The 42885-nt window shown below is 60.5% G+C and carries 35 protein-coding genes and 4 pseudogenes; 26 read left to right on the forward strand and 13 right to left on the reverse strand.

Going from position 1 to position 42885, the window contains the following annotated elements; all coding sequences use genetic code 11:
• Window positions 1-248 precede the first annotated feature (248 nt).
• On the reverse strand, window positions 249-1142 hold the full coding sequence (locus tag BX591_RS33925) for a LysR substrate-binding domain-containing protein (protein WP_111935679.1): 894 nt from the start codon (window positions 1140-1142) through the stop codon (window positions 249-251).
• A gap of 166 nt (window positions 1143-1308) precedes the next feature.
• Between BX591_RS33925 and BX591_RS33930 the strand changes: the two genes are divergently transcribed.
• The 3 genes from BX591_RS33930 to BX591_RS33940 are packed head-to-tail and all read left to right on the forward strand — an operon-like array spanning window position 1309 to window position 3055.
• On the forward strand, window positions 1309-1854 hold the full coding sequence (locus BX591_RS33930) for a sugar ABC transporter (RefSeq protein ID WP_111935680.1): 546 nt from the start codon (window positions 1309-1311) through the stop codon (window positions 1852-1854).
• Window positions 1855-1861: 7 nt separating this feature from the next.
• On the forward strand, window positions 1862-2188 hold the full coding sequence (locus BX591_RS33935) for a hypothetical protein (protein ID WP_111935681.1): 327 nt from the start codon (window positions 1862-1864) through the stop codon (window positions 2186-2188).
• Between the two features lie 21 nt (window positions 2189-2209).
• The gene (locus tag BX591_RS33940; RefSeq protein ID WP_111935682.1) at window positions 2210-3055 is read left to right on the forward strand and encodes an MBL fold metallo-hydrolase; all 846 of its coding nucleotides are present in this window, start codon (window positions 2210-2212) and stop codon (window positions 3053-3055) included.
• 447 nt (window positions 3056-3502) lie between these two features.
• Here BX591_RS33940 and BX591_RS33945 read toward each other — a convergent pair whose 3' ends face one another.
• A complete protein-coding gene (locus BX591_RS33945; RefSeq protein ID WP_111935683.1) occupies window positions 3503-4462 on the reverse strand; it encodes a GlxA family transcriptional regulator in 960 nt (319 codons plus the stop codon).
• 125 nt (window positions 4463-4587) lie between these two features.
• Here BX591_RS33945 and BX591_RS33950 point away from each other — a divergent pair, with 125 nt between their 5' ends.
• The 3 genes and pseudogenes from BX591_RS33950 to BX591_RS33960 all read left to right on the forward strand — a co-directional run.
• The gene (locus BX591_RS33950) at window positions 4588-4995 is read left to right on the forward strand and encodes an MAPEG family protein (protein ID WP_111935684.1); all 408 of its coding nucleotides are present in this window, start codon (window positions 4588-4590) and stop codon (window positions 4993-4995) included.
• Window positions 4996-5164: 169 nt separating this feature from the next.
• Window positions 5165-5734, forward strand: coding sequence for a GNAT family N-acetyltransferase (locus tag BX591_RS33955; protein WP_338068914.1), 570 nt, complete (start codon window positions 5165-5167; stop codon window positions 5732-5734).
• Window positions 5735-6040: 306 nt separating this feature from the next.
• Window positions 6041-6376: pseudogene (locus BX591_RS33960) on the forward strand (IS110 family transposase); the annotation flags it as partial.
• A 53-nt stretch (window positions 6377-6429) separates the two neighbouring features.
• Here the strand turns inward: BX591_RS33960 and BX591_RS33965 are convergent.
• Window positions 6430-7161 carry an IS6 family transposase gene (locus BX591_RS33965; RefSeq protein ID WP_111935686.1) on the reverse strand — a complete coding sequence of 244 codons (732 nt, stop codon included), beginning with the start codon at window positions 7159-7161 and terminating at the stop codon, window positions 6430-6432.
• A 279-nt stretch (window positions 7162-7440) separates the two neighbouring features.
• Between BX591_RS33965 and BX591_RS33970 the strand changes: the two genes are divergently transcribed.
• A complete protein-coding gene (locus BX591_RS33970; protein WP_111935687.1) occupies window positions 7441-8139 on the forward strand; it encodes an IS6 family transposase in 699 nt (232 codons plus the stop codon).
• 573 nt (window positions 8140-8712) lie between these two features.
• On the opposite strand, the gene BX591_RS33975 is transcribed toward BX591_RS33970, so the two are convergent.
• Together BX591_RS33975 and BX591_RS33980 are read right to left on the reverse strand one after the other, a co-directional pair.
• Window positions 8713-9204, reverse strand: a complete 492-nt coding sequence (locus tag BX591_RS33975; RefSeq protein ID WP_208459628.1) for a DoxX family protein — start codon at window positions 9202-9204, stop codon at window positions 8713-8715.
• 22 nt (window positions 9205-9226) lie between these two features.
• Complete coding sequence (locus BX591_RS33980; RefSeq protein ID WP_111935688.1) at window positions 9227-10804, reverse strand: GMC oxidoreductase; 1578 nt, start codon at window positions 10802-10804, stop codon at window positions 9227-9229.
• Window positions 10805-11040: 236 nt separating this feature from the next.
• On the opposite strand from BX591_RS33980, the gene BX591_RS33985 reads away from it, so the two are divergent.
• From BX591_RS33985 to cyoD, 6 genes are all read left to right on the forward strand, one after another.
• Complete coding sequence (locus tag BX591_RS33985; protein ID WP_111935689.1) at window positions 11041-12036, forward strand: SDR family oxidoreductase; 996 nt, start codon at window positions 11041-11043, stop codon at window positions 12034-12036.
• 52 nt (window positions 12037-12088) lie between these two features.
• Complete coding sequence (locus tag BX591_RS33990; protein WP_111935690.1) at window positions 12089-13876, forward strand: glycoside hydrolase family 15 protein; 1788 nt, start codon at window positions 12089-12091, stop codon at window positions 13874-13876.
• 279 nt (window positions 13877-14155) lie between these two features.
• Window positions 14156-15097: a cytochrome ubiquinol oxidase subunit II family protein gene (locus tag BX591_RS33995; RefSeq protein ID WP_176343090.1), complete on the forward strand. Its 942-nt coding sequence runs from the start codon at window positions 14156-14158 to the stop codon at window positions 15095-15097.
• Window positions 15094-17205 carry a cbb3-type cytochrome c oxidase subunit I gene (locus BX591_RS34000; protein WP_111935691.1) on the forward strand — a complete coding sequence of 704 codons (2112 nt, stop codon included), beginning with the start codon at window positions 15094-15096 and terminating at the stop codon, window positions 17203-17205. Before BX591_RS33995 ends, BX591_RS34000 begins: the two co-directional genes overlap by 4 nt.
• Window positions 17202-17825 (forward strand): cytochrome c oxidase subunit 3, encoded by a 624-nt coding sequence (locus BX591_RS34005; RefSeq protein ID WP_111935692.1) that lies wholly within the window; start codon window positions 17202-17204, stop codon window positions 17823-17825. Before BX591_RS34000 ends, BX591_RS34005 begins: the two co-directional genes overlap by 4 nt.
• Window positions 17822-18178 (forward strand): cytochrome o ubiquinol oxidase subunit IV, encoded by a 357-nt coding sequence (gene cyoD, locus BX591_RS34010; RefSeq protein WP_111935693.1) that lies wholly within the window; start codon window positions 17822-17824, stop codon window positions 18176-18178. Before BX591_RS34005 ends, cyoD begins: the two co-directional genes overlap by 4 nt.
• Window positions 18179-18215: 37 nt before the next feature.
• On the opposite strand, the pseudogene BX591_RS34015 reads toward cyoD, so the two are convergent.
• The 3 genes and pseudogenes from BX591_RS34015 to BX591_RS34025 all read right to left on the reverse strand — a co-directional run.
• Window positions 18216-18420: pseudogene (locus BX591_RS34015) on the reverse strand (LysR family transcriptional regulator); the annotation flags it as partial.
• A 237-nt stretch (window positions 18421-18657) separates the two neighbouring features.
• A pseudogene (locus BX591_RS34020) lies at window positions 18658-19288 on the reverse strand (IS6 family transposase).
• A gap of 386 nt (window positions 19289-19674) precedes the next feature.
• Window positions 19675-20691: a LacI family DNA-binding transcriptional regulator gene (locus tag BX591_RS34025; RefSeq protein ID WP_111935694.1), complete on the reverse strand. Its 1017-nt coding sequence runs from the start codon at window positions 20689-20691 to the stop codon at window positions 19675-19677.
• Between the two features lie 226 nt (window positions 20692-20917).
• On the opposite strand from BX591_RS34025, the gene ptsP reads away from it, so the two are divergent.
• Genes ptsP through BX591_RS34045 form a run of 4 tightly spaced genes read left to right on the forward strand, consistent with a single transcriptional unit; the run spans window position 20918 to window position 26604 of the window.
• The gene (gene ptsP / locus BX591_RS34030; RefSeq protein WP_111935695.1) at window positions 20918-23422 is read left to right on the forward strand and encodes a phosphoenolpyruvate--protein phosphotransferase; all 2505 of its coding nucleotides are present in this window, start codon (window positions 20918-20920) and stop codon (window positions 23420-23422) included.
• A complete protein-coding gene (locus tag BX591_RS34035) occupies window positions 23419-24459 on the forward strand; it encodes a 1-phosphofructokinase family hexose kinase (protein WP_111935696.1) in 1041 nt (346 codons plus the stop codon). Before ptsP ends, BX591_RS34035 begins: the two co-directional genes overlap by 4 nt.
• A 13-nt stretch (window positions 24460-24472) precedes the next feature.
• Window positions 24473-26257 (forward strand): PTS fructose-like transporter subunit IIB, encoded by a 1785-nt coding sequence (locus BX591_RS34040; RefSeq protein ID WP_111935697.1) that lies wholly within the window; start codon window positions 24473-24475, stop codon window positions 26255-26257.
• Window positions 26258-26298: 41 nt separating this feature from the next.
• Entirely contained in the window at window positions 26299-26604 is a 306-nt protein-coding gene (locus BX591_RS34045; protein WP_111935698.1) for a DNA-binding protein, read from the forward strand.
• Window positions 26605-26744: 140 nt separating this feature from the next.
• Here BX591_RS34045 and BX591_RS34050 read toward each other — a convergent pair whose 3' ends face one another.
• Both BX591_RS34050 and BX591_RS34055 read right to left on the reverse strand, forming a co-directional pair.
• Complete coding sequence (locus tag BX591_RS34050) at window positions 26745-27869, reverse strand: porin (protein ID WP_111935699.1); 1125 nt, start codon at window positions 27867-27869, stop codon at window positions 26745-26747.
• A 278-nt stretch (window positions 27870-28147) separates the two neighbouring features.
• Window positions 28148-29455, reverse strand: a complete 1308-nt coding sequence (locus tag BX591_RS34055) for an MFS transporter (protein WP_111935700.1) — start codon at window positions 29453-29455, stop codon at window positions 28148-28150.
• 281 nt (window positions 29456-29736) lie between these two features.
• Between BX591_RS34055 and BX591_RS34060 the strand changes: the two genes are divergently transcribed.
• Entirely contained in the window at window positions 29737-30132 is a 396-nt protein-coding gene (locus BX591_RS34060) for a cupin domain-containing protein (protein ID WP_111935701.1), read from the forward strand.
• A 71-nt stretch (window positions 30133-30203) separates the two neighbouring features.
• Here BX591_RS34060 and BX591_RS34065 read toward each other — a convergent pair whose 3' ends face one another.
• Entirely contained in the window at window positions 30204-30941 is a 738-nt protein-coding gene (locus BX591_RS34065; protein WP_111935702.1) for an IclR family transcriptional regulator, read from the reverse strand.
• 342 nt (window positions 30942-31283) lie between these two features.
• Here BX591_RS34065 and BX591_RS34070 point away from each other — a divergent pair, with 342 nt between their 5' ends.
• The 8 genes and pseudogenes from BX591_RS34070 (at window position 31284) to BX591_RS34100 (ending at window position 40483) form a co-directional block, all read left to right on the forward strand.
• Entirely contained in the window at window positions 31284-32453 is a 1170-nt protein-coding gene (locus BX591_RS34070; protein ID WP_111935703.1) for a CaiB/BaiF CoA transferase family protein, read from the forward strand.
• Window positions 32454-32478: 25 nt separating this feature from the next.
• Window positions 32479-33291 carry an enoyl-CoA hydratase-related protein gene (locus BX591_RS34075; RefSeq protein ID WP_111935704.1) on the forward strand — a complete coding sequence of 271 codons (813 nt, stop codon included), beginning with the start codon at window positions 32479-32481 and terminating at the stop codon, window positions 33289-33291.
• Window positions 33284-34597 (forward strand): annotated as a pseudogene (locus tag BX591_RS34080) (acyclic terpene utilization AtuA family protein); the annotation flags it as partial. The gene BX591_RS34075 and the pseudogene BX591_RS34080, both read left to right, overlap by 8 nt.
• An 81-nt stretch (window positions 34598-34678) precedes the next feature.
• Window positions 34679-35167 carry an AtuA-related protein gene (locus BX591_RS37405; protein ID WP_420849459.1) on the forward strand — a complete coding sequence of 163 codons (489 nt, stop codon included), beginning with the start codon at window positions 34679-34681 and terminating at the stop codon, window positions 35165-35167.
• A 15-nt stretch (window positions 35168-35182) separates the two neighbouring features.
• Window positions 35183-36058, forward strand: a complete 876-nt coding sequence (locus BX591_RS34085; protein ID WP_111935706.1) for an amidohydrolase family protein — start codon at window positions 35183-35185, stop codon at window positions 36056-36058.
• 81 nt (window positions 36059-36139) lie between these two features.
• Window positions 36140-37435 (forward strand): MFS transporter, encoded by a 1296-nt coding sequence (locus BX591_RS34090; RefSeq protein WP_111935707.1) that lies wholly within the window; start codon window positions 36140-36142, stop codon window positions 37433-37435.
• Between the two features lie 65 nt (window positions 37436-37500).
• The gene (locus BX591_RS34095) at window positions 37501-38670 is read left to right on the forward strand and encodes an acyl-CoA dehydrogenase family protein (protein WP_111935708.1); all 1170 of its coding nucleotides are present in this window, start codon (window positions 37501-37503) and stop codon (window positions 38668-38670) included.
• A gap of 238 nt (window positions 38671-38908) precedes the next feature.
• A complete protein-coding gene (locus BX591_RS34100; RefSeq protein ID WP_111935709.1) occupies window positions 38909-40483 on the forward strand; it encodes a methyl-accepting chemotaxis protein in 1575 nt (524 codons plus the stop codon).
• A 1280-nt stretch (window positions 40484-41763) separates the two neighbouring features.
• On the opposite strand, the gene BX591_RS34105 is transcribed toward BX591_RS34100, so the two are convergent.
• Together BX591_RS34105 and BX591_RS34110 are read right to left on the reverse strand one after the other, a co-directional pair.
• Window positions 41764-42201, reverse strand: a complete 438-nt coding sequence (locus BX591_RS34105) for a response regulator (protein WP_111935710.1) — start codon at window positions 42199-42201, stop codon at window positions 41764-41766.
• A gap of 495 nt (window positions 42202-42696) precedes the next feature.
• Window positions 42697-42885 (reverse strand): lipocalin family protein (locus tag BX591_RS34110; protein ID WP_208644755.1); only part of this gene is annotated, 189 nt, incomplete at its 5' end.

Below are 42885 nucleotides of genomic sequence, written 5' to 3' on the forward strand. Positions count from 1 at the left end.
GCCTCCATAGCTGCTCCGGTTGCTTCCGGCTGGAGCATTTGCCGGGCGGGGCTTGCACCCGCTGGAAAGCGCCACCTTTTCACGGCGCACACCCGTTGCGGTCTGTCGACCCAATGCGACATTTAGGGCGGCTTTCAAGGTACAACGGCCGTTCGTCGATTCGCGACGGCCAATTCGAAGCGAGGCGGCCGCCTGGCGAGGGAAACTGCGGAGGTATGGCTGTTTTGTGATGAGCGTCAGGCGCCGCTTTAAGCCGCTAAGCCCCGGGCTTCGTGAAGAATCCATTTCGCAAATGCCTGTAGTGGCTCTTCACTCAGCTCGATCGACTCAGCAAGAACGAGGCAGAAGTTTTTGGTAATCGCTTTGCCGTCCGGCCAAGGTGCGACCAGACGGCCTTGTTCAAGCTCTGCCCCGATGTAAAGACGCGGCACCAATGCAACACCCAGGCCGACCAGCGCCGCCTCTATCAGCATGGAATGGAGGTCGTAACGTGCGCCAACCGCCGAATTGGTCAGCACGATGCCAGCCTCTTGTGCATAAAGCTGCCACGCGTCCGGGTTTTGTCGCCTGTGAAGGCGTGGCAGCTCATCTAGCGATATGTTCGCACCGGCGTCGGCGAGGAGCGCCGGACTACAGACGGGCACAAGCACCTCCTCCAGCAGGTGATGTAGATGCATACCCGCCCATGCTGGATGCTCAAAATGGATTGCTGCATCGAAACCGCTACCGGCAAGAATGAAGGGCTCCATACGCTCGGCGATATGCACGGTAATGTTCGGATGCATATTTCGAAAGCGTTTCAGTCGAGGGATTAGCCAACGGGTGGCGAAGGTCGGAATGGCGGCGATATCAATGCTCACGCCCTCTTTGGGCTGCCCCATCAGATATAGGCTGTCCCGTTCCAGCCGATCCAGAATCTCGCGAACCTGCACCGCGTATCGCGTGCCGTTGGGCGCAAGCCTCACCCGATTTCCAACGCGCTCGAACAGCGCGACACCCAAAAACGCCTCCAGGCGACCGATCTGACGACTGATGGCACCCTCGGTCAGCGCTAATTCCTCGGCCGCGCGGGCGAAGCTGCCGTGTCGAGCCGCAGCCTCAAAGGCCAGGAGCGCGGAATTGCTTGGAATCTTACGTCGCATTGAAGTCTCGCCGGATGGAATGCGTTCGACGCCAGCTTGAGAAAACATCACTGAAGGCTGACTTTATATCGCTATATACGCAGGAAACATCAGATTAGCATTACGTTACTGCAATGAACACGGATCGTTTGCAGCAATATGCCTAGCCGTCACGAAGGACAATCTGATGATCTACACCGTGGAATGCAGCTTCGCCGATCCCAACAGCGAAGCCGAATGGAACGACTTCTACAGCCTTGAAAAGCTGCCCGCCCTCATCTCGGTGACTGGCTTTCACACGTCGCAGCGCTTCAAGTCGCTAAGCGAGGGTTGCCCGGTCTACCTGGCCGTCCACACGATTGACGGTCTCGATGTATTAAAGGGAGAGGAATATCGCCAGAAAGGCGGCGGCAATTTCGCAAGGTGGCAGCAACACATCACCGACTGGCACCGAAATCTCTACAGCGATATCGGCCTTGCGCCGGCGGTAAATGCTGACGAACTCCTCGTGCTTTGTGCAAACGGCCCTGAACCTTTGATCCAGATGGGCCTCACACCGTTGGCCATGCAAGCAGTTGCGCTGGAGAAGTTTCCGGAACGCCGTTGGCTCGCAAGAATGCCTCGGCGAAACGCTCAGCGTGTCGAGAGCATGTCTGAAGGCGTCCACCTCTACTCGCCGATGACGGAACAGCTGATAAGCTCCCGCACCGTTTCGACCGGACAGGAAAAATAGGTCCGCGATGCCCAATGTCACTTTCTATATTTCTACGGGGCAAATGCCATCTGATGAGAGGCTTGCCGAGCTGTCCCGCGACTGCGTCGAACTCTGTACGAGTGTCCTTGAAGCGGCGCTCGAAAACGTTCATGTCATCTATGTCGACGTTCGCCGTGGGCACGGACATCCCGTCTTCGCGGAAGTCAAATATCGCCTTGAGACGTTTCGCACGCCTTCGGTAATGAACCAGTTCATGGAAGCCTTGGACGACGCCATTGCGCGCTGCACTGGTCTCACGGCGCGCATCCGTTGTTTTGGTTATGCCGCGTCGAACATTCACGCCCGCAATTAGGAAGTCTTCTGGAGAAGAGTTGTGTCCACCATCACGTTTCCAAGTCAGCGAGCCGGGGATTTCACGATCACCGCAATCAGCGACGGCTACCTCACCGCTAGCCTGGACTTCCTCTCGAATATCGACTCGTCCGAGGCCTCCAGAATGCAAAGTGATGCAGGGCAGAAGGAGCCGTCCGCCGTACATATCAACTGCTATGTGGTACGCGGAGCGGGCCGCACAATTCTCATCGACGGTGGGGCGGGAGGCATCAAGCAATGGGGCGGCCGCCTGAGAACCAATTTATCGCTTGCTGGCATCGATCCAGCCGGGATCGACACAATCTTGCTCACACACGCCCATCCCGACCACGTCGGAGGACTGGTGGACACAGCCGGACAAATTACCTTTCCGAATGCGGAGCTTGTTGCTCATCAGCGAGAGGTCGCATTCTGGCAGGACGACGGAAATCTAAGTCATGCCAGCGAGCGTGCCCGCGGTAACTTCCTGATCGCGCGTCAAGTGTTCGACGGCTACCGCGACAGGCTGCGCACTTTCGATGAGGGGGAAGTGCTTCCCGGTATCAGAGCGATGCCGCTACCGGGACACACAGATGGACACTCCGGATATCTTTTCGAATCCCCTGATCAGGGCCTGCTTGTTTGGGGAGATATTGTTCATTTTCCTCACATCCAGATTAAACGGCCAGACGTATCGATTGCATTCGATCAAGACCCCTCGCTGGCAGCCACCACACGATCACGGCTTCTGGACCTGGTCAGTTCGGAGGGACTTTTGATCGCAGGTATGCATTTGGGGGAACTCGGCTTCGCGCGAATCAAGCGAACGAGCGGGAGCTACGGTCTGCTTTACGAGACCGAAGCATGAGGCCGCGCACAGAAGTAACTATGTCTGATACCACTCCGGCACTTGCACTGGAGCAACTACGAACACTGCGATGCAGTGACAACAGCCGTGGCCGCTTCGCGCTTATTAAGGGACATTCTCACTGCACTAACGGAGCGGCCGCTTCGGCCGATGAAGGAGTGTTTGTCTTTGTCAATCGGATGGCCGGTTACGGGGTGAAGCCGACGCTTGAACGTCCGAGGGACGACGCATGCGAACGGCGGCTCTTGGCCGACTGCAGAAGTTCGTCGCCGGTCGACGATCAACCTCCCCAGCCCAGCTCCGAATTTCCGCGTTCGACTCTTCTCTGACACTCGGTACTCGGCCGTCTCAACGTCTCCAGTCAGAGTTCAACAGTCGCGCAAATGGTGGTGCGTCGACGAAGGCAAACGGCTGGAGCTGGTCCGCGCCCGCCCACGCCCCGAGCTATCAACCGTCCATTCTCAAGTCGCGCATACCGCGACCGAGTTTCCGGCGAAGAAGATTCCTCAACGTCGAAGCGTCAGCGTATCCAACGCGCTCGGCCACGATGTCGAGGCCGCAACCGTCCAGGACGAGTTGACGCGCTCGCTGGACGCGCAGGTCTTGAAAGAACGCCAGCGGCGATTTGCCGAGCACGAGTTCCGTCCTGCGCTGCAAGGTGCGCGTATGGACGTGGAGCGCACTCGCCGCATCCTGCAGTGAGAAACCGTTCGACAGATTGTCACGTGCCCATCGCTCAAAACGCTCGACCAGCGGATCGGCGTGCGCCAAATAGTCCGGGATGATGTATTGTGCCTGCGACGTACGGTTGTCAATCAGCAAAAAACGGGCGACCAGCGTTGCAAGTTCGGGGCTCACCTGCCGCACGAACCAAAGCGCGAGATCAAGATGACCCATAGCCGCGCCCGCCGTGACGATGCCGTTCGAACTTACGACCATGCGTGAATCGTCCAGCCGGACCGCCGCATAACGCTCGCGGAACAAGGGTGCGAGCGACCAGGTGGTGGTCGCGTCTTCGCCGTCCAGCAGTCCGCTGTCGGCGAGCACGAACGTGCCGATGCACGCCGCCGCGATACCGATTCGCTTTTCCCGCCACGCTCTCAGACGCTTCTTTGCCTCGACGACATCGCGCCGCTCGAGTGCGGCGAGCACCGCGTCGCGAGTCTTCGCGTTAAGCGCCGGCATCACAATCCAGTCCGGCCTGCCGATAGCGCCCACGGGCGCAACAGCGATCCGCAAACCCATGGCCGTGCGGATCTGCCGCGTGAAACCCACGACTTCGATCTCAAGCGGCCCGCGGGCGGCGCCGCCGGCCAGCGCGAGTTCGTTGGCGGTCGAGAACGTGTCGAGCAGGGTCGCGAGTCCGGTGTCGAATACGCCATCCAGCGCAAGTATGCCGATCTTCATGTCGTAAATGAACCTGATATTGTCATTTGCGACTATAGCTCCGACGCGGCGCGATGCCTAGAATCAAGTTCATCGAATCGGGCTCATCGTGAGTCCGGACATTGCGAAACAACGCCCAACAACACATGCAATCGACTCCTGAACTGGCTTGCCTCGCCATCGCCGCTGCGGCGAAGGCGCTCATGTGGGTGCCTTATATCCTCGCGCGGATCGCTACCAACGGGCCACTGCGCGCGCTGGGTAATCCCGCATCGTTCCTGCCAGGCGATCCGGCCTGGGCACAACGGGCGAAGCGCGCTCACGCCAATGCCGTCGAGAACCTCGTGGTGTTCGCCCCGCTCGTGCTCATCGCAGCGGCGCTCGGCGTCTCAACGGGGGCGACTGTCGTTGCGGGCAAGGTCTATTTGCTGGCGCGACTGGTTCACTATGTCGTCTACGTGGCGGGCGTGCCGGGCGTTCGCACGCTCGCTTTCCTGACCGGCTTCGGTGCCACCGTCGTGTTCGCACTGACGATCTTCGAACACGCGGTCTGATCACAAGCGTCCGGCGGGCGTCCTCCACAAGAGAAGAACCATGAACAGAATCGATGCAGACAGACTCGACAATCCCGCGTGGGAAGCACTCACCTCGAAGCAAGCCCGACTCGCCGCGGGCGACGGCCTTGCGCGCCGCTTTTTTCCGTCGATCGCCCCGTTCGCCGCCGTGGAGCGCTTGACTGGAGACGCGCTGGAACAGCTTGCCGACTTGCTCGCTCCGGGAGAGTCGGTTCTGCTTCAGGCGCTGACCGATGTATCGTCCATTGCGATTGCGGCGGGTCTGCGCGCAGAGAAACTCTTCGATATCTTGCAAATGACCGACGCGCACACGATGGAATCAGGCGACATGGACGATGTGGAACGTCTGAGCGCAGCCGACGCCGAAGATATGATTGCACTGGCGGTTAAGACCAACCCCGGGCCATTCGCGCAACGCACCGTCGAGACAGGTCAGTACATCGGTTTGCGCGATAAAGAACGCCTTATCGCGATGGCTGGTGAACGCATGCGGCTCGACGGCTTCGTCGAGATCAGCGCGGTATGCGTGGACAATAACTATCGCGGTCAAGGCATCGCTGCCCGTCTGATGAATATCCTTCGCGCCGAGATACGCAAGCGCGGAGACGTGCCGTTTCTACACGTACGCGCCGACAACGCGACGGCAATCGGGCTTTATCGCCGCATGGGCTTCGAAGACCGGCGTGCCTTCGCGCTATATCGGTTGACACGAGGCTGAAAGCGCCGGCGCCAATGCATTGATGGCGGCGCACTAATCGAGGTCGTCGCTTGTGAGCAACACGTCGGTCGCCACGACTTTGGCTTCTAGTCCGTCGTTGCGGTTCGCCTGCAACACGAGCCAGCCCTGGATTGGTGCCGGACATTTGGCAACCACGAGTATTGTGCGAATTCATTGGACGTGTCGCGGCACCAACGAATGAAAGGGACTTCCCCGTCCCGTGGCGGCGGTGGAAGCCGCAAATCTGCATCAACGTACCATGATGAAGTTTGAACGCCCAACGAACGCAAACATAAGGGGAAGTCCGTGCCTGTTGTCACCGCCGGAATCGATCTTGCCAAGAGCGTCTTTGCGGTTCACGGATTGGATGAAGCCGGCAAGGCCGTATTGATCAAACCGCGCGTCTCACGCGATCAACTGCTCGCACTGATCGCCCAGTTGCCGCCCTGTCTCATCGGCATGGACGCATGCTCAGGTGCACACCACTGGGCACGGATGTTCCAGCAGTATGGTCACGCGGCGAAGCTGATGGCGCCGAAACTCGTTGCGCCATACCGGATGTCGGGCAAGCGTGGCAAGAACGACGCAGCAGATGCCGCGGCAATCTGTGAGGCAGTGACGCGCCCCAGCATGCGTTGGCTCTGTCAAGTTGGCGGGCGTAGGCTACCTGTTTACCCAAAACGTAGTTATCCTTATCAGACAACTTTCTCGAATGCGCCAGTAACGGTCCAACTATGCCATGTGGTGAAGCGTTCCTTTAGTGTGGCGCGATGGCATGCCGCGTTCATCTGATGTCTGGGCAACGCGAAGTGCTGCCGGATCGGGCCGAAGCATGAGAGAAACGCCTGCGTGCGACGCGCATCGCGAAAGCCGCACATCTGGCGTTCGCGCCTGCGAGTCGGCTGATGGCTGTTCTCGGCACGGTTGTTCACGCGTGCAGCTGCCTTGACGAAAACGTGCTTCACATGAGCGAGCTCGGGAATATCAGCCATCGCCGCCGGATAGCTGCGCAGCTGGTCGGTAACGATCTTGCGCGGCACCGGGTTTGAACGCAGCACCCTCCTGAAGAAGCGCTTTGCCGCAGCTTTGTCGCGCCGCTTTTGCACCAGCACGTCGAGTTCGGCACCGTGCTCATCGACCGCTCGCCATAACACATACGGCTCACCGCGCAGCGTCACGAACATTTCGTCCAAATGCCATGTGCTGCCCGGCTTGCGCCGCGCCGCTTTCGCGCACTGAGCGAATCTGGTGCCGAACTTGTCGCACCAGCAACGGATCGTTTCGTACGTGACCACGACACCACGCTCAAGCAACAGCTCCTCAATGTCGCGCAGGCTCAGGCTAAACCGGAAATACCAGCGAACCGCACAGCTGATAACGACGGCGGGGAAGCGGTGGCCGTGATAAAGGGATTTTCTCTTCTTCATCACTTCATTCTACCGCTGCCTCCCCATCAACCTAACAGCGCCGGCCAGAGCCCAGCCGGTTCCGCCGCAATAAGAATTGCAGGACACGCAAATGTAATATGATAAGGAATGCATATTCTGTAACGAGTAAAACTGGTCGACTGCAGTTTGGCCAGTGCACATGTCATCTGGCGCCTCTCAAGGCGTCGTCAACTTGCAGAAAGTGGAATCAAAGGTTGTGTCGCAGTAAGAGATGGACTGTAGAATTCCGGCGATACAAAGTTGCCGATGAGAGAATCGATGAAGATGCTGAACCCGGCTGCCAAGGTACTGAAACGCCTGCACTATCCGCTGGAGGTGATTCTGAGGTGCGTGCGCTGGTACGTCGCTTATCCGCTAAGTCTGCGTCATCTTGAAGAAATGATGGCCGAACGTGGAATTGCGGTCGATCATTCGACCGTCCATCGCTGGGCGCTCAAGCTGTTGCCGGTACTGGAGAAAGCGTTTCGCCGTCGCAAGCGGCCAGTTGGAAAGAGCTGGCGCATGGATGAGACGTACATCCGCGTCAAGGGCGACTGGAAATACCTCTACCGCGCCGTTGACAAGGACGGCAACACCATCGACTTCCTGCTGCGCGCCCATCGTGACAAGACTGCAGCCCGGCGTTACTTTGAAAAATCGATCGCCCGGAATGGGGTGCCCGAGACGGTGACCATCGACAAAAGCGGTGCCAATCTGGCCGCGCTTGAAGCGATCAATGCTGATCGTGAAACGCATATCAAGATCCGCCAGTCCAAATATCTCAACAACCTCGTCGAACAGGACCATCGGGCGATCAAGCGGCGCACCCGGCCGATGCTGGGCTTCAAGAATTTTCGCTGTGCCCGGATCCTTCTGGCCGGCATTGAGCTTATGCACATGATCGCGAAAGGACAGATGGAGTGCGCTCGCGGAACCCATCCGTCCGCCGCTGATCAATTCTACGATCTCGCAAGTTGAGCAGTACTTTACATATCGATCTGGTTCGTCCCTTGATCCTTACCGCGACAAAGCCCGGTACTCTACTGGGACGGGGGGCGGCTGCAGGGAGCCAGCTTATTGGTCGACAAGCCTGGCGTTGTCATCTTCCTGTTGAGCTCGAGGACTTCCTGCCGGAGATACGGGGCGAGGTCGCAGCGTGGTTGAACCGGCCCACTTTCTCGATGCGCCCTTCTCTTCTGGAGTGGCTGGATAATTCGTCTCCGGGCTAGACCTGGCGCACAGGGAGCCCCGCATGATGATTCACGCTTTCACTTACGTCGCCTGTGCCTGCGGTCACAGGGGGTCGATCGTACAAACTTACGATCCAACGTCGCCGGACGGCTGGTGTACCACGCCTGGCTGCGGGATCCGTCGGGCAACGGCAGTATTTCCGATTCTGGCAATACGTGTTGCAACCGCAGGGGCGTTCGCCGTCGGGCGCCGATGTGCGCTTACTGCACGGCGGCCGCTCCATTCGTTTTAGTCGATTCCCGATGGGCTGTTTGTATCGGAAGTAGAGGTGAAGATCCTCGCAAAGTGAGCTCGGCGCTGTTACGGGTTAGCGATGGAATGTGATGACGCCGGTATCGATGTTTCAGCCGAATAAGACGCAGAGGAAAGCGGGTGTTCCAGCACGGAAGTGACGTGCGCCGGTATTCCACCAATCACGATCAACAGCAGCCCGCCCACCAGGCCAAAGTTCTTCAGGAAGTCCCAGAAGTGGCTGCGTCCTTCGCCAGCTTTGGACCAAAAGTGCGGAAATTTCCAGAACGGGTGGTACAGGAGCGCCGTCACGGCGCAAAAGCCCGCGAGCACGAACGCCGCGAGCCGGTCATGCCAGCCGGTCACAATGCACAGGGGCGTCGCGAACTCCACGACAATGGCGGTCACGAGCAATATTGCGCCTCCCGGCAAGAAGGACGACGTCGCTTGCTGCATCGCCGCCTTCCAATGGACGATCTTGTCGAATGCGCTAAAAGGAAACATGATCACGAGACTCGCCCGTACGATCAGCGGAACGGCGATCAGATCGAAAAAATCCACGATTCGGCCTCTCTGCCGGTGATCAGGCAGTCGCCGGCTTTACGCCCAGACGCTTGCTGATCCGATCGGCGACACGCAGCGCATTGGCGATGATCGTCAAGGTCGGATTGACCGCGCCGATCGACGGAAAGAAGCTGGCGTCGGTGACGTAAAGGTTGTCGAGTTCGTGCGCCTTGCAATTCACGTCGAGTACCGATGTCGCCGGGTTCGTACCGAAGCGCAGCGTACCCGCTTGATGAGCGGTGCCCCCAATGGGGATGTTCTTGCCCAGGTAAAGATTGCGCTCCATCATCCTTGCATGGCCCCCCGCGTCAGCGAGCAGCCCTTCGAGTTTTTTCTTCAACCTGTGATGGGCTTCCATGTTGCCTTCCTTGATGTCGAGGACCACCCGGTCCCCGTCGTACCGAATCCGGTTGTCGGGGCGTGGCAGGTCCTCGGTTGACAGCCAGAAGTCCATGGAATGGCGTGCCATCGTCTCGAACGGCATTTCCGGTAGCCATTCGAGCCAACTCGGCAGCGCCTCGCCCCGGATCTGGTCGGCGTGGGAGGTTGCACACATCTGGATCAGGCCGAGCGGGTATTCCCAATCGTCCGCCCCGAAATAGAAGTCACTGATGGCCAGCGTCTTTTGAAAGACCGTGTCGTTTGGCTCGCGCATGAGCGCCATCAATATCGACTGGTTGTGACGCATGTAATTGCGGCCGACCTGATCGGAACCGTTAGCCAGGCCGCCCGGATGTTTGTCACAGCCGGAGCGCAATAGCAACAGCGCCGATGACAGCGCCCCGCACGCGACCACAACGATATCGCCCGTGTAGTGTTCCTCCGTGTCCGCGTGGTGAACGCGTACGCCCGTTACGGTTCGACCGGACGGATCGGTTTCGAGCCGGCTCACGTAAGCCCTTGTCATTAGCGTGAGGTTTGGATAAGCCGCCAACGCCGGATCGACGCACATCACCTGCGCGTCCGCCTTGCCGTTGAGCAGACATGGGAAGCCGTCAAACGCATCGCAACGAATGCACGTGCTCGTCGGCGTAACGTTACCGTCTTTTTCATCGAGGAGTATGCCTAGCGGCAAGTGAAACGGATGAAGACCCGCCTTAAGCAGCGCGTCGTTGAGCGCCTGGATACGCGGCTCATGGGATACCGCCGGATAGGGAAACGGTGTGCTGGCAGCTGGTTCGCAAGGGTCTTCGCCGCGTTGCCCGTGGACGTGGAACAGGCGTTCCGCTTCAGCATAGTACGGTTCGAAATCGGCGTATTTGAGCGGCCACGCGGGGGACATCCCGTCCTTATGCTGGAGTTCTTCGAAATCGCGTTCGCGAAGCCTGAACAGCGCCGCCCCATAAACCTTCGAATTCCCGCCTACGTAGTAGTGCAATCCAGGCTGAAACTTGCTGCCATCGGCGCCATACCAGATTTCACGAGTTTGGTACCTGGCGTCGACGAACACCGTTTTCGAATCCCAGTTCGCGGGCTCGCGCTTGAGGTAGTCGCCGCGTTCGAGCAACAAGATTCGCTTGCCCGTGGAGGCCAGCTTCTGGGCGAGCGACGCACCACCCGGTCCGCTCCCGATCACAATGACATCGTAGTGGCTCATCAATTTCCTCGACGATATGCCTAGGACTGCGGTGAATGGGCATGAGGACGACGCTATCTGGAGTCCATCGCGTCGCACGAATTGATCCTGTAAGTATCACGTAATAAACAAAGGTGGGGCAGCGGCCCGTTCCTTGCTGGGGTCGTTTGGCCTGCTTCAACTTCTCGCTTGCGGGACGTGACGGCGATCCGCCTTCGGGCATCCTCACCATAAATGTATGCATTGGATGACAGATCATGGCAAAAGTCGTGGTTGTGACAGGGGCCAGCGCGGGAGTGGGGCGGGCGACTGTCGAAGAGTTCGCGCGTCACGGCTATGACATCGCGTTGCTGGCGCGCGATCCGGATCGACTGGCACGGGTAGGTGCCGAGTTGCAGAGTCGCTACGGTATTCGCGCCCTTTCTATACCCACTGACGTTGCCGATGCCGAAGCCGTCGAAGCAGCCGCCACGTCTGCGGAGGCGGAGCTTGGGCCGATCGATGTATGGGTGAACGTCGCGATGGCCACGGTGTTTGCTCCGGTCTCGCAGCTGAGCGCACAGGAATTCGAGCGTGGGACGCGGGTTACGTACCTTGGGCAGGTACACGGCACGATGGCGGCGTTGTCGCGAATGCGAGTACGCAATCGAGGCACGATCGTCAATGTTGGATCGGCGCTCGCCTATCGATCGGTGCCGCTGCAATCGATCTACTGTGGCGCCAAATCCGCCATTCGCGGCTTTACCGATGCGCTTCGTTCGGAAATCATCCACGACAAGCTGAAGATTCAATTGACGACGGTCGATCTGCCGGCAGTGAACACGCCGCAATTCGATTGGGCGATGAACAAGATGGGTGTGAAGGCAAAGCCCGTTGCGCCGATCTTCGAGCCCGAGGTGCCGGCCCGAGCTATCTTCTTTGCAGCGACCCACAAACGACGTGAGGTGTGGGTCGGCTTTCCGACCGTCAAAGCGATTCTCGCGAATCGCTTCGCTCCGGGCTTGATCGACAGGTATCTGGCCTCGGCAGGCTATAAAGGCCAGCTAACGGATATACCGCTCGCGGCGGACCCGCCGGCCAACCTGTACGAACCGGTGCCGGGTAACTACGGCGCGCATGGCCGCTTTGACGACGAGTCGAAGGTTGGTAGCTGGGAAATGTTCACCGACCGCCACCGTTCTGCCTTTTGGGCACTGGCGGCGCTAGGTGTGATCGGCGGGATCCATTGGCTCGCCAAAAAACATAACGTGTGACCGGCTCAATCCACTCTTTCGTTCACACCTTATCGCATCGGATAGACCTGCAATGAGTACCTCGATCGAGGGTTACGCCCTGTTGGGCGATGGCGAAACCGCCGCGTTGGTGAGCCGCGATGGCTCGATCGACTGGTTGTGCTGGCCACGCTTCGATGACGACGCATGCTTCGCCGCTCTGCTCGGCACGCCGGAAAACGGTCACTGGTCGATGGCGCCGATCTGCCCGGCAGTGAATCAAGGCCGCCGCTACCAGCAAGACACGTTAGTCGTCGAAACTGACTTCGAGACAGCGGACGGTGCCGTGCGAATCATCGATTTCATGCCGATGCGTACGACGTTTTCATCCGTCGTGCGCATCGTCGTCGGCTTGCGCGGGAGCGTCAGGATGAAATCGACCTTGCGTCTCCGATTCAACTATGGCGCGTTGCCGCCCTGGTCGACTGTTGAAGGCGAGAGCATGATCGCGAAAGTCGGCCCCGATCTCGTGATTTTGCGCGCGCCGATGCGACTCGAAGTGAAGGCGCATGTTACCGAAACCGAATTCGATATCCGCGAAGGAAGCCAGTTCGCGTTCGTGCTCAGTTATGGACCCTCTCATCAGCCTCCGCCCGCTGCCATCGACGCGGATGCCGCGTTGTTCGCGACGCAGCAATTCTGGCGCAACTGGATAGGCCGTTTCGACGATTCTAAGACTGACTGGCCTCACGAAGTGCGTCGCTCCCTGCTCACCCTCAAGGCATTGATCCATCAATCGAGCGGCGGATTGATCGCGGCGCCGACGACCTCCTTGCCTGAGACGCCGGGTGGCAAGATGAACTGGGACTACCGCTATTGCTGGCTTCGGGATGCGAGTTTCACTTTAGGCGCGCTTCTCAATGCCGGCTTTGATGGCGAAGCGCAGGCCTGGCGAGACTGGCTGCTGCGCGCCATTGCCGGCTCGCCGGAGCACATGCGGATCATGTATCGCGTCGATGGCTCGAGGCATCTGGCCGAGTGGACGGTGGATGCGCTACCGGGATACAAGCATTCGAAGCCGGTGCGTGTGGGCAATGCCGCCTCGACGCAGCATCAGATCGATGTCTTCGGAGAAGTGCTCGATTGCCTCGACCTCGCGCGCCGCGGCGGCGTGCCCACATCGCAACAGGAAGCCGCAGTCGCGCTGAAAATCGTCGAGCACCTTGCGACGATGTGGGACAGCGAGGGCTCGGGTGTCTGGGAGTCCCGTGCCGAGGCCCGGCAATACACTTACTCGAAGGTTATGGCCTGGGTCGCATTCGATCGTTTCATTCGACACCATGAAGCGGCAGGAACCGTCAATGCCGTCGAGCCGGAACTATTTGAGCGGATCGTGGCAATACGTTCGCTGGTGCACGCACAAGTCTGCCGCGAAGGCTGGAATGAAGGCCTGGGCAGCTTTACTCAGCATTATGGCGGCCAGGAGATCGATGCAAGCCTGCTTCTGCTTCCGCTGGTCGGCTTTCTGCCGGCCGACGAGCCTCGCATGGCTGCAACGATTTCAAGGATCCAGCGTGATCTCACCGAGGGCGGTTTGATTCGCCGCACGAAGGCGCGGCTGGACGGTCCGAACGAGGGTGCGTTTCTCGCGTGCTCATGCTGGATGGCGGACTGCCTGATTTTGCAGGGTCGTACCGCTGAAGCACGGGCGCAATTCGAGCGCGTACTTGCGGTAAGCAATGAACTCGGATTGTTATCGGAAGAATACAACGTGCCGGGTAAGCATCTCGCGGGCAACTTTCCGCAGGCGTTGACCCATCTAGCTATTGTCAATACCGCGCTCAATCTCTGCGGGCCGACGATCAATCGCGGCGGCAGTTGAAGAGGCGCGCTCTGCAGGAGTTTTCATGACCGGCCAAGCCTCGAAAGATTCGTCCGCGCCTGCCAATTCAGACGCCCACCGTTTGCCACACCTGGCGTCTGGCAGCGCGACCGGCCCCTGTGGCGATCTTGCAAAGGCTGCCGCGCGGCTCGCGTCGAATGCGGGCGGCTATGTAACCGGCGTCGACAAATGAGGCCGCCAAGTCTGGACGCGCGGCCGAAATCCCTGCCGTCGCTCGGCCTTTCTGCCGCCGCCCGCGGAGGGCTCATAGGCGCGGCGATGCTCGCGCTGAGTGCGTGCGCGGGCAATAGTCATCTTAGTTTCCTGAGTCCTCAGGGCCCCGTGGCGGCGACACAGCGCGCCCATTTTGTCGAGATGGTGTCGCTGCTGGCGATCTTCGTTGCGTTGCCGATCTTTCTACTTGTCCCGTGGATAGCCTGGCGTTATCGCTACGGCGCGAAGTCGTCCCGCTATGCGCCCAGATGGGGGTATTCCAACGTGCTGGAGATTGCCGCGTGGAGCGGACCGGTAGTGATCGTGGTGCTGCTGGCGGTGCTGGTGTGGCGAAGCACGCATGCGCTCGATCCGTACCGGCCCATTGTCTCCAATGCGCCGCCACTGCGTGTTCTCGTGATCGGTTACGACTGGAAATGGCTCTTCATCTATCCCGACCAGGGCGTCGCTAGCATTGGCTTACTGCCATTGCCCGTCGGGCGGCCCGTGGCAATGCAGTTGACATCCGCCACGGTGATGCAGTCGCTGCAGATACCCGCACTAGGCGGTCAGATCTACGCGATGGGCGGCATGGTCACCCAACTGCACTTGCAGGCGGATGCGCCCGGACGCTTCATGGGTGAAAACACCATGTACAACGGCGACGGCTTCCATCAGCAACGTTTCACAGCCGTGGCAATGACCCCAGAAGCATTCGACGATTGGGTCAAACACAGTCGGTCCGACGGTTTGACACTCGATGCAAGGACACTAAAGCTGATAGCACAGCGCACAACGCCTGCACAACTCATGAAAGCTCTGGGACAGAACGCCGGGGTGGGCAATATCTCATTCAGTCGGGCGACATACGACATATTCTCCCGCATCGTCATGGCAACGATGGCGGGCACCACGCCCAGTTTCAAGTCAGACAGCGGTCTACCTGAATCGCCGACGAAGCCGGTCGTCGATCACGCGAGTTTGTCCCCTGCGGAGCAAAAGCCATGAGCCTCCCCGATCTTCTTGTCCATCCGCTTGGACGGCTGAGCCTGGACGCGTTGCCATTCTGGCAAATGGTGCAACACCCCAGCAAAAGAAACCTGATCAACGGCATCATTGCGACCGGAGCGGCCTCGATGGTCGGCATCGGCGCAATCGTCACCATTATGTTGATTACCCGCTACCGCAAGTGGGCAGTTCTGTGGAACGAATGGCTGACCAGCCCCGATCACAAGAAGATTGGCATTATGTATGTGGTACTGGCTTTCGTGATGCTCGCGCGTGCGCTGATCGAAGCCCTTTTGATCCGTACGCAACAGGCCTTCGGCCTGAATGGCGGGTTCTTGTCAGCCGATCACTTTGCGCAGCTTTTCAGTACCCACGGCACCATCATGATCTTCTTCATGGCAATGCCGTTCCTGACCGGCATCATTAACTATGTCATCCCTTTGCAGATCGGCGCGCGCGACGTCGCGTTTCCCGTACTCAACTCGATTAGTCTAGGGCTGACCGCGGCCGGCGCGGCATTGGTGATGATCTCGCTGTGCATCGGCACATTCTCAACCGGCGGCTGGTTCGGCTATCCACCCTACACCGAGGCAACCTTCAGCCCCGGCGTGGGACCGGATTACTGGATATGGGCATTGTCGCTGGCTTCCTTGAGTTCAACCTTCACTGGAATCAATTTTGCCGTCACCATCTACAAGGGGCGTGCACCCGGAATGAAATACATGCACATGCCACTGTTCACGTGGACCGCCCTGTGCACCAGCATTCTAATGATTTTTGCGATGCCGCCGCTGACGGTGGCAACAGCCCAGCTGGCACTCGACCGATATCTCGGGTTTCACTTTTTTACCAACGAGCTTGGCGGCAACATGATGCATTTCGCCAACCTGTTCTGGTTATTTGGACATCCGGAAGTCTACATTCTGATTCTGCCTGCATTTGGCGTCTACTCGGAAGTCATCTCCACCTTCTCCAGCAAAATGCTGTTCGGGTACCGGACGCTCGTGACGGCGACCATGGCTATTGCAATCCTGTCTTTCACTGTCTGGTTGCACCATTTCTTCACCATGGGTCAGAGCGCGAATATCAATGCAGTGTTTGGGATTGCCTCGATGTTGATTGGCATTCCGACTGGCGTAAAGATCTACGACTGGATGGCGACGATGTTTCGCGGCCGGATACGCTTCACGGTGCCGATGCTCTATTCGATCGGCTTCATGCTGCTCTTCGTGCTGGGCGGCATCAGCGGCATCCTGCTTGCGGACCCCGGCATCGACTACCAGGTGCATAACAGTGTTTTCCTGGTCGCGCACTTCCACAACGTCGCAGTACCGGGACTGTTGTTCGGCATGATTGCCGCCTACCATTACTGGTTTCCAAAGGCCTTCGGCTTTCGTCTTCACGAAGGCCTCGGAAAAGGCTCCGCGCTGTGCTGGATAGCCGGTTTCATGCTTGCCTTCTTTCCGCTCTACGCCTTGGGGCTGATGGGGATGCCTCGCCGCACGGTCGCTTACTCGGAGCCACGGTACGTACCACTCGAGACCACGGCGTTGTTCGGCGCGGCGCTGATCGTCATCGCGCTTGGCCTGCTGGTCCTGCAACTCTGGGTTTCCATCAAACAGCGTGAGGCGCACCGTGTGTTTGCGGGCGACCCCTGGGATGGTCGAAGTCTTGAATGGTCGGTATCCGCGCCACCGCCGGAGTACAACTTCGCGATTATTCCGCACGTCGTCGGTCGCGACGCATTCACTGTTGCGAAGGAAACCGGGACAGCCTTCCAACGTTTGGACGCATACGCCGATATTACGGTGCCGAGGAACAGTGCAATGGGGCCAGTCGTCGCAATCGTCGGCTTCTTACTTGCCTTCGGCCTAGTGTGGCAGATCTGGTGGATGACGATGCTCTCTGCAGTGGCCGCGGCCGCCACCATGATCGTGCGAGGCTTCGCCCGGAACACCACACGCATCGTCACCGCGGAGGAAGTGCGCAAGGATCACTATCGATGGCTCGATGTCGTGGAGTCGGCCACGGCTATTTCCCGTGCCGATGAACGTACACCTGCCAACGAAGGGCTTGCGCAGCAAGTGTCCGAGGGGATGGTGCCATGAGCCGCGATGCCGCGAAGTATCCAGGCGTGAACCTGACGTCGGCACACGGCCCCGATCACGAAGCCGCCGAGAACCTGATCTTCGGTTTCTGGGTGTTTTTGATGAGCGATGCCCTTCTGTTCGGGCTGGCATTCGCATCCTATGTAACGTCTCTGAATGCGACGGCGGGCGGCCCGGGCCCTCACCAACTCTTTGACATCAAGAGCACTTTAATTGAGACACTGTTACTCCTGACGAGCAGCGTGACATTCGGATTTGCCTCAATCACACTCAAGTACAAACACGGCACCCCGAGGCTTATCGCGTGGCTCGCGGCAACGCTCATGTTCGGAGTCGCGTTCCTGGCTTTTGAACTCCATGATTTCAGCGCCATGTTTGCCAAGGGCGGCGTTCCCGGCCGCAGCGGCTACCTGTCCGCCTTCTTTGGCCTCGTGCCCCTGCACGGATTGCACGTCATTGGCGGGTGCGTCTGGTTGCTCTGCCTGATGGGTCAGATCGCGCGCTATGGCGTGGATACCGCGACGAAAGTGGGCATCATGCGGCTCGCGCTATTCTGGCACTTCCTCGACATCGTCTGGGTCGCCATTTTTTCGGTGGTTTATTTGGCAGGGCTGACATGAGCGAACCAACACACACTGCCGCGGACGACGTCGACGCGGCGAAGAACGAACGCCGGGAGTTTCGATCGTACCTGCAGGGCGGCGCTACCGCGCTGCTGCTGACTCTGGTGCCCTTTGCACTGATTCACTGGGCCGATGTGTCGCGGTTGACATTGCTGATCGTGATTGGGGCCTGTGCGCTGGTACAGATCGTCGTGCACTTTCGATTCTTTCTGCACATCAGCTTTTCTCATCAGCGCGAGGACCTCCAGTTGATTCTGTTTTCGGCGCTGTTAATTACCATCATGGTTGGTGGGACGGTCTGGATCATGACCAGTCTGGCATTTCGCATGGAGATGTCTTCGATCCCCTGACGCAGGAATGCTTTTTGGAAAATTCGCACGTCGACGCATCAACGACGGCGCGGCCTGCTTGCGTCAGCGTCGCGCGTCTGCCGCTACGGTCGAATAGTGCAAACATCCATGTCGCTTTCAACTTTTTGGACAAGGTAGCTGATCGACGACGGAACCCTATGCAACTGTTCGGCCGCCTCGCCGAATGTGCCTGTCCGCTCGATGGTGTCCAATACTTGCAGGGCTTCAAAGGACAACTTGATAGCCTTAGGATGATTTCATGACTTTTACAATGTTTAGATCGACTTCGCCGCGAAGGACGAGCGGCTCAGTAGAAGCCTAGCGATCATTTCGCCTCGATTTTTCGAGGTGCGCTCGGTGCCATCGAGATGGACAGTGACAATGTTGTCGTTTGCGAGGGCAGTGGGCTTTTGAAGGCCTCGTCAAGGCGTTGTAAACTTGCCATGCGTGAGACAAAACGCTGGAGGTGTGACGATGATTTAGAAACCGGTCGACGGATCGCGGGCGAGGTCGGTGAATTCGCGCCAGGCAATGAACCTTGCTGCAAGCTGTTTGCGATAAAGTGAAGCGCGCAGCAGATGCCGCTTGATCGCGAAGTGTAGCCGGATCAGTCCGAAGCTCGACAGGAAGGCCTGCGTGCTTTTCGGATTGCGAAAACCGCGCATGCGACGCTCGCGTTCACGTGTCGACTGGTGGCTGTTTTCAGCCCTGTTGTTCAGTCGGGCTGCCGCTTTGACAAACACGTGCTTTACGCTCGCCGGCTCTGGAATCTCAGCTTTGGCGGCCGGATAGCTACGCAGTTCATCGGTAAAGATCTTGCGCGGCACCGGGTTCGAGCGCAGCACACGCTTGAAGAAGCGCTTGGCCGCGGGCTTATCGCGCCGCTTTTGCAGCAGGATGTCGAGTTCGGCGCCGTGCTAGTCCACTGCGCGCCATAGTAGGTAAGGCTCGCCGCGCAACGTCACGAACATCTCGTCAAGGTGCCATGTGCCGCCTTAGCTCTTCGATGTCACGCAAGCTCAATTGATATCGGTAGTACCAGCGCACGGCGCAACTGATGACGCCAGCTGGAAAACGGTACCCGCGATACAGCGATTTCGGTTTCTTCATCGCCTCATCTTACGCGAGACGGCCAGCAACCTGACAACGCCCCCAATTCGCATCTCCCACAATGCTTCTGAATTTAGCTCTGGCGTTTTCAGTCTGGCTGAAAGGCCATCAATTTTGGGTAAAAAGATGGGGATAGCTTATAAAGAACGCGATGAGTCTGAGCAGGTTGTGTCGTACCATTAATGCGACTGCGCTGTTTCGGCGACACCCCGGCTACCATGCGCGTGTCCCCGTCGGGCACCACCGGTGCACCGCTTGCGGGACCTCGTTTTCAAGGGTTCTGCTGGACGAATCCTGCTATCGGCTCGGGCGCTCACTCGGGCGGCCGGATTTCCAGCATGCATAGCGCAAACCGCTCAACGGAGTTCGAACTGCCCGCCTAAAAGTTATCGCCGCGCTGCGGCAACCGCTTCCAGCCGTGCCGTCGACCCGCGTATGACGATCGCCCCGGGCAAGACCAGCGAGCGCGTGGACATGGACGGATCGGCGAGCCGTTGGGTAAGCAACTGCATTGCCATTTTGCCGATCTCATAGACCGGCTGAGCGATCACCGTGATGCCCGGCGATACCAGTTCGGTCCACGGCTCGTTGTCGAAGCCCGCTAGTGCGATCGCTTCACCCGGAATGGCGCCCTGCGCCCGCATGGCCCGGTAGGCGCCGAGCAGCAGGAGGCCGTTGCTCGCCACGATCGCATCGGGCCGGCTGGCGGCGTTCCCCTCGAGCCAGCCGCCGACGGGCCGCACCGCGCCCTCGGGGTTGGGCTCGACGAATTCCGCCTGTACCGGCAGATCATGCCGCCCCAGCGCCTGCACGAAGCCCTCGTGGCGATCGCGCCCGGTCGTACTGGCATTGCCAAACAGGCCAGCGATCCGCCGGTATCCGCGCTCGACCAGATGCTCGACGAGCCGCGCCGACGCGTCACGGTTATCGAGCACCACCGCATCCGCGCTGCCCGCGGGGCCGGCGCGGTCGATCATCACCACGGGGAAATCGTAAGCGTCGGCCTTGAAGCTTTGCGCGGCGTCGTGAGTAGGCGAGTAAATGCAGCCAGTGACCCGCTCTTCTTCCATCAGCCCGAGATACATCGCCTCCTTCTCGGGGTTCTCGTCTGTATTGCACAGAATCACGCGCAGACCTTGCTGATAGGCGGCGTCTTCCACCGCGCGACTGACTTCGGTAAAGAAGGGATTGCGCACGTCCGACACAATCAGGCCGATCGTGGCCGTATCCCCGGAGCGCAGACGGCGTGCCGCCGCATTCGGACGGTAGCCGAGTTGCTCGATCGCACGGAGCACTCGCTGGCGGACTGTGTCGCGAACCGGACCGTTATTCGACAGCACGCGTGACACCGTCGTGACCGACACCCCTGCCGCTTCGGCAACATCCTTGATTCGTAAGTTCATGAAAAGTGGTATCGATTCCGTAACCGGCTCGGTATTTTCCCTGGATTGCCTATCAGGCAGCTGAAACGCCTCACTATGGCGACTCCCGGCTGCACAGCCTTTGCGGACCATTCTACCTGGCTTTCAAGAAAAATCATTGAAATCTGCGAAGACGGCGAAGACTTGACGGCCAAAGTGGTATCGATTCCAATACGACCACTTTAACGATTCGATTTGAGGAGACGCGATGCCGTCGCTGCTTACCGCAGAGTTGGTTCGACTGAACGCACGTGCCAGCTCGAAACTCGACGCGATCGTCCAGGCCGGCGAGTTGCTGGCCGCCGCCGGCTATATCGAGCCCGCCTATATCGAGAGCCTGCAAGGTCGCGAACAAGTCTCGAATACCTATCTGGGTAGCGGCGTCGCGATTCCGCACGGCATGCAGGAAGATCGTCATCTGATCCGGCGCACCGGCGTGGCCGTGCTGCAACTTCCGGAAGGCGTCGAGTGGCATGACGGCGAACGCGCGAATCTGGTCGTGGCGATTGCCGCACAGTCCGACGAACACATTGCGTTGCTGCAACGGCTCACCCGTCTGATCGGCGACCCCGCGCAACTGCTCGCGCTCGTCGAGGCGCGCGATCCGCACGTGCTCGTCGAAGCGTTGAACGGCGCGACGCGTGGCACCTCTACTGTGATCGATACCACCCCGGCCGACTTCGAGCAGTGCATCGAACTGGTTCTCGACTATCCGCACGGCTTGCACGCGCGTCCGGCAAGCGCATGGGTCGCGACGTCGAAGCGCTATCAGGCGGCCATGCGGGTGCGCCACGGCAAGCTTGCTGCCGACCCGAAAAATCTGGTCAGCCTGCTGCAACTGGGCGCCACGGCCAACGCGCAACTGGTGCTCTCGGCGCAAGGCGTCGACGCGGCCGAGGCCCTCGCGGCGTTGAAGCGCACCATTGAAAACTTGTCGGCCGAAGAACACGAGCGCGCGGCTGCCGCCCGGGCGCGCCGGCAAAAAGCCCAGCCGGTGGCATGGGCGCCGCTCGACCCCGCCACGCTATTCGACGGCGTCAGCGCGGGTCCCGGCTTTGCAATCGGTCCGGTACGTGTGCTGCGCACCACACAACCAGACATTCAGGACCGTCCCGCCGACACCCTCGAAGCAACTCATCAGCTAGACCGGGCCCTGCGCGAAACCGCGAGCGAACTCGATGCGCTCACGCGCGACACCACCGCGCGCCTCGGGGCAGCCGAGGGCGAAATCTTCGCCGCTCACCGCGAACTGCTCAACGACACCGAACTGCTGAACGCGGCTGCGCGCATGCTGCTGGACGGCCACGGCGTCGCCTGGTCGTGGCATCAGGCGGCCGAGCAACAGGCCGCGCGCCTCGCTGCCCTGCCCGATCCGCTGCTGGCAGCGCGCGCCACCGATCTGCGGGACGTCGCCCGCCGTGTGCTGAAACACCTGGGCGAAGACGTCGCCACCGACACGCGTCTCGACACGCCCGCGATCCTGATCGCCGAAGACCTCGCGCCGTCCGACACGGCCATGCTCGATCCGGCGGTCACGCTCGGCTTCTGCACGGTGTCGGGCGGCCCGACCTCGCATACGGCCATCCTTGCCCGCACGCTCGGCGTGCCGGCCGCCGTCGCCTGCGGCGCCGCACTGATGGATATCGCAGACGGCAGTGAAGCCGTGCTCGACGGCAGCAGCGGCCGCCTGTACATCGGCGTATCGGCGACGGACCGCGATCGCGCCCGCCACACACAGCGCCAACTGGCGGACGAGGCGCAGCGCGCCGCCGCCAATCGCGCCCTGCCCGCCGCCACCCTCGACGGTCACGTGCTCGAGATCGGCGCGAACATCACGCGTCCCGAACAGGTACGCGACGCGATCGCCAGCGGCGCGGACGGCGTCGGCCTGATGCGCACCGAGTTCCTGTTCCTCGAACGTCACGACGCGCCCAGCGAGGACGAGCAATACGACTGCTATCGCCGCATGGTCGAAGCCAGCGGCGGCCGCCAACTGATTATTCGCACGCTCGACATCGGCGGCGACAAGCAGGTGCCGTATCTGAACCTGCCTCACGAGTCGAATCCGTTTCTCGGCGTGCGCGGCCTGCGTTTGTGCCTGCGCCGTCCCGACCTGTTCCTGCCGCAATTGCGCGCGCTGTATCGCGCCGCCAAGGACGGTCCGCTGTGGATCATGTTCCCGATGGTCTCGACGCTCGACGAAGCGCGTCAGGCGCTCGCCCTGGCCGAAACGGTCCGCGTCGAACTCGGCGCGCCGAAGGTGCCGCTCGGCATCATGGTCGAAACGCCATCGGCGGCGGCCTTCGCCGATCACTTCGCCGCGCTGGTCGACTTCTTCTCGATCGGCACCAACGATCTGACCCAATACGTGCTCGCGGTGGATCGCGAGCATCCAGAACTGGCACGCATGGCCGAGAGCCTGCATCCCGCCGTGCTGCGCATGATCAAACAGACCGTGGAGGGTGCGCGCCGCCATCGCAAATGGGTCGGCGTGTGTGGCGGCCTTGCCGGCGATCCGCTCGGTGCCTCGATCCTCGCGGGCCTCGGCGTGGATGAACTGTCGATGAGCGCGCGCGACATTCCGGCCGTCAAATCGCGGCTGCGCGCGTCGCGCCTCGACGCTTTGCAGGCGCTCGCGCGCCGCGCACTCGATTGCGAAGATGTCGACGCCGTGCGTGCGCTCGACAGCGACGATATCAAGGCCGCCGCATGAAAACCGTCGTTACCGTGACCCCCAATCCTGCGCTCGATCAGACCGTGCGCGTGGCCAACCTCAAGCTCGGCGAGGTCAATCTGGCGGCGTCGCTCGAATTCAATGCCGGCGGCAAAGGTGTGAATGTGGCCGGATGTCTGGCCGACTACGGCATCACGACGATCGCCACCGGCCTGCTAGGTTCAGAGGATGCCGAAGCATTCGCTGCGATGTTCACGGAGAAGCGGATCGCCGACCGCTTCGTGCGGATTGACGGACGCCCGCGCATCAACGTGAAACTCGTCGACACGGCGCGCAACGAAACCACCGACATCAACCTCGCGACCTCGCAGCCCACCGTGGCCGATGTCGCGGCGCTGGAGCAACGCATTGCCGAACTGGCCGTGCCGGGCCGCTGGTTCGTCATGGCGGGCAGCTTGCCGCCGGGCGTCGACGTGTCGTTCTATCGCCGCGTCACGCGCAGCTTGCATGCGGCAGGTGCACGGGTTGCGCTGGATACGAGCGGCACGCCGCTGGCCGACATGCTGGGCACCGCCGAAGCTGGCGATCTGCCGGATCTGGTGAAGCCGAACCGCGCGGAACTGGAGGCGGCGCTGGGCCGCACGCTTCTTGACGACGATGCGCTGATCCGCGCCGCCTGCGAGCTGCTCGAGCGCGGGATTGCCTACGTCGTGGTGTCGCTGGGCGAGCGCGGCGCGTTGGGGGTGACCCGCGCAGATGTGGAGTCTTCCACGAACGCAACCGCCAGTGCGACCGCCTACGAAGGTTGGCGCGCGGCGCCGTTGCGGGTGCCGGTTGCGAGCACCGTCGGCGCGGGCGACGCGCTCGTCGCCGGTTTGATCGCCAGCCTCGTCGAGGCGCGGCCGTGGCCGGAACTCGGCCGGCGCGCGACGGCGTTCGCGGCGGGCAAGCTCGCACGCGTCGGCCCTCATCTGCCCGATCATGCGCGCCTCGACGCGCTCGCCGCGCAAGTCGACATCGTCAGCTTCAGCGTCGCTGCGGATTCGCTGTGCGTCACCCATCATCAAGCCGTGTAAGCCAGAGAGAGCAATGGACAAGCTGATTGGACTGGTATCGTCCCCGCAACAAAGCGCAGCGCCGATGGTCGCGGCGCAAGCCCTCAATCGCGCCGCACAGAAGCGCGGCGCCCGGCTCACGATCGAGACGCGCAGTGCGCTCGGCGTGGAGCATCCGCTGAGCCCCGCCGAGATCGCCGGCGCGCGAACCGTGCTGATCGCAGCCGACGCGACGGATCACGTCGACGAGACGCCGTTCGCTGGCAAGACCATTCATCGTGTTTCGCTCGACGATGCCATTCGCGAGGCCGATGCGGTGCTGGCGCGTGCCGCAGCCGGCAGCGTGGCGGCAGGTGTGCCCACGTCGGCGGCGCCGGGCAAGCTCAGGATCGTCGCGATTACCTCGTGTCCGACCGGCATCGCTCACACCTTCATGGCGGCCGAAGGTCTCGCGCAAGGCGCGAAGTCGCTGGGTCACGAGATTCACGTCGAGACCCAAGGCTCGGTTGGCGCGCAGAACACGCTGAGCGACGAGCAGATCGCGGCGGCAGATCTGGTGGTGATCGCCGCCGATACCCAGGTCGACAAAAGCCGCTTCCGAGGCAAACGGCTTTATGAAACCGGCACCAAAGGCGCCATCGGCAAGGGAGCGGCACTGATTGCCAAGGCGATCGAGCAAGCCGGTATCGAAGGGGGCACGCAAGGCGCTGCTTCGGCCGGCGCAGCGGGTGCATCGAGTCCGACAGGCGCCGCACTCGCCGATCAGGTCGCGGCCGCCAAGAAACAGCGCTCGGCGAAATCGTCCGGCCCGTACCGCCACCTCATGACCGGCGTGTCGTTCATGCTGCCGTTCGTCGTTGCAGGGGGCCTGCTGATCGCGATTTCCTTCGCGCTGGGCGGCATCTACGCGTTCGACGACGCACACAAAGGCACCCTCGCGTGGGCGCTGTTCCAGATCGGAGCGAAATCGGCCTTTGCGCTGATCGTACCGGTGCTGTCCGGCTACATCGCCTATTCGATCGCAGACCGGCCCGGCATTACGCCCGGCATGGTCGGCGGGATGCTCGCCGCCAGTCTCGGCGCAGGCTTTCTCGGCGGCATCATTTCCGGTTTTCTCGCCGGTTACACGGCGCTCCTGATCAGCCGCAAACTGAAATTGCATCGCAACCTCGAAGGCCTCAAGCCGGTGCTGATCATTCCGCTTGTATCAACGCTGGTCGTCGGGCTGCTGATGATCTACGTGGTCGGCACACCCGTCGCGACAGCTCTGCACGGCCTCGAAAACTGGCTGCGCTCGATGCAGACCGGCAGCGCGGTCACGCTCGGCCTGCTGCTCGGCGCAATGATGGCATTCGACATGGGCGGTCCGGTCAACAAGGCCGCCTACGCATTCAGCACGGGCCTGATCGCGAGTCAGGTGTACACGCCGATGGCGGCCGCCATGGCGGCCGGCATGACACCGCCGCTCGGCATCGCGCTCGCTACATGGGTTTTCCGCAACCGCTTCCTGAAGGACGAACGCGAAGCCGGCAATGCAGCCGCGGTGCTCGGCATGGCGTTCATTACTGAAGGCGCGATTCCGTTCGCGGCTCGCGATCCGATGCGGATCATTCCGGCGTGCGTGGTGGGTTCAGCGATTACGGGCGCCATTTCGATGGCGTCGAGCGTTGAACTGAAAGTGCCGCACGGCGGCATTTTCGTGCTGCCGATTCCCAACGCCGTCACGCATCTGGGCATGTATGTGGTGGCGATCGCGGTGGGGACGATCGTTACGGCCCTTGCAGTGGGATTGCTGAAGCGCCCTGTCGCGGCGGCCTGATCTCTCCAATGCCGCTCATCAGATCAGGCTCCACGCCGACCATGGCAGAAAATGTCAACGAAACGTATCGCGGGTATCAGCTGGTCATCGAGGCGGCGCCGCACGAGAACGGCGCAGTCACACTACGCCGCACGATTGCGCGGCGTCTGGGCCAACGCCTGCTCGTCGAACATGAACACAACGAAACAGCGTTGCATCCGGCGAGCGGGACCGTCAGCCTGACGGTCACCGCTCTGCGCGACGCGCGCGAAGCGGTCGATCGATTACTGGGAGGCTGGCATTCTCACTACACACACGGCGCGAATGTGTTTGCCGGCGATGGATGCGCCAGCGTCTGGCAGGAATAACCGGCGACCAGGTTTCGTCAGGGAGTTGCGGCCGCTCTTTTGTTGGAACCGTGCAGAACTGAACGAACCGCTGACCTTGCCATTACAGTCGGGCGTTCAGAGCGAGCCCGCCCACAGGATAAGCTCGCTGCCCGCCCATCCTAGAACCGATGCCTGATCCCCGCCAGCAGAAGATTCTGCACCTGACTGGTTGAAGGCGCATTCAAAAAGATATCAGCAACAGCGTGCGGTCCGCTTACATGCTGCACGACGTCAAACAGATAAACATCCGTTCGCTTGGACAAAAAGTAGTCGAGGCTGAGCATGGCCGTATTCCAATGCGGATTGGCATCCAGCCCGCCGTATTTCCCCTGTGTGTAAGTATAAGATCCGCCCAGCATCAGCGCAGGCGTCAGATACCAGGAAAGCGAAGTCCCAAAATTGGTCAATCTCAGGCTCGAGCCGTCCAGGTACGAAAAATGAATCTGGTCGATAAGCATGCTCCACCTGACCCCATGGCCGAAGTCGTAAGAACCGGCGACACCGTAATTGCGCTGCCGATCCACGCCGACGTTGCTGTTCAGCGGACTCGTGTGAAACAGCTCAAACGGCGCACCGAGATAGTCGTCAGTCACCGCACCGTTTGGATGGGCGATACCGGGCGAGTCGAGTTCGACATAAGCTGCTCCCAGTTTCAGACCTCCCGATTGGTAACCCACGCCCGCACTGAATGCACGATTCACCGAAAACTGTCCAGCCGCATTGCTAAACGCGTATAGCGCCTCGGCACTGATGCCGCCGAATGTCGGGCTCGTGTACTTGACTGAATTGCTGTAACGCCAGCTGCCCATCAGGTTATCGGCATCGCCCGGATTGGCAGCGAGGCCGGAGGCCACGCTCGGCGCAGCAAAGGGGGCGATGTAGTCCCAGAACATGTCGTATTGCCGACCGAACGTAACGGTACCCAGCGAGCGATCACTGAGTCCGACAAACGCTTGCCGCCCGAACATCCGGCCGCCCTGCTGGAACTTCCCGCTCGTGATGTCGAAACCATTTTCAAGTGTTGCTACGGCCTGCACGCCGCCGCCGAGGTCCTCCGCGACCTTGAAACCGAGCCGGTTGTTCTGGTTGGTGCCACCCAACATTTTCACACTGGCGGAGCCACCCTCGTTGCTGACCCACCCGACACCCTCGGATAACAGTCCATACAGGGTAACGCTACTTTGCGCCCACGCAGTCCCCGCGAATGAAGCAAAAACCGCCCCTGCGACAATGCAACGTCTCATCTTTATTCCTCCAGTTGAATTTATTGTTTCACTTAGGTTAACTAATTACCTTGCTCGTCATTTTTTGAAGAAAGTCCATGTCGACTGCAGGCTTAACATTGGCTCAATGATTTCCAGCAACGCACCATGCCACGCGCGGCCGAAGCCCGGCATGGCATCCAGCAGGGGGCGATAGCGTGAATAGCCAGATTACCGCGGCCCCCTGAAAGTCCGGATGGCCGCGATGAGTTCGAGTGTCAGGCGACCGGCATCAATGCCACGCCTGCTCAATCAAGCACTCAGGTCAGCTCGCGGTGAGCCATTTCTTTTATGCCGATCAGCGCAAGCAATGCTGCGGCACCGGAGAATACGACCAGCCAGGCAGGCGAAGCGACCGATCCTGATTCCTTGATTAACCAGGTGGAGATGAAAGGCGTAAAGCCGCCGAATACGCCAGCAATCGCATTGGCGAGCGCCGCGCCAACCGCGCGTGTGGCGGTAGGAAACAGTTCCGCCACGGTCGCGGGCACAGCGCCATTAAACCCGACGACAACAGCCGTGAGCAGCATCTGTATCGCGAAGAAAGTCGGAAAAGAGACGCCCGATGCAATCAGCCCGTACATCGGATACGCCAGCACCACCAGCAGCACGGCGCAGATCAGCATCTGCCGCCGGCGACCGTACAGGTCGGACAGCAACCCCACGACCGGTGCTCCGACCACCGTCAGTGCAAGTGCGCAGGTGTTGGCCCAAAGCGCCATCGAGCGTGGGATCGCGCCGTACAACTGGGCATATGAAGGCATATACACGGTCACCATGTAGGACGCCATCAGCAACGGCAAACAGATACACGCGGCCCTGAGCAGCAGAGCCGGAAACGCCGTCTGATTCTGTGGCACGTCCCCGGTCGGTTGCGATCTGAATTTTGGCGGCTCCTCGACGTTACGTCGCATATACAAACCAACAGGAATCAGGGCTGCTCCCAGAAGAAACGGAATCCGCCATCCCCAGTCAGTCATCTGCTCAGGGCTCAGCGCCGTGCTTACGCACGCGGCCACCCCAGAGCCCAGCAACAAACCGCCGGACACGCTCGCGAGCAGAAGTCCACCGTAAAAGCCTCTGCGGCCGGGTTTGGCCCATTCAGCGAGGAACGCCGCGGCATTGCCCCATTCGCCACCGGCGGCAAGACCCTGCAACAGACGCGCAACCAGCAGCACCAGCGGCGCGGCGATGCCGATGTGAGCATAGGTCGGCACCACTCCTATCGCGATCGTGCCGACGGCCATCATCAGGATCGTGAGAGTAAGTACCGCTTTACGTCCGATGATGTCGCCCATCCGGCCAAGCAGAATGCTGCCCAGCGGGCGCGCGATGAATCCGGCCCCGAAGGCGCCGAAAGTTTGCAGCAGACCGATGTACTGCCCGGAGGCGGGAAAGAACTGCTTTGCGAGCAGCGTCGCGAGAAAGCCATAAACGCCGAAGTCATACCATTCCAGCGTGTTGCCGATGATCCCGGCCGCTACCGCCCGCCGACGCTCAGGAGCTGTCCGGCCAGGCGCTTGGGCAAATGAGCCTGGTTGGGCAGCAAGACTGTGTTCGTTAGTCATGTCACAGCAATCCTTGTCTGGGGCCACGGCCTGGTCGCGAGGCGGACCGGCCCGGCCTGGTTATGTATCGCCACAGCGAATAGTTATTCGCATTGGCGTATTCTGACGATGCCAAACCAGAGCGATATAGGGATGTTCCCTGTGTCGCGTAAAGGGTCGACTTCTAGGGAAAACCTTGATGTGCGTCCTGACTTGGTCATGACTATTATTCGCCAATACGTATTTACATTCGCATTGGCGAATAAAATCCTCCACTGATCTACCTCAAGGAAGCAGACTCCATGCAAAGCAAATTCGTCGTCCGGCCCTCGGACGTACCGTCATACAGTCCCGCCAATCACGAAGGCACGAAGAACTACCGGCTCGTCGCTCCGGGCGTCAACGGCGCTCAGTTCATGGAGATTATCTACGGAGATATCGAACGCCACGCGGGCGCGGTGGCGCATGCCCATCCCGGCATGGAACAGGCAGCCTATGTGATCGAAGGGGAAGCGACTGCTGAGATCGACGGCGTGCGTCACCACATCTCGACGGGCGACCTGATGTTCTTCCCCGCAGGCGTTTTTCATGACATTCAGGTCATCAGCGAGCGGATCAGGCTGCTCGTGATCTATTCACCACCGTACGGCGAAGCACCGGAGAAAGTCATCCGGCGCGAGAGCGAAGCCCAGTCCTGAGGCATCGATAGTTTGACGGGAGACCGCCGGCGCCGCATAAGCGCCGCGGCCTGCGCAAGGGGCACGCAGCACTAGCGCTGCCGGTCGCCCAATATCCGGCATGCCTCGATGACCTGCGCCGCCGCACGTTCGAGCTTGTCCTCCATCCGGTCCGCGGGACCTGCCACGGTAATGACATGCACGGCGTTGTTCCAGATGAACGGACTCGACACGGTGACCACGCCCGCCAGACTCTCCTCCCGGTTGAGGAACCAGCCACGGCTTTTCGACTGATTGATATCGGCGGCGAGTTTGCTTTTCGCTGTGAGCGTCTTGCTGGTCAGGCGGCTCAACTCCGCCGACTGCAGAAACTCATGGAACGCCTCCGGCGCTAGCGTGCTGAGGAAAGCCTTGCCCGCCGAAGTGGCATGCAGGCTGCGGATTTCCGAGCCGACGGTGACCGAGAAGCGGATCGGATGTTCAGGCTCCAGCACCTGCAGGTAAAGAACCTGCATGCCGGTTGCCTTCGCCAAGGTCACTGTTTCCCCCAACGAATCCCTTATCCCTTCGAGCAGAGGCGTGGCGCGCTGGACCAGCGAATCGTGCGCCACGATGACCTCGCAGACGCTGTAGAGCAGCCGGGTCGGGTAGTAACCGGCGCGCGGGCCGGTTTCATACACGTAGCCGCGCGCTTCCAGCGCATGAATCACGTCATGACAGCTGGAGATTGGAATGCCGAGCAGACGCGTCATGTCCGTCAGCGAAAGCGGGCGCTTCTCGGACGCGAACATCTCGAAGACATCCAGGGTTCGTTCAACGATCTTGGACATGCAGCAGAACCTCAGTATGAAAGTGCAACATTCTAGCCGCCTGGACCCGCCATGAGACCGTCCATGAGGGCGCAGCAAGGCATCCGGGCGCCCGCCCAGCCCGGATGCCCGCCCGTGTCATCCGCGGCATTAGGGAAACTACGAGGCGCTCAAGCACCTCACCTGCTTGTGAAGTCCTGTTTCAACGGGTAGGATTATCGCATAGGCGAAGTTTACTTCGCTATCGCGAATTTAATGAAAACCCAGGCGATGCGCTCCGGTTTATACCGGATCGCGCCGAGCAATGACGCGACTACCGCTGCGCATGGCGAACATGCCCGGACACGATCAGGAGAAAGCAGGATGAGTGGCCCTCTAGCAGGCGTGCGTATTATCGATTTGACGACCGTGGTGATGGGGCCGTCGGCCACCCAGATTCTCGGCGACCTCGGCGCGGACGTGATCAAGGTCGAATCCGCAGGCGGCGACTCCATGCGCCACATCGGCCCGATGCGGAACCCCGGCATGGGACCGCTATTTCTGCAGGCGAACCGCAACAAACGCAGCATCGTGCTGGACTTGAAAGCCGAAGCAGATATGCACCAGCTGCGCGAGCTGATTCGCAACGCCGATGTGCTGATCTCGAATATCCGGCCACAAGCCATGGCGCGCCTCGGCTTGAGCTATGAGAGCGCAACCGAACTCAATCCTTCCATCATTTTCTGCTCGACCGTGGGCTATGGCGAAGGCGGGCCCTACGCGGGCGCGGCCGTCTACGACGACCTGATGCAGGCCGCCTCGGGTGTGGCCGGCATGTTCGAGCGCGTCGACGGCAAGCCGCGCTATGCCCCGATCAATCTTTGCGATCGCGTCGTCGGCCTGTATGCGGCGATTGCGGTACAGGCCGCGCTGTATAACCGTCAACAGACCGGCGAAGGCCAGCAGGTCGAAGTGCCAATGTTCGAGACGATGGCGCAGTTTGTGCTCGCCGATCATATCGGCGGGCGCGCCTTCGTGCCACCGCTCGGCGACACCGGTTATCTGCGTCTGCTGTCGCGCTCACGCGGACCCTATCCCACCGCGGACGGCTATCTCTCTCTGGTCGTCTACACGGATGCTCACTGGCGCAAATTCAGCCGGATGATCGGCCGCCCGTCCCTCGTCGACGAAGACGAGCGCTTTCGCAGTCTGCAAACCCGCACGACTCACGCGGAAGCGGCCGGACAGTTGCTCGCCGATGAGCTGCCGAAGAAAACCACCGCGGAGTGGCTCGCGGCATTCCATGCAGCCGATATCCCCGCATGCCGCGTCAATTCTGTCGACGACCTGTTCGACGACCCGCATCTGCACGCGGTCGCCTTTTTCAGGCAGATGGAGCATCCGAGCGAAGGCACGGTGATGGTGCCGCGCTCGCCGCTGAATTTTTCCGCCACCCCCCTGGAGATCAATAGACTCGCGCCAACGCTCGGCGAGCACACCGGCGAGCTAGGCGCCAAGGCGTATCCAGCGGACTCCCTTCCTACGCCCGGCTAACCTGATTGCACGAAGAGAACGAGTCATGTCGCAAAACATTTCTGAAGTTGTCCTGACTGAACGGCGCGGCAACGCGCTGTGGATTTCCATTAACCGGGTAGAGCGACGCAATGCGCTGAACCCGGATGTCATCGCGGGCATTCATGCGTCGATCGTCGCCGCGGGAAGCGATCCTTCGATTCGCGCGATCGTGCTGACCGGTGCCGGTGACAAGGCCTTTTGCGCAGGGGCCGATCTGTCGCGAGGAACCGGCGTATTCGCGGCCGATCTTGACGAACCCACCACCGATTTCGGCCGGCTCGCGCGCGCCGTACATCAGAGCGGCATTCCCTTGATTGCACGGATCAATGGTGCTTGCGTGGCAGGCGGCATGGGCCTGATGGCCCTTTGCGACCTTGCCGTGGTCGCCGATCACGCCCGCTTCGGCTTGCCTGAGTCGAAGGTGGGGGTGTTTCCGATGCAGGTGCTTGTCTATCTGCGCAAGATGTTGGCGCCTCGCCACGTCAACTATCTTTGCCTCACCGGCGAACTGATCAACGCAGGCCAGGCGCTGGAGATGGGCCTCGCTAACGAAGTCGTGCCGTATGCACATCTCGACGAGCGGGTGGAGGCGCTCGTCGCGAGCATCGCGCAGACGTCGCCGATCGCCGTTCGGCGCGGCAAGTATGCGATTGCTGCGATGTCAGACATGAACTTCGACGCCGCGCTCGCTTTCGCGGAAACACAGATCGCTCTGGCCTCCCGTACCGACGACGCGAAAGAAGGTCTCGCCGCCTTCAGCGATCGACGCGCCCCTCGCTGGGTCCCCTTCACTTCCGGCACAAACCAGAATGACTGAAAAAATTGTTCGTATCGCGGGCGCTTCCGGCGCATGGGGCGACAGCCCGATGTCCATCCCGCAACTGCTCGGCGCTCCCGTCGACTATCTGGTCATGGACTATCTTGCAGAAGTCACCATGTCCCTGTTGGCGCGCGCTAAAAGAAAGAACGCCGAGGCCGGCTTCCCACCCGACTTCGTCGCCTATCTCACCCCGCATCTGAAGACGATCGCCGAGCGCGGCATCCGGGTTGTCACCAACGCCGGCGGCATCAACCCGCAAGCCTGCAAAAAGACGATCGAAGACGCTGCACGGGAACTCGGCGTTTCGCTTCGCGTCGCCGTGGTGCTAGGCGACGATCTGATGCCGTCGCTGGACACACTGCGCGCTGCAGGTATTCGCGAAGCCTTGTCGAAGGCCCCGCTTCCGTCGCAGCTTCTGTCTGCGAACGCTTACCTGGGTGCCTTGCCGATCGCCGCGGCGCTCGAGCAAGGGGCGGACATCGTCATTACCGGCCGCTGCGTCGACAGCGCCCTCGCGCTCGGCGCGCTCATTCATGAATTCGGCTGGCAAAGCGATGATTACGACCGGCTCGCCGCGGGGAGCCTCGTCGGGCATCTGCTCGAATGTGGCCCGCAAGTCACAGGGGGACTGTTCACCGATTGGGAAAGCGTGCCGGACTGGCACAACATCGGGTATCCCATCGCCCATTGCCATGCGGACGGCACCTTCATTGTCACGAAGCCGGAAGGGACTGGCGGTTTGCTGTCCGTGCCGAGCGTCGCCGAACAGGTGTTGTATGAAATCGGCGACCCGGCCGCTTATCTGTTGCCCGATGTGACCGCCGACTTTTCAGGCGTCGAACTGGAACAGGTTGGCGCGCAGGAGGTGCGCGTGAGCGGCGCGCGAGGCCGCGCCCCGACCTCCAAGTACAAGGTTTCCGCCACCTTCCAGGACGGCTGGCGAGCCATCGCATTGATCGCGATCGTCGGGACGAATGCCGCGGGTAAGGCGGAGCGTACCGCACATGCGCTGATCGAACGCGCACGGATGCTGTTTCGCGAGCAGGACTGGGCAGATTTTTCCGCCACGCACGTCGAGGTGCTGGGTGCCGAGGCCTCTTATGGCAGCGAGTCGCGCGCTCGGGATGCCCGCGAAGTCGTGTTGCGACTGGTGGTCGATCATAAAGACCCGCGGGCCCTCGACCTCTTTGCGCGCCAGGTCGGCGCGGTAGGCCTGAGCTTCGCGCAAGGCACGGCCGGCCTTATAGGCGGTCGGCCGAAGGCCGCGCCGCTGGTGAGGCTGTTCACGTTCTTTGTCGACAAGGCGAGTCTCCAGGCGCCGACGATCGCGGTGGGCGGCGACGCGTTCCGTCCGGTGCGCATACCGCTCAATGACGGCGCCAGCGTGCACGCCTCTGTTCGTACTGAACCAACGCCCACCGCAGAAATCCCGCCCACGTCGCAAAGCTCACCGCAGGAACTCGAGGAAGTCGAATTGCACGTTTTGGCCCACGCCCGTTCCGGCGACAAGGGTAATTCGTCGAATATCGCGATCTTCTGCAGAAAGCCCGAATACATGCCGTTCCTGCGCAACGTGTTGACACCGAAGCGTATTAGCGACCACTTCGCAGCGGTGGTCGACGGCCCGGTCGAAAGATTCGAGGCGCCGGGCCTGAGCGCATTTAACTTTTTGCTGCAAAACGCGCTTGCCGGCGGCGGGATGGCATCACCGAGAATCGACCCACAAGGTAAAGCGTACGGCCAGCGGGCGCTCGAATTGCGGGTCAGCGTGCCCAAGGCATGGCTCACCGAGCTTGCAGGGCAGCGCCACGACCCAGTCGAAAGCACGGTCAACCACGCGGTCAATCACGCATCAAGCGCTCAGAAACAATAAAACAGGATATAGAAAATGAATCTCGCCGATCTCGTTGCGATCGACACGCATGTCCATGCGGAAGTCTCCTGCTGCCAGCCCCCTGATCTGTTCGGCCGCGAATTCGACGAAGCCGCGGACAAATACTTCGGCACGGTGCTCAAGATGGGCCGCCGTCCGACGATTCCGGAAACCATCGAACACTATCGTGAGCGCAAAATCGGCTTCGTGATGTTCACGGTGGATTGCGAGGCCAACCTCGGTCGCCGCCGTATTCCCAACGAAGAAATCGCCGAGTTCGCCCAAAACAATAGCGACATCATGATTGCCTTCGCGAGCATCGATCCGCACAAGGGGAAGATGGGCGTGCGCGAAGCGCGCCGCCTGATCGAAGAGTACGGCGTGCGCGGCTTCAAGTTTCATCCGACCATGCAGGCCTTCTTCGCCAACGACCGGCTCGCGTATCCGATGTACGAGCTGATCGCCGAGCACAAGCTGACCGCGGTCTTTCACAGCGGCCACTCCGGTATGGGTTCCGGCATGGCCGGCGGCGGCGGGCTGAAGCTCAAATACTCCGAGCCGATTCACCTGGATGACGTCGCGGCCGATTTCCCTGACATGAACATCATCATCGCGCATCCGTCATGGCCGTGGCAGGAGCAGGCGCTTTCGATCGCGCTCCACAAGCCGAACGTCTACATAGATCTGTCCGGCTGGTCGCCCAAGTACTTTTCGCCGGAACTGATCAAGCACGCCAACTCGCTGCTGAAACACAAGATGCTGTTCGGCTCGGATTTTCCGCTGATACGCCCGGATCGTTGGCTGGAAGATTTCGACACAGTCGGCTTCAGGCCAGAAGTTCGGCCCCTGATTCTCAAGGAAAACGCCACTCGCCTGCTCAGACTGACCTGAACGCACGTGCGACGACAGCGCCCCTTTCGACCCGGCGACGTCGGTGCGGAAGCCCGGCAAAAAAATGCATCAGGAGACAGCATGGAAGTGTTGGCAGCGCATGCATCGCACGCGGACCTCGAGTCCCAAACCATGCGGGCCGTGATGGCGCGCATAGTGCCGATCATCGGTCTGGGCTATCTGATTTCATTTCTCGATCGCGTCAACATCAGCTTCGCGGCGCTGGAGATGAATGCAGATCTTGGATTGAGCGCGACCCAGTATGGACTCGGCGCCGGTCTGTTTTTCCTGACCTATACGCTCTTCGAAATCCCCTCCAATGCACTGCTGCTGCGGTTCGGCGCACGCCGCTGGATAGCACGCATCATGTTCAGCTGGAGCCTGTGCTGCATACTGATGGCGTTTGTCACCGGGCCACGCGGGTTTTACGCTGCGCGCTTGCTGCTCGGCGCGGCGGAAGCCGGCTTCTTCCCGGGCATTCTCTACTACATGACATTGTGGTTTCCGGCGAAGTATCGCGCGCGGGTGCTCGGTTACTTCTTTCTGGCCGTGCCATTGTCGTTCGTGATCGGTTCACCGCTGTCGGGTGTTCTGCTTAACCTAGACGGCCTGCTGGCGCTCAAGGGCTGGCAGTGGATGATCGTGCTCGAAGCGCTGCCCGCCGTGGTGCTCGCGTTCGTCATCTGGCACAGGTTGAGCGATCATCCCGACGATGCGCTGTGGCTCCCCCAGGAACAGCGCGTCTGGCTTGTCGAGGCGCTGGCAAAGGAACAACCGGTGGTCACCGACCAGCCGCGGCACTCGATCTGGTCGGTGCTAGCCGATCCGCGTCTCTACGGCCTTGCACTCGCCTACTTCGCCGATGCCGCGTTGAATAACGGCATCTCCTTCTTTTTGCCTCAGATCGTAAGGTCGTTCGGCGCCTCGAACGTTCAGACCGGATGGATCGCCGCCATTCCGAGCGTGTGTTCGGTCGCGGCGATTCTCTGGGTCACTCGTAGCGCCGACCGGCACAACGACCGGCGCTGGCATGCGGCGCTCGCCCTGTTGGTGGGCGGCGCGGCTCTTGCCGTCTCGGCGGTGGTTCAAGATCCATTTGCCCGCATGACGCTGATCTGCATTGCGTCTTCGGGAACGTTAGCCTTCATGGGGGTGTTCTGGGCGATTCCCTCGATCTTCTTCACGGGCCCAGCGGCCGCTGGCGGGCTGGCCGCAATCAGCTCGCTGGGGATTCTAGGGGGCTTCGTCGCCCCCTATGTAGTTGGTTACTCGAAAGACCTCACGGGGAGTTTTGCAACCGGACAGATTGGCGTCGCCGCACTCGCGATCGGCATGGCTTTCGGCCTGCTCGTGATGACCCGTGGCAAGCCTGTCTGAAGCCTGCCGTCGCTTGGCGTGACCGGTATAACCCACCCCATTTATCAGAAAGAGGACGATCTGTCATGGAAGCCCTGGCCGCCACGTCGGACCACGTCGAAATCCGGGAAGCCGTCCGCGCGATCTGTGATCGCTTCGACGACGAGTACTGGTCGAACGCGGATCGAACGCACCAGTTCCCACACGAGTTCGCCAAGGCGATCGCACAGGGGGGCTGGCTCGGCATCGCCATGCCGCCCGAATACGGCGGCGCCGGGCTCGGCGTTACCGAGGCGGCGATCATGATGCAGACCATCGGCAACTCCGCGGGATGCTTCGCCGCGTGCTCGACCGTCCACATCAATATCTTCGGCCTGCACTCCATTGTTAAACATGGCAGCGACGCACAGAAACGAGCCTGGCTGCCTCCTGTGATCGCGGGCGACGTGCGTGCCTGCTTCGGTGTCACCGAGCCGGATGCAGGGCTCGATACCTCGAAGATCACGACCCGCGCTGTGCGCAAACGCGACCGGAACGTCGTGCATGGCCAGAAGGTGTGGACCAGCACAGCACAGCAAGCGGACAAAATCGTTCTGCTTGCCCGCAGCACGCCGATAGAACAGTGTGCGAGACCAACCGATGGCCTCTCGCTCTTCTTCGCCGATCTCGACCGGACCAAGGTGACAGTGACTGAGATTCCGAAGATGGGCAGACACGCGGTCGACTCGAATCAGACCTTCATCGACGGCCTCGAAATTCCTGTCGAAAACCGGATAGGCGAAGAGGGTCAGGGCTTCAGATATATCCTCGACAGCCTCAATCCCGAGCGGATTCTGAACGCGGCGGAGGCAATCGGCATGGGGCGCCGTGCTCTGGAGAAAGCCGCGCGCTATGCGTCGGAGCGCGTGGTGTTCGGACGGCCGATCGGCCAGAACCAGTCGATCCAGCATCCATTGGCGGAATGCTGGTCGCAGTTGTACGCGGCTGAGTTGATGACGCTCCATGCAGCGGAACATTACGACGCGGGGCGGCCTTGCGGCGTACAGGCGAATGCCGCGAAGTACCTTGCGGCAGACGCCGGCTTCAAGGCCTGCGATCATGCGATCCGCACACATGGGGGCATGGGGTACGCGAGCGAATATCATGTCGAACGCTATTTCCGCGAGATGGTGGCGACGCAGTTGGCGCCCGTGTCACGTGAAATGATTCTGTGTTTTATTGCTGAACGTGCACTTGGATTGCCAAAGTCGTATTAGCGTTGTAGCCCCTCGACGTCACGTTGTTGCGAGGCCCGCCTGATCGCTTCGCATTCGGCAGTCTTAATTCAATAGGAAATATAAATCACGCGCAAACCTTTGCGCGATTGAACCTGAATTAAAGCGTGTCGTTATTCAGGGTAGAGGGCAACCATTGCCACGACCGACAGACCGAGGCCGTCGGAATTGAGAGAAATATCCTTTCATTTCACGGTAAAAATATCTGGAGTCTATTGGTATGAATAATAAATGGATGTCCGTCAAGGCAAAACTCTATGGAGCATTTGCCGTACTTGCAGCAGTGATCCTGGTCGTATCGGCTATGGCGCTGCTCATGCTCGGCCGTGCCAACGACCGATTCGCCGACTTCGTGTCGGGTATCAATGCGCGAGCGGGTGTCGCCCAGCAGGTGCGTATCGCCGTTGACCGGCGAGCCATCGCGGCACGCAACATGGCGCTCGTCACCCGACCCGGCGACTTTCAGATTGAGAGGGACGCAGAAGTACAAGCTCAGCAGGACGTTCAGTCGAACCTCGCGAAACTCAACTCAATGATTTCGACCGCGACGGACAGCAGCGACAGGGCGCGCGCACTAATACACGAAATCAACAGGGTCGAGGCAGCCTACAGCCCCGTCGCCCAAGCGATCGTCGATCTGGCAGTGACGGGCAAACGCGACGAAGCCGTGGCAAAGATCAACGACGATTGCAGGCCGCTACTGGCGGCACTCGTCAAGGCGACGAACGATTACAAAGATTATACGCGCGCGCGCGCCAACGCACTTGTCCAGCAGTCGGCCGAACACTATGCAACACAGCGCAATCTGCTGACGGCCATTTGTGCTGCAGCGATTGTGCTGTCGTTGCTCGCCGGGCTTCTGATCACGCGTGGCTTGCTGCGCTCGCTCGGCGCCGAACCGGGCGAGTTGAACGCCGCAGCGCGACGCGTCGCCGGCGGCGATCTGAGCGATGTGACGGGTGCATCGTCGGCGCCGACAGGCAGCGTGCTCGCTTCGATGTCGCAAATGCAGACAAGTCTTGTCAACCTTATCGGCCAGGTTCGTTCGGCGGCCGACAGCATTGCGACGGGTTCGAGTCAGATCGCTTCGGGCAACATCGATCTATCCTCGCGTACCGAACAGCAGGCGTCGTCGTTGCAGGAAACTGCTTCCAGTATGGAAGAACTGACCTCGACCGTGAAACAGAATGCAGAGAACTCTCAGCAGGCAAGCATGCTGTCTGCCAAAGCATCCGAAGTCGCCGTGAAAGGCAGCGCGGTGGTCGGGCAAGTGGTCGCTACGATGAGCGAAATCAGCGCTAGTTCGACGAGGATTGCCGATATTACTGGCATTATCGAAGGCATCGCTTTCCAGACCAACATCCTTGCGTTGAACGCCGCAGTGGAAGCGGCACGGGCCGGCGAGCAGGGGCGCGGCTTTGCCGTGGTCGCGAGCGAAGTCCGCAATCTCGCGCAGCGATCTTCGAGTGCGGCCAAGGAAATCAAGGATCTGATCGGCGAGTCGGTGCGCAAAATCGAGGCAGGCTCTTCACTCGCGACTTCCGCGGGCCTGACGATGTCTGAGGTGACGCAAGCGGTGGCGCGCGTGACCGACATAATGAGCGAGATCGCTGCCGCGTCGAGCGAACAAAGTCGCGGTATCGAACAGGTCAATCAGGCGATCACGCAGATGGACTCGGTTACGCAGCAGAATGCTGCGCTGGTTGAGCAGGCCGCTGCCGCTTCGAAATCGCTCGAAGGTCAAGGGCGTCAATTGAACGAAGCGGTGGCGTTCTTCCAACTGCATTCCGCCTGACAATGCCTCAGCGGTCCATCGGCCGCGGCGTTCGATCAGTCCCGTGCGCGGAAAGTTGAATCGCCGTCCATGCGCCATCGGCGTCGCGCTCAGTAGCACACAGCCGCAGAAGTTCGGCTTTGGCAGCCTGTTCTGAGGCGTCTCCGTGACCGGCACAGTGTCACGATAACGATCCGCAACCTGCCGCAAATCGTTTGCACCGGCAGCCCCCCGTTTTCCAACTGATCTTTGGATTCGCTCGTGATGTCGTCAAGCGAGTCTGCGCGACCTTCACCAAGGCGCATGACGCCTCGCGCCAGTCCGCGTCGGATAGTGGAGCTGGCATCAACGTCGACGACCAGTACACCGTAGGCACTAATCCTTGGTCGATGCCATGTGCCAACGACGCGAGCCCCGCCCACAGATCTGCTACGCGCGCAAGCCCCTTCTTGGCTTGCGCCTACACCAACACATCGTTCGCAAGGACAAATCTCAGGTCGTCGCCCGGTCCGTCGGTTTCGCACCAGATTTCAACCGGGGTGTCGACTTCTAATTCCTTGAACCAGCCAAGCCGACGGCGCCCTAGCAGATGAATCGCGGCAACCGCAGCCACACGTGCGTGTAGGTTCATCCTGCCTGCTGCTGCGCTTCCACCTGAGGCGTTCGCGCGTTCTGCCCTGCCGGCTGTTTGTGGCCGCGTCATTTGTCGTCCTACGAGGGATACGGCGAGTTTCGTCATTTGCGTCGGGTGACAATTGGCGCGACTCAATCAGTGTTGACCATGTCAAGAAAATCGAAGAGAAGCGCCAGCGTACTCGCCACGGCAAGTAGCGCTTCAAACTATGGCACCGATCAATAAAGCGAGAAGTCGGTATTCGTTCCTCAACGGATTTGACATGGCAACTGTGTGACGAATTATTGCCTGACACCGGCAATTAGTGAAGGTCAGCTCGGGCCAATGAAGGAGCGTTCGTCATGACAATCGGATGGTTGCGTACGGGGGGAGCAGCCGGCGACTGAACGTCGTACCGAGGACGTCTGCGACCGGCCGCTTGTGGCCGTACCCAGAATTACACGGCCGGTCCGACCATCACGGATCTCGGCAAGGTGACGAACTTCCGGACGCGACCCGTCGCCGCCCCTTAGCTAGTTCCTGCGATGCCGCCGACGCGTTCGATAGCGGTAATTGCGGGCCGAGACTTCCCATGGGGAAGTAACTCATGGTTTCTTTGCTCACCGGCGCTGCACCAAACCCATCGTGGCGCCTAGCGCGACCTCATTGGCTGGATTCCGAGACTTCTTCAGGGCCAGCATTTTGACTGAACGGGTTGCCAGCGGGACGGTGTGGGACTGCTCTGGAAAGGCCGGACAGCAGTCCTCGGCAATCTTCCGGTGAGCAGGCGCGCCGCAGTGTATATCAGCGTTTCCACATTGACCGGCTTGCGCAGGTACAGGGTCCATAGCGTTTGCTTTTCGGCTGGCGGATCCATAGCCGAGATCACTGCAATGGGCACGGGGGCGAGCACAGAATGCCGACGCACCTGCCGGCACAATTCCTCACCGTTCAGTTCAGGCATATGCCAGTCGGTCAGGACCGCATCAGGAAGATGCGCAATTGCCGCGTCTAGGCCCTCTTTTCCATTTGACGCAGTCAGGACGCGGTAACCTTGGTCTTCCAGCACCAACCGGAAGACATGACGAAGGTCCGCATTGTCATCGACAAGGAGAACGGTGGACATCTTTAGTAAGCGTTTTTTCCTACATCCAGCAACACCTGTGCCGCCGCCAGCGCAATCCGCCTTGCCCGGGTAACATTTAACCTCGTTTCCGGAGGCTGCGATGACAAAGCCTATCCTACCTGCTTTATTGTTCGTCCTCGCGGCATGCACGACCGCTGCAATGCCGGCTTCCGGTACAACGCCCGACGCGGCGAAACAACCCGCTATGTCAACGGCTCCCGCCCCCGATCGGTCGGATCAGGGGCGTCCCGAGGTTCCTCACAGGAACCCTAAAATGGACGGTCCACCGGGTTATTGATGAAATCGGAATTGTGTGGGTGTCGGCGATTCGTGTCCAAGCGTCGAACGTCTCTTCCTGGCCGAAACTGGAGACTACTGGTGCGAGCTGCAGCCCCTCGTCGGTGCGGGGCATTCGCCAGTCCGCCATGGCCACCGAAATTCCACTCCGCTTGTCTCGCGTGCGTCGACACGACCAGTACCGTAACGGCGTCAGCTTCAATACGATCTACTCTGCTTCGTTACCCTGACGAGCGACCAATCGTAACCAAGCGCTCTCACGCGAGCCGCCAGACTGGCCAAGACTTCAGGGGCCGGGTGTGCTGTGCGCGTCAGTACCCATAGGTAGCGACCCGACGGCTCGCCGACGATCGTCCAATCATAATCGTCGCCATGGTCCAGCACCCA

It is taken from the genome of Paraburkholderia bryophila (assembly GCF_003269035.1).
Lineage (GTDB): Bacteria > Pseudomonadota > Gammaproteobacteria > Burkholderiales > Burkholderiaceae > Paraburkholderia > Paraburkholderia bryophila.

Bases quoted from the DNA above. Each gene is read 5' to 3' on its own strand.
- BX591_RS33925 (WP_111935679.1), bottom strand. From the start codon at position 1,142: ATGCGACGTAAGATTCCAAGCAATTCCGCGCTCCTGGCCTTTGAGGCT.
- BX591_RS33930 (WP_111935680.1), top strand. From the start codon at position 1,309: ATGATCTACACCGTGGAATGCAGCTTCGCCGATCCCAACAGCGAAGCC.
- BX591_RS33935 (WP_111935681.1), top strand. From the start codon at position 1,862: ATGCCCAATGTCACTTTCTATATTTCTACGGGGCAAATGCCATCTGAT.
- BX591_RS33945 (WP_111935683.1), bottom strand. From the start codon at position 4,462: ATGAAGATCGGCATACTTGCGCTGGATGGCGTATTCGACACCGGACTC.
- BX591_RS33950 (WP_111935684.1), top strand. From the start codon at position 4,588: ATGCAATCGACTCCTGAACTGGCTTGCCTCGCCATCGCCGCTGCGGCG.
- BX591_RS33965 (WP_111935686.1), bottom strand. From the start codon at position 7,161: ATGAAGAAGAGAAAATCCCTTTATCACGGCCACCGCTTCCCCGCCGTC.
- BX591_RS33970 (WP_111935687.1), top strand. From the start codon at position 7,441: ATGAAGATGCTGAACCCGGCTGCCAAGGTACTGAAACGCCTGCACTAT.
- BX591_RS33980 (WP_111935688.1), bottom strand. From the start codon at position 10,804: ATGAGCCACTACGATGTCATTGTGATCGGGAGCGGACCGGGTGGTGCG.
- BX591_RS33985 (WP_111935689.1), top strand. From the start codon at position 11,041: ATGGCAAAAGTCGTGGTTGTGACAGGGGCCAGCGCGGGAGTGGGGCGG.
- BX591_RS33990 (WP_111935690.1), top strand. From the start codon at position 12,089: ATGAGTACCTCGATCGAGGGTTACGCCCTGTTGGGCGATGGCGAAACC.
- BX591_RS33995 (WP_176343090.1), top strand. From the start codon at position 14,156: ATGCTCGCGCTGAGTGCGTGCGCGGGCAATAGTCATCTTAGTTTCCTG.
- BX591_RS34000 (WP_111935691.1), top strand. From the start codon at position 15,094: ATGAGCCTCCCCGATCTTCTTGTCCATCCGCTTGGACGGCTGAGCCTG.
- BX591_RS34005 (WP_111935692.1), top strand. From the start codon at position 17,202: ATGAGCCGCGATGCCGCGAAGTATCCAGGCGTGAACCTGACGTCGGCA.
- cyoD (WP_111935693.1), top strand. From the start codon at position 17,822: ATGAGCGAACCAACACACACTGCCGCGGACGACGTCGACGCGGCGAAG.
- BX591_RS34025 (WP_111935694.1), bottom strand. From the start codon at position 20,691: ATGAACTTACGAATCAAGGATGTTGCCGAAGCGGCAGGGGTGTCGGTC.
- ptsP (WP_111935695.1), top strand. From the start codon at position 20,918: ATGCCGTCGCTGCTTACCGCAGAGTTGGTTCGACTGAACGCACGTGCC.
- BX591_RS34035 (WP_111935696.1), top strand. From the start codon at position 23,419: ATGAAAACCGTCGTTACCGTGACCCCCAATCCTGCGCTCGATCAGACC.
- BX591_RS34040 (WP_111935697.1), top strand. From the start codon at position 24,473: ATGGACAAGCTGATTGGACTGGTATCGTCCCCGCAACAAAGCGCAGCG.
- BX591_RS34045 (WP_111935698.1), top strand. From the start codon at position 26,299: ATGGCAGAAAATGTCAACGAAACGTATCGCGGGTATCAGCTGGTCATC.
- BX591_RS34050 (WP_111935699.1), bottom strand. From the start codon at position 27,869: ATGAGACGTTGCATTGTCGCAGGGGCGGTTTTTGCTTCATTCGCGGGG.
- BX591_RS34055 (WP_111935700.1), bottom strand. From the start codon at position 29,455: ATGACTAACGAACACAGTCTTGCTGCCCAACCAGGCTCATTTGCCCAA.
- BX591_RS34060 (WP_111935701.1), top strand. From the start codon at position 29,737: ATGCAAAGCAAATTCGTCGTCCGGCCCTCGGACGTACCGTCATACAGT.
- BX591_RS34065 (WP_111935702.1), bottom strand. From the start codon at position 30,941: ATGTCCAAGATCGTTGAACGAACCCTGGATGTCTTCGAGATGTTCGCG.
- BX591_RS34070 (WP_111935703.1), top strand. From the start codon at position 31,284: ATGAGTGGCCCTCTAGCAGGCGTGCGTATTATCGATTTGACGACCGTG.
- BX591_RS34075 (WP_111935704.1), top strand. From the start codon at position 32,479: ATGTCGCAAAACATTTCTGAAGTTGTCCTGACTGAACGGCGCGGCAAC.
- BX591_RS34085 (WP_111935706.1), top strand. From the start codon at position 35,183: ATGAATCTCGCCGATCTCGTTGCGATCGACACGCATGTCCATGCGGAA.
- BX591_RS34090 (WP_111935707.1), top strand. From the start codon at position 36,140: ATGGAAGTGTTGGCAGCGCATGCATCGCACGCGGACCTCGAGTCCCAA.
- BX591_RS34095 (WP_111935708.1), top strand. From the start codon at position 37,501: ATGGAAGCCCTGGCCGCCACGTCGGACCACGTCGAAATCCGGGAAGCC.
- BX591_RS34100 (WP_111935709.1), top strand. From the start codon at position 38,909: ATGAATAATAAATGGATGTCCGTCAAGGCAAAACTCTATGGAGCATTT.
- BX591_RS34105 (WP_111935710.1), bottom strand. From the start codon at position 42,201: ATGTCCACCGTTCTCCTTGTCGATGACAATGCGGACCTTCGTCATGTC.